Origin of the sequence: Peribacillus sp. Hz7 (genome assembly GCF_042136355.1) — a bacterium.
In the GTDB taxonomy this organism is placed as follows: Bacteria; Bacillota; Bacilli; order Bacillales; family DSM-1321; genus Peribacillus; species Peribacillus asahii_A.
Genome location: NZ_JBHHJV010000022.1, coordinates 1 through 51793 on the forward strand (window position 1 = coordinate 1; position 51793 = coordinate 51793).

The 51793-nt window shown below is 38.2% G+C and carries 52 protein-coding genes, 2 tRNA genes and 3 rRNA genes; 54 read left to right on the forward strand and 3 right to left on the reverse strand.

The genetic code is table 11. From position 1 onward, the window contains the following. The 11 genes from ACE199_RS19770 to rsmI form a co-directional block, all read left to right on the forward strand. A 23S ribosomal RNA gene (locus ACE199_RS19770) occupies nucleotides 1–115 on the forward strand; the annotation flags it as partial. Nucleotides 116–181: 66 nt separating this feature from the next. Beyond that, a 5S ribosomal RNA gene (rrf, locus tag ACE199_RS19775) occupies nucleotides 182–297 on the forward strand. A 229-nt stretch (nucleotides 298–526) separates the two neighbouring features. Continuing rightward, nucleotides 527–733: a sigma factor G inhibitor Gin gene (locus ACE199_RS19780; RefSeq protein WP_252282879.1), complete on the forward strand. Its 207-nt coding sequence runs from the start codon at nucleotides 527–529 to the stop codon at nucleotides 731–733. 141 nt (nucleotides 734–874) lie between these two features. Next, complete coding sequence (locus tag ACE199_RS19785; RefSeq protein ID WP_375351283.1) at nucleotides 875–2329, forward strand: aminotransferase class I/II-fold pyridoxal phosphate-dependent enzyme; 1455 nt, start codon at nucleotides 875–877, stop codon at nucleotides 2327–2329. A 42-nt stretch (nucleotides 2330–2371) separates the two neighbouring features. Then, nucleotides 2372–3010, forward strand: coding sequence for a dTMP kinase (gene tmk / locus ACE199_RS19790; RefSeq protein WP_375351284.1), 639 nt, complete (start codon nucleotides 2372–2374; stop codon nucleotides 3008–3010). 109 nt (nucleotides 3011–3119) lie between these two features. Then, nucleotides 3120–4118, forward strand: coding sequence for a DNA polymerase III subunit delta' (holB, locus tag ACE199_RS19795; protein ID WP_119117784.1), 999 nt, complete (start codon nucleotides 3120–3122; stop codon nucleotides 4116–4118). 1 nt (nucleotide 4119) lies between these two features. Then, entirely contained in the window at nucleotides 4120–4947 is an 828-nt protein-coding gene (locus tag ACE199_RS19800) for a PSP1 domain-containing protein (RefSeq protein WP_127758599.1), read from the forward strand. 16 nt (nucleotides 4948–4963) lie between these two features. Next, on the forward strand, nucleotides 4964–5335 hold the full coding sequence (gene yabA / locus ACE199_RS19805) for a DNA replication initiation control protein YabA (protein ID WP_252288156.1): 372 nt from the start codon (nucleotides 4964–4966) through the stop codon (nucleotides 5333–5335). Between the two features lie 118 nt (nucleotides 5336–5453). Further along, a complete protein-coding gene (locus tag ACE199_RS19810; RefSeq protein WP_119117781.1) occupies nucleotides 5454–6197 on the forward strand; it encodes a tRNA1(Val) (adenine(37)-N6)-methyltransferase in 744 nt (247 codons plus the stop codon). After that, nucleotides 6184–6441: a GIY-YIG nuclease family protein gene (locus ACE199_RS19815; protein WP_127758601.1), complete on the forward strand. Its 258-nt coding sequence runs from the start codon at nucleotides 6184–6186 to the stop codon at nucleotides 6439–6441. Before ACE199_RS19810 ends, ACE199_RS19815 begins: the two co-directional genes overlap by 14 nt. 1 nt (nucleotide 6442) lies before the next feature. Then, nucleotides 6443–7321, forward strand: a complete 879-nt coding sequence (gene rsmI / locus ACE199_RS19820) for a 16S rRNA (cytidine(1402)-2'-O)-methyltransferase (protein ID WP_375351285.1) — start codon at nucleotides 6443–6445, stop codon at nucleotides 7319–7321. 44 nt (nucleotides 7322–7365) lie between these two features. On the opposite strand, the gene ACE199_RS19825 is transcribed toward rsmI, so the two are convergent. Then, entirely contained in the window at nucleotides 7366–7650 is a 285-nt protein-coding gene (locus tag ACE199_RS19825; protein ID WP_119117778.1) for a transition state genes transcriptional regulator AbrB, read from the reverse strand. 595 nt (nucleotides 7651–8245) lie between these two features. Here ACE199_RS19825 and metG point away from each other — a divergent pair. The 26 genes from metG to ACE199_RS19955 all read left to right on the forward strand — a co-directional run bounded on the left by metG (nucleotide 8246) and on the right by ACE199_RS19955 (nucleotide 33711). Continuing rightward, complete coding sequence (metG, locus tag ACE199_RS19830) at nucleotides 8246–10216, forward strand: methionine--tRNA ligase (protein WP_375351286.1); 1971 nt, start codon at nucleotides 8246–8248, stop codon at nucleotides 10214–10216. 176 nt (nucleotides 10217–10392) lie between these two features. Next, nucleotides 10393–11160 (forward strand): TatD family hydrolase, encoded by a 768-nt coding sequence (locus ACE199_RS19835; protein ID WP_375351287.1) that lies wholly within the window; start codon nucleotides 10393–10395, stop codon nucleotides 11158–11160. A gap of 244 nt (nucleotides 11161–11404) precedes the next feature. Continuing rightward, entirely contained in the window at nucleotides 11405–12598 is a 1194-nt protein-coding gene (locus ACE199_RS19840; protein WP_375351288.1) for a resuscitation-promoting factor, read from the forward strand. 232 nt (nucleotides 12599–12830) lie between these two features. Next, nucleotides 12831–13394, forward strand: coding sequence for a ribonuclease M5 (gene rnmV / locus ACE199_RS19845; protein WP_375351289.1), 564 nt, complete (start codon nucleotides 12831–12833; stop codon nucleotides 13392–13394). Next, nucleotides 13387–14265 (forward strand): 16S rRNA (adenine(1518)-N(6)/adenine(1519)-N(6))-dimethyltransferase RsmA, encoded by an 879-nt coding sequence (gene rsmA / locus ACE199_RS19850; protein ID WP_375351290.1) that lies wholly within the window; start codon nucleotides 13387–13389, stop codon nucleotides 14263–14265. Before rnmV ends, rsmA begins: the two co-directional genes overlap by 8 nt. Before the next feature lie 271 nt (nucleotides 14266–14536). Beyond that, complete coding sequence (gene yabG, locus ACE199_RS19855) at nucleotides 14537–15418, forward strand: sporulation peptidase YabG (protein WP_127758608.1); 882 nt, start codon at nucleotides 14537–14539, stop codon at nucleotides 15416–15418. A 226-nt stretch (nucleotides 15419–15644) separates the two neighbouring features. After that, entirely contained in the window at nucleotides 15645–15896 is a 252-nt protein-coding gene (veg, locus tag ACE199_RS19860; protein ID WP_119117770.1) for a biofilm formation stimulator Veg, read from the forward strand. A gap of 117 nt (nucleotides 15897–16013) precedes the next feature. Beyond that, nucleotides 16014–16187: a small, acid-soluble spore protein, alpha/beta type gene (locus tag ACE199_RS19865; protein WP_119117769.1), complete on the forward strand. Its 174-nt coding sequence runs from the start codon at nucleotides 16014–16016 to the stop codon at nucleotides 16185–16187. Between the two features lie 270 nt (nucleotides 16188–16457). Beyond that, nucleotides 16458–17327 (forward strand): 4-(cytidine 5'-diphospho)-2-C-methyl-D-erythritol kinase, encoded by an 870-nt coding sequence (ispE, locus tag ACE199_RS19870; protein WP_252292478.1) that lies wholly within the window; start codon nucleotides 16458–16460, stop codon nucleotides 17325–17327. Nucleotides 17328–17388: 61 nt separating this feature from the next. Continuing rightward, nucleotides 17389–18210 (forward strand): pur operon repressor, encoded by an 822-nt coding sequence (gene purR, locus ACE199_RS19875; protein WP_252288185.1) that lies wholly within the window; start codon nucleotides 17389–17391, stop codon nucleotides 18208–18210. Between the two features lie 18 nt (nucleotides 18211–18228). Next, nucleotides 18229–18603 carry a 2-iminobutanoate/2-iminopropanoate deaminase gene (gene ridA, locus ACE199_RS19880; RefSeq protein WP_119117766.1) on the forward strand — a complete coding sequence of 125 codons (375 nt, stop codon included), beginning with the start codon at nucleotides 18229–18231 and terminating at the stop codon, nucleotides 18601–18603. Between the two features lie 144 nt (nucleotides 18604–18747). After that, nucleotides 18748–19050 carry a septation regulator SpoVG gene (gene spoVG / locus ACE199_RS19885; protein ID WP_119117765.1) on the forward strand — a complete coding sequence of 101 codons (303 nt, stop codon included), beginning with the start codon at nucleotides 18748–18750 and terminating at the stop codon, nucleotides 19048–19050. A 301-nt stretch (nucleotides 19051–19351) separates the two neighbouring features. Next, nucleotides 19352–20725 carry a bifunctional UDP-N-acetylglucosamine diphosphorylase/glucosamine-1-phosphate N-acetyltransferase GlmU gene (gene glmU / locus ACE199_RS19890; protein ID WP_375351291.1) on the forward strand — a complete coding sequence of 458 codons (1374 nt, stop codon included), beginning with the start codon at nucleotides 19352–19354 and terminating at the stop codon, nucleotides 20723–20725. A gap of 15 nt (nucleotides 20726–20740) precedes the next feature. Further along, nucleotides 20741–21694, forward strand: coding sequence for a ribose-phosphate diphosphokinase (locus ACE199_RS19895; protein WP_127758612.1), 954 nt, complete (start codon nucleotides 20741–20743; stop codon nucleotides 21692–21694). A 131-nt stretch (nucleotides 21695–21825) separates the two neighbouring features. Next, nucleotides 21826–22470: a 50S ribosomal protein L25/general stress protein Ctc gene (locus ACE199_RS19900; protein ID WP_375351292.1), complete on the forward strand. Its 645-nt coding sequence runs from the start codon at nucleotides 21826–21828 to the stop codon at nucleotides 22468–22470. A 340-nt stretch (nucleotides 22471–22810) separates the two neighbouring features. Next, complete coding sequence (pth, locus tag ACE199_RS19905; protein WP_375351293.1) at nucleotides 22811–23371, forward strand: aminoacyl-tRNA hydrolase; 561 nt, start codon at nucleotides 22811–22813, stop codon at nucleotides 23369–23371. A gap of 89 nt (nucleotides 23372–23460) precedes the next feature. Continuing rightward, complete coding sequence (fin, locus tag ACE199_RS19910) at nucleotides 23461–23691, forward strand: anti-sigma-F factor Fin (protein ID WP_127758615.1); 231 nt, start codon at nucleotides 23461–23463, stop codon at nucleotides 23689–23691. 275 nt (nucleotides 23692–23966) lie between these two features. Beyond that, nucleotides 23967–27506 (forward strand): transcription-repair coupling factor, encoded by a 3540-nt coding sequence (gene mfd, locus ACE199_RS19915; protein ID WP_375351308.1) that lies wholly within the window; start codon nucleotides 23967–23969, stop codon nucleotides 27504–27506. A 176-nt stretch (nucleotides 27507–27682) separates the two neighbouring features. Beyond that, nucleotides 27683–28219 carry a stage V sporulation protein T gene (gene spoVT / locus ACE199_RS19920; RefSeq protein ID WP_127758616.1) on the forward strand — a complete coding sequence of 179 codons (537 nt, stop codon included), beginning with the start codon at nucleotides 27683–27685 and terminating at the stop codon, nucleotides 28217–28219. Between the two features lie 188 nt (nucleotides 28220–28407). Continuing rightward, on the forward strand, nucleotides 28408–30006 hold the full coding sequence (locus ACE199_RS19925; RefSeq protein ID WP_375351294.1) for a putative polysaccharide biosynthesis protein: 1599 nt from the start codon (nucleotides 28408–28410) through the stop codon (nucleotides 30004–30006). A gap of 1 nt (nucleotide 30007) precedes the next feature. Further along, complete coding sequence (yabN, locus tag ACE199_RS19930; RefSeq protein ID WP_375351295.1) at nucleotides 30008–31483, forward strand: bifunctional methyltransferase/pyrophosphohydrolase YabN; 1476 nt, start codon at nucleotides 30008–30010, stop codon at nucleotides 31481–31483. A 24-nt stretch (nucleotides 31484–31507) separates the two neighbouring features. Beyond that, entirely contained in the window at nucleotides 31508–31774 is a 267-nt protein-coding gene (locus ACE199_RS19935; protein ID WP_252295352.1) for an RNA-binding S4 domain-containing protein, read from the forward strand. 73 nt (nucleotides 31775–31847) lie between these two features. Continuing rightward, nucleotides 31848–32156, forward strand: coding sequence for a sporulation protein YabP (yabP, locus tag ACE199_RS19940; protein ID WP_119117756.1), 309 nt, complete (start codon nucleotides 31848–31850; stop codon nucleotides 32154–32156). Next, the gene (gene yabQ, locus ACE199_RS19945; RefSeq protein WP_375351296.1) at nucleotides 32153–32785 is read left to right on the forward strand and encodes a spore cortex biosynthesis protein YabQ; all 633 of its coding nucleotides are present in this window, start codon (nucleotides 32153–32155) and stop codon (nucleotides 32783–32785) included. Before yabP ends, yabQ begins: the two co-directional genes overlap by 4 nt. An 11-nt stretch (nucleotides 32786–32796) precedes the next feature. Then, nucleotides 32797–33183, forward strand: coding sequence for an FtsB family cell division protein (locus ACE199_RS19950; RefSeq protein ID WP_252292495.1), 387 nt, complete (start codon nucleotides 32797–32799; stop codon nucleotides 33181–33183). Between the two features lie 81 nt (nucleotides 33184–33264). Further along, nucleotides 33265–33711, forward strand: coding sequence for a S1 domain-containing RNA-binding protein (locus tag ACE199_RS19955; RefSeq protein ID WP_375351297.1), 447 nt, complete (start codon nucleotides 33265–33267; stop codon nucleotides 33709–33711). A gap of 186 nt (nucleotides 33712–33897) precedes the next feature. Here ACE199_RS19955 and ACE199_RS19960 read toward each other — a convergent pair. Together ACE199_RS19960 and ACE199_RS19965 are read right to left on the reverse strand one after the other, a co-directional pair. Next, nucleotides 33898–33969, reverse strand: a tRNA-Glu gene (locus tag ACE199_RS19960). 18 nt (nucleotides 33970–33987) lie between these two features. Further along, a tRNA-Met gene (locus tag ACE199_RS19965) sits at nucleotides 33988–34061 on the reverse strand. A gap of 325 nt (nucleotides 34062–34386) precedes the next feature. Here ACE199_RS19965 and spoIIE point away from each other — a divergent pair. The 17 genes from spoIIE to ACE199_RS20050 all read left to right on the forward strand — a co-directional run. Next, nucleotides 34387–36861 (forward strand): stage II sporulation protein E, encoded by a 2475-nt coding sequence (gene spoIIE / locus ACE199_RS19970; RefSeq protein ID WP_375351298.1) that lies wholly within the window; start codon nucleotides 34387–34389, stop codon nucleotides 36859–36861. 66 nt (nucleotides 36862–36927) lie between these two features. Next, nucleotides 36928–37662, forward strand: a complete 735-nt coding sequence (locus ACE199_RS19975) for a vWA domain-containing protein (RefSeq protein WP_127758623.1) — start codon at nucleotides 36928–36930, stop codon at nucleotides 37660–37662. Continuing rightward, nucleotides 37631–38620 carry a serine/threonine protein kinase gene (locus ACE199_RS19980; RefSeq protein WP_375351299.1) on the forward strand — a complete coding sequence of 330 codons (990 nt, stop codon included), beginning with the start codon at nucleotides 37631–37633 and terminating at the stop codon, nucleotides 38618–38620. The genes ACE199_RS19975 and ACE199_RS19980 overlap by 32 nt, the downstream gene beginning before the upstream one ends. A gap of 97 nt (nucleotides 38621–38717) precedes the next feature. Continuing rightward, nucleotides 38718–40112 (forward strand): tRNA lysidine(34) synthetase TilS, encoded by a 1395-nt coding sequence (gene tilS / locus ACE199_RS19985; RefSeq protein ID WP_375351300.1) that lies wholly within the window; start codon nucleotides 38718–38720, stop codon nucleotides 40110–40112. Between the two features lie 32 nt (nucleotides 40113–40144). Further along, nucleotides 40145–40684 carry a hypoxanthine phosphoribosyltransferase gene (gene hpt / locus ACE199_RS19990; protein WP_252295353.1) on the forward strand — a complete coding sequence of 180 codons (540 nt, stop codon included), beginning with the start codon at nucleotides 40145–40147 and terminating at the stop codon, nucleotides 40682–40684. Nucleotides 40685–40789: 105 nt separating this feature from the next. Next, complete coding sequence (ftsH, locus tag ACE199_RS19995; protein WP_375351301.1) at nucleotides 40790–42772, forward strand: ATP-dependent zinc metalloprotease FtsH; 1983 nt, start codon at nucleotides 40790–40792, stop codon at nucleotides 42770–42772. 167 nt (nucleotides 42773–42939) lie between these two features. Beyond that, nucleotides 42940–43719 carry a type III pantothenate kinase gene (locus ACE199_RS20000; protein ID WP_127758627.1) on the forward strand — a complete coding sequence of 260 codons (780 nt, stop codon included), beginning with the start codon at nucleotides 42940–42942 and terminating at the stop codon, nucleotides 43717–43719. A 34-nt stretch (nucleotides 43720–43753) separates the two neighbouring features. Then, nucleotides 43754–44632, forward strand: coding sequence for an Hsp33 family molecular chaperone HslO (hslO, locus tag ACE199_RS20005; RefSeq protein ID WP_375351302.1), 879 nt, complete (start codon nucleotides 43754–43756; stop codon nucleotides 44630–44632). A gap of 21 nt (nucleotides 44633–44653) precedes the next feature. After that, nucleotides 44654–45541, forward strand: coding sequence for a peptidyl-prolyl cis-trans isomerase (locus ACE199_RS20010; RefSeq protein ID WP_375351303.1), 888 nt, complete (start codon nucleotides 44654–44656; stop codon nucleotides 45539–45541). A 117-nt stretch (nucleotides 45542–45658) separates the two neighbouring features. Continuing rightward, nucleotides 45659–46585 carry a cysteine synthase A gene (gene cysK, locus ACE199_RS20015; protein ID WP_375351304.1) on the forward strand — a complete coding sequence of 309 codons (927 nt, stop codon included), beginning with the start codon at nucleotides 45659–45661 and terminating at the stop codon, nucleotides 46583–46585. A gap of 134 nt (nucleotides 46586–46719) precedes the next feature. Beyond that, nucleotides 46720–47565 (forward strand): dihydropteroate synthase, encoded by an 846-nt coding sequence (gene folP, locus ACE199_RS20020; protein WP_375351305.1) that lies wholly within the window; start codon nucleotides 46720–46722, stop codon nucleotides 47563–47565. Further along, nucleotides 47558–47917, forward strand: a complete 360-nt coding sequence (folB, locus tag ACE199_RS20025; RefSeq protein WP_252292509.1) for a dihydroneopterin aldolase — start codon at nucleotides 47558–47560, stop codon at nucleotides 47915–47917. The genes folP and folB overlap by 8 nt, the downstream gene beginning before the upstream one ends. A gap of 2 nt (nucleotides 47918–47919) precedes the next feature. Further along, nucleotides 47920–48447 carry a 2-amino-4-hydroxy-6-hydroxymethyldihydropteridine diphosphokinase gene (gene folK / locus ACE199_RS20030; RefSeq protein ID WP_375351306.1) on the forward strand — a complete coding sequence of 176 codons (528 nt, stop codon included), beginning with the start codon at nucleotides 47920–47922 and terminating at the stop codon, nucleotides 48445–48447. Continuing rightward, nucleotides 48399–48635, forward strand: a complete 237-nt coding sequence (locus ACE199_RS20035) for a helix-turn-helix domain-containing protein (protein WP_127758634.1) — start codon at nucleotides 48399–48401, stop codon at nucleotides 48633–48635. Before folK ends, ACE199_RS20035 begins: the two co-directional genes overlap by 49 nt. Before the next feature lies 1 nt (nucleotide 48636). Then, nucleotides 48637–49635, forward strand: coding sequence for a tRNA dihydrouridine synthase DusB (gene dusB / locus ACE199_RS20040; protein ID WP_375351307.1), 999 nt, complete (start codon nucleotides 48637–48639; stop codon nucleotides 49633–49635). Nucleotides 49636–49845: 210 nt separating this feature from the next. Further along, entirely contained in the window at nucleotides 49846–51330 is a 1485-nt protein-coding gene (gene lysS, locus ACE199_RS20045; RefSeq protein ID WP_127758636.1) for a lysine--tRNA ligase, read from the forward strand. A 370-nt stretch (nucleotides 51331–51700) separates the two neighbouring features. Next, nucleotides 51701–51793, forward strand: a 16S ribosomal RNA gene (locus tag ACE199_RS20050); the annotation flags it as partial.

A 51793-nucleotide genomic window follows, 5' to 3' on the forward strand; every position in this document is an offset into this window, starting at 1 on the left:
TTCCCATAGCGCAAGCTAGTAAGACCCCTGAAAGATGATCAGGTTGATAGGTCAGAGGTGGAAGTGTGGCGACACATGGAGCTGACTGATACTAATCGGTCGAGGACTTAACCTATTGTTTTGGTAACACGCAATGCTTTCCTATTATCTAGTTTTGAAGGAACAAGCCTTCTACATAATGTCTGGTAATGATGGCGAAGAGGTCACACCCGTTCCCATTCCGAACACGGAAGTTAAGCTCTTCAGCGCCGATGGTAGTTGGGGGTTTCCCCCTGTGAGAGTAGGACGTTGCCAGGCAAGCATGAGGTCAGCTGAAAAGCTGATCTTTTTTATGTTTTAGCACGAAGAAATCAATGGGAATTTTTCTTTAATCAGCATATGCCTTATAAACTTTCAAAGAGACATACACGTATCGAATACCTTTATCATACATTGTTATGAGCAGTTATCCCAGTTCTCTTAAACTATTTATATAGTAGGTATAAGAAAAAAAGTTTTTGGAGAGAATGCAGGTATGGAGGTGGAGATGTTGGAAACAACAACAACCGAAAAAACGGCAGGGGAAACATGCGTGGTTTGTGAATGTAGAAAAACATCAGGTATTCATGTATATACATCATTTATTTGCGAGGAATGTGAGCGTGAGATCATTACAACGGATACGAAGGATGAGCGGTATAAATATTATCTCAAGCAATTAAAAAAAATTACACATCCTGAAATCTTTTCGTAAGAATATATTTAGAGAATCAGAGAGTCAAGGAAACGGTCCCCTTGGCTTTTTATTATGTATAAAAGTATATCTATGGGGAGAGAAAGAAATTTTTATTTGGTAAAATAAGAATATGAATCCATGGATTGAGGGAAGAGATACATGAATCAATTACAGACACCGTTATTTAGCGCTTTAGCAGCTTTTCATAAAGAAAATAAAGTTTCCTATCATGTACCAGGACATAAAAACGGACAAATATTTATGCAGCAAGGCAGAAAGATGTATGAGTCTTTACTTCAAATAGACGCAACTGAGCTATCAGGATTAGATGATTTGCATGCACCAGAAGGTCCAATTAAAGAAGCTGAGCAGCTATTAGCTAACCTCTATGATGTGCAGAACAGTTATTTTCTTGTAAATGGTTCGACTGTAGGAAATATAGCAATGATTATGGGAACATGTGAAGAGGGGGATACTGTACTTGTCCAACGTAATTGCCATAAATCTATTCTGCATGGCCTTATGTTAGCCAACGTTAAACCGGTATTTTTACAACCAACGATTTATAAAGAGTGGGAAGTTGCTGGAGGGCTTGATGTTCAGCTGATCACAGAGGCTTTGAACTTGTATCCAGAGACAAAGGCGATTATTTTGACTTCTCCTAATTATTATGGTCTCAGTCAGGAGTTATCCTCCATTATAACAGTAGCCCATAATAAAGGAATTCCAGTATTAGTCGATGAAGCACATGGAGCTCATTTCTCTGCCAATAATCAATTTCCACAAAGTGCAATTGAAGCAGGAGCAGATGTAGTGGTCCACTCAGCTCATAAAACGTTACCTGCAATGACAATGGGCTCTTATTTACATGTGAATACTACCTTAGTTAGTAGAGAACGAATTGAATGGTACTTACAAATGCTACAGTCAAGCAGCCCATCTTATCCAATAATGGGGTCGCTTGATTTGGCGCGAGCATATTTAGCTGCTTTTACAGAGGATGATTGTCAATTCCTTATCAAGAGAATAGCTGACTTTAAGGACCAGCTATCTGCCGTTAAAGAAGTTGAAGTGTTAGAACCGCCTAAAGGTGTTGTAGCTGACCCGCTAAAGGTGAGTATTCGATCAACACAGGGACTAAGTGGTTATGAAGTACAAGCTTTACTTGAAGAAGCAGGTATTTATTCTGAATTGGCGGATCCCCGCAATGTCTTACTCATATTGCCATTATTAAAAAAGGAACAGTTTTATCCTTTACGACAGACCATTGAACAAATACAAGGAGCGTTAAAAAGGAAGAAGGGACAAAATAGTACTTCTTCTATGATTCAGTGGAAGGAAGAAGCAATCATAACAACACTAGTAGTATCTTATTCAGATATGAAGCAAATGAAAACAAAACAAGTTTTATTAAATGAAGCAATTGGTCAAGTTTCAGCAGAAATGGTCATTCCATATCCTCCAGGGATTCCTTTGATTATGCCTGGGGAAATGATTACAGCTGAGAAAGTGGCGACTTTAAAACATTTATTAGCACATAAATCCCGTTTTCACGGTGGACAAGCATTGATGAGTGGTGAGCTTATCGTTTACGAATCTGGGTCTGTCCGTTAAAATGATATACTAGCAGTAAAATAATGAACGGTGGGATAATCGATGAATCGTGGAGCATTTATTACATTGGAAGGGCCTGAAGGTGCTGGAAAAACAACGATATTGCAACTTTTAGGAGCTGCCTTAGAAAAGGAAGGACATCGTGTTGTTATAACTAGGGAACCAGGCGGAATTCCAATTGCAGAACAAATTCGAGAAGTGATTTTAAATAAAGAGAATACAGCGATGGATTCAAGAACGGAAGCTTTATTGTATGCTGCAGCAAGGCGTCAGCATCTAGTTGAGAGAATTATTCCTGCATTAGAGCAGGGAATGATTGTACTATGTGATCGTTTTATTGATAGCTCGCTTGCTTATCAAGGGCATGCACGCGGCTTAGAAATTGAAGAAATTTATAGTATTAATACATTTGCGATTGCTGATGTTATGCCAGATATAACGCTGTATTTTGATATTGAACCAGATGAAGGATTAAAGCGAATTCAAGCGAATAATCATCGGGAAGTGAATCGTTTAGACTTGGAAACAATCGATTTCCATAAAAAAGTACGTGAAGGCTATCAGCTTGTAATGAATCGATGGAAGGAGAGATTCGTATTAATTGATGCGAGTCAATCGTTAGAGGTCGTGTTTGAACAGGCAAAGCAAAGTATTGTAGAATTTTTGCATAAAAAAGGATGATAGGACAACGATTTGTCATTATCCTCCTTTCTAACAATTGATATAATGAGAAAATAATACAGTTTGTATCTGATACATGAATTTATAATACTTAAGTGAGTTGATCATTTTGAATAAAACATGGCAGGAAGCAAAACAAGTACAGCCGCAGATTATGAGGATGTTGCAAAATAGCTTAGTAAAAAAACGAGTGGCACATGCTTATTTGTTTGAAGGAGAAAAAGGAATAGGTAAACATGAAGTGAGCCATGTTTTTGCTAAAAGCTTGTTGTGTGAAGCTCCTATTGCTGGTTATGAGCCATGTGAAGAGTGTAGAAATTGCAAGCGAATCATGAGTGGAAATCATCCAGATGTTCATTATATCGAGCGAGATGGCTTATCGATTAAAAAGGAGCAAATTAAACAGCTTCAAGAGGAATTTTCGAAAAAAAGCGTAGAAGCAAATCGGAAAATCTATATGATTGCTGATGCTGATAAAATGTCCGTAGGTGCGGCTAATAGCTTATTGAAATTTCTAGAAGAGCCATCGGATGACACGGTTGCCATCTTAATGACTGAGCAAGTTCAGAGGATATTACCAACGATTATTTCGCGATGTCAAGTATTAACCTTTCAGCCGCTTTCTCCTGAGAATGTGAAACAAAAATTGATAGAGCACAATCTTCAACCGCAAATTGCCTCCGTCATTTCCCAAATTACTCAAAATGTAGAAGAAGGTTTAGCGCTGAGCCACGATGAATGGTTTGTACAAGCTCAAAAAATAGTGGTAAAATTATATGAAGTGTTAAAACAAAACCGGATGAAGGCATTGTTATTTTTACAAACGGATTGGTTTTCTCACTTTAAGGAACGAGAGCAACTAGATAAAGGGCTTGATTTACTACTTTTGATTTATAAGGATTTACTATATATTCAATTGGACAAGCGGAACTTCGTCGTGTTTCAAAATCAGGAAGAAGAGCTTGCCTCTCATGCTCTTCAGCTCTCACAAAGGCGTCTTGCAGATTGTATGGGCACTATTTTGGATACGAAACGAAAGTTGTCGTCCAATACAAATCCACAGCTGTTAATGGAACAGCTTGTGCTGAATTTGCAGGAGGGATCATGATTTGTATGATGTTGTAGGCGTCCGTTTTAAAAAAGCGGGCAAAATATACTATTTTGATCCGGGTGAAATCGATATTCCTAAGGATGACTTTGTCATAGTGGAAACCGTTCGTGGTGTGGAATTCGGCAAGGTTGTAACAGCCCGGAAGCAAGTAGGAGAAAATGATGTTGTCCTGCCTTTGAAAAAAGTGTTAAGGATTGCGGATAAAAAAGATCGGTTAATTGTAGAGGAGAATAAAGCGGCTGCTAAAGAGGCCTACGATATTTGCTGTCAAAAGGTAGAAGAACATAAGCTAGATATGAAGCTTGTTGATGTTGAGTATACATTTGATCGAAATAAAGTCGTTTTCTTTTTTACAGCAGATGGACGTGTTGATTTTCGTGATTTAGTGAAAGACTTGGCTGCTATTTTTCGAACTAGAATTGAACTTCGTCAAATTGGTGTACGCGATGAAGCTAAAATGCTAGGCGGAATTGGACCATGTGGCCGGATGCTTTGCTGTTCAACGTTTCTTGGTGACTTTGAGCCTGTCTCCATTAAAATGGCGAAAGACCAAAACCTATCGTTAAATCCAACAAAAATATCAGGCTTATGCGGACGTCTGATGTGTTGCTTAAAATATGAAAATGATGAATACGAAAGTGCAAAAGAACTGCTTCCTGATTTAGGGGAAATTATTAAAACTCCAAACGGTAAAGGCAAGGTAGTTGGGCTTAACATTCTAGAACGTGTACTTCAAGTTGAATTAATCGAACAAGACAGAGTATTAGAATATACTTTAGATGAGATTCTAAACGAGGGAGCCGTTTCTATTCAAGCCACAGATTAGTAAGGTGGTGGGTAGCGTGGATAAGAAAGAGATTTTTGAATCGGTTACGAGTATGGAAACCCAAATCGGTCAACTGTACAAACAGCTTGGAGAATTGAAAGAACATCTTGCCGAAGTATTGGAAGATAATCAATCATTAAAGCTGGAGAATGACCACTTGCGACGTAGATTAGATTTAATTGAAGTGCCAAAGGCTGCTAAAAAAGGAGCCAGCAAGGTGAAAGTGAAGTCGATAAATAGTGAGGAAAAGGCTATAGATATCGGTGAAGGGTATGATAACTTAGCTCGCATTTATCAAGAAGGTTTTCATATTTGTAATCTTCATTTTGGTAGTTTACGTAAAGAAGGAGATTGTCTCTTCTGTCTATCCTTTTTAAATAAAAAATAGCCTAGGGAGCGTTTATTTGTCTCTTTTACATGATAATATATAGTAATTCAGGGTCTGACATGTAAGCATGAGTCAGACCTTTTTTGTACGATGGAAAATGGCTAGGAGGAAACAATCTATGGTGCAACTTAGAGAAGATGAGCGACTTGATTATTTATTAGCAGAGGATTTAAGAATTATTCAAAGTCCTTCTGTGTTTGCCTTTTCATTAGATGCCGTGCTATTGTCGAAATTTGTGAATGTACCAATTCAAAAAGGGAAACTAGTTGATCTATGTTCAGGAAATGGGATTATCCCGTTGTTATTGAGTACTCGGACAAAAGGCTCAATTATAGGTGTTGAAATTCAAGAGCGGCTTTGTGATATGGCGCGTCGAAGTGTAAACTATAATGAGCTATCTCAGCAAATTGAGATGATTCATGGTGATTTGAAAGAGATAGTGAAGGAGATTGGGTATAGCAAATACGATGTAGTGACGTGTAATCCACCGTATTTTCCAACGCCTTCTCAAGAGGAAATCAATAAAAATGAACATTATGCAATTGCTCGTCATGAGATTATGTGTAACCTTGAAGACGTCATTCGAGTAAGCAGTCAACTGTTACGTCAAGGCGGAAAGGCTGCTTTTGTTCATCGTCCAGGGCGATTAATGGATATATTAAGTCTAATGAGGCAATATCGCATTGAGCCGAAGCGACTTCAGTTTGTTTATCCAAAACAAAATAAAGAAGCGAATACGATTTTAATTGAGGGCATTAAAGATGGGAACCCAGACTTAAAGGTGTTACCACCGCTTGTTGTCTATAATGAACAAAATGAATATAATCCAGACATTAGAAGGATTTTATATGGAGAGCAGTAAGCATTATTTTTATGTATTAGAATGCGCAGATACAAGCTATTATGCAGGTTATACAAATCACCTAGAACGCCGTGTAAATCTTCATAATCAAGGAAAAGGGGCCAAATATACGCGTGGGAGAACACCTGTTTCACTTATTTATTATGAAACCTTTGATACGAAAAAGGAGGCTATGCAAGCTGAATATCGTTTTAAGCAGCTATCACGGCAGAGTAAACAGAAATGGATGAAAAAGGAGGAGTAGTATGTGGCAGCAGAAAAGTTTTGAAAGAGAGGGTCTCGAGCCGGCCTTGTATTTAGTACCAACCCCTATTGGCAATTTAGAAGATATGAGCTTTCGAGCTTTACGTATTTTAAAGGAAGCAGATGTTATTGCAGCAGAGGATACAAGAAATACGAAAAAGCTATGCAATTATTTTGAGATTACAACACCGATTGTAAGCTATCATGAGCATAATAAAGAGAATAGCGGCAGGCATATGCTAGATCGACTTCGTAACGGACAGGTAATTGCTTTAGTCAGTGATGCAGGAATGCCAACGATTTCAGATCCAGGTTATGAACTAGTAAAAGATGCAATTGCCGAGCAATTAAAGGTTATTCCGCTCCCGGGGGCAAATGCAGCTTTAACGGCTTTAATTGCTTCAGGTTTAGTACCACAACCCTTTTATTTTTATGGATTTTTGCAAAGAGGGGCTAAACAGAAGAAGGAGGAGCTTCAGAGATTAAAGAAGATAGAAGCTACATGGGTTATGTATGAATCCCCTCATCGTTTAAAAGAAACATTAAAGCAGATGCTTGATATATTAGGAGACCGAAATATTGTTTTATGCCGTGAGTTGACGAAGAAGTTTGAAGAATTTATTCGTGGAACGATTAGTGAGGCATTAGCATGGGCAAATGAATCTGAAGTACGTGGTGAATTTTGTTTAATTATAGAAGGGGCCATGCCTGCCACAGAAGAGGAAGAAATCGTTTGGTGGAGTTCAATGGATTTAGTTAAACATGTAGACTACTATGTGGAAGCGAAAGGGCTTCAGTCGAAGGAAGCTATTAAGCAGGTTGCAAAAGATCGTGGGTTGCAAAAGAGGGAAGTGTATCAAGCCTATCATATTGAAGAATAAATACAAAAAAGCTACTAGATGAATCTAGTAGCTTTTTTTATATCTTATTTAGAAGCTTCGAAACTATTTTGAATTTCTTTAATAAGAATTTCAGCACCTTCACGGCTAAGAACTAATTTACCGCCTGCAAGTGTTAAGTTATCGTCAGATACTTCACCAGTTACTTGGCAAGTCATGTTTGGTTTGTATTTTTTTAAGATGATGCGCTCATCATCTACGTAAATTTCTAAAGCGTCCTTTTCTGCAATACCTAATGTACGGCGAAGCTCAATCGGAATTACCACACGACCTAATTCATCAACTTTACGAACGATTCCTGTAGATTTCATAACTAATAAAATCTCCTCTCAAATTTATAATCTATTATCTATTTTTTTATTCGTCAATATTCGACAAACTTCTTATAAACCTATAATACCAGCCATTCCCAAATACGTCAATGATTTTATTTTTTATTATTACTGTATTTTTTGAGTGGTCAAATGCCCATATATCAAGGGTTTATTGCGCTTTTTATCCTTTTTATTCCATTATTTACCGAAAAATTTTTAAAAGAAAATTGAACGTTTGATAATGGTTAGCAGAATTCGACACGGGTGTACGGCAATCGACATCTGCCAATGTTCATTATACTCATAAATTCAATATAATTCCAATGGAATGTTCAGTTTAGGTTACTTTTTTGTATATTTTTGTAAAAATATAGATTCTATCTGTATATGTATTGTTTGACGCAGGTATATTTTATTTATAAATGAGGCAATGATGATAAAATGAATGACATTGTGTCCTTTTTAAAGAGGAGTTTATGTTTTCTAGTCGCATAGATGGACAGATAGCGTTAAAATAGGGGTAGCGGTTTCATGCAGTTTAGTGATATTTATAGAACTAGATTTGCAAAAGTTGAGGAGGAAGGAAAAGAATATGAAGGATAACCAAAAGACATTTTATATTACGACGCCTATTTATTATCCAAGTGGAAATTTACATATAGGTCATGCTTATACAACTGTGGCAGGCGATGCAATGGCTCGCTATAAAAGACTGCGTGGATTCGATGTCATGTACTTGACAGGGACCGATGAACATGGTCAAAAGATTCAACGAAAGGCAGAAGAACAAGGGATAACACCACAGCAATATGTCGATAATATCGTTTCAGGTATTAAAGATCTATGGAAAAAACTTGATATTTCTTACAATGACTTTATTAGAACAACGGAAGAGCGTCATAAAGAAGTTGTTGCCAAGATTTTTAAGCAGCTGCTTGATCAGGGAGATATTTATTTAGATGAATATGAGGGGTTATACTGTACACCTTGTGAATCATTCTTTACAGAGCGTCAAGTTGAAGAAAATGATGGAAAGTGCCCGGACTGCAACAGACCAGTTGAAAAGGTAAAAGAGGAATCATATTTCTTTAGAATGAGTAAGTATGCAGACCGTTTGCTGCAATTTTATGAAGAAAATCCACAATTTATTCAACCGGAATCTCGTAAGAATGAAATGATTAATAACTTCATTAAGCCAGGTTTAGAGGATTTGGCTGTTTCGCGTACGACTTTTGATTGGGGAATTAAAGTACCAGGTAATCCGAAGCATGTTGTGTATGTATGGATTGATGCCTTAACGAATTATATTACCGCTTTAGGTTATGGGTCTAAAGATGAATCAAAGTATACCAAATATTGGCCGGCTAATGTTCATCTTGTTGGAAAAGAAATCGTACGCTTCCATACTATTTATTGGCCAATTATGTTGATGGCACTGGACTTACCATTACCGAACAAAGTGTTTGCACATGGTTGGTTATTAATGAAGGATGGCAAGATGTCAAAGTCAAAAGGAAATGTGGTCGATCCTGTCACATTAATTGATCGTTACGGGTTAGATGCGTTACGCTATTATTTACTGCGTGAAGTACCATTTGGTTCAGATGGAGTATTTACTCCAGAAGGCTTTATTGAACGTATTAACTTTGATTTAGCGAATGATCTTGGAAATCTACTTAATCGTACGGTTGCCATGATTAATAAATATTTTGATGGAGAAATTCCAGCTTATGTAGATTCAAAAGGTGAATTCCAACAGTCTTTATTAGAGATGAATAGGGAAACTGTGAAGAAATATGAAGAGGCTATGGAGAATATGGAATTCTCAGTTGCTTTGACGTCTATTTGGCAGCTTGTGAGCAGAACGAATAAATTTATTGATGAAACACAGCCATGGGTACTTGCAAAAGAGGAAGAAAAGCGCGATGAACTAGGAAGTGTAATGGTTCATTTAGCTGAAACATTACGTCGAGTGGCTATTTTACTAAAGCCATTTTTAACACAGACACCAGAAAAAATCTTTGCCCAATTAAATATTACGGATGAGATATTAAAAACATGGGATAGCTTGAGTGCCTTTGGACAAATTCCAGCTCAAACAAAGGTAGTTAAAGCAGAACCAATTTTTCCTCGATTAGAGATGGAAGAGGAAGTTCAATATATTAAAGAGCAAATGCAGGGCGGAGCTCCAAAAGAGGAATCAAAGGAAGAACCGAAAGAAATTGAAATTCCAGAAGTCGATGAAATTACAATTGATGATTTCATGAAGGTAGAGCTTAGAGTAGCACAAGTGCTAGAAGTAGAACCAGTGAAAAAGGCTGATAAACTTTTAAAATTACAACTAGATTTGGGCTATGAAAGACGCCAAGTTGTATCAGGTATTGCTCAATATTATAAACCGGAAGAATTAGTGGGCAAAAAAGTCATTTGTGTTACAAATTTGAAACCGGTAAAATTGCGCGGTGAATTATCACAGGGAATGATTCTAGCAGGAAGTAATGAAGGTGTATTATCCGTTGCAACCGTTGATGCAGCGCTTCCTAATGGCTCTAAAGTAAAATAGACAACAGGCATTTAAAGATAGAGAAAAAAGCATAAAAATGTTTCATGTGAAACGTTTTTATGCTTTTTTATGTATATTTTTACCAAATTCGATTTTTTTGTTACATATTTGTAATCGAATTGTGAAACATAAGCACTGTATTTCGTAATAAACTAATGGTAGAGAGGAAGATAGAAATGCTATTTGATACGCATGTACATCTGAACGCAGAACAATTTGAAGAAGATTTGACAGAAGTAATTAAGAGAGCACAAGAAGCGGGAGTCGCTAACATGATTGTCGTAGGATTTGATCGTCCAACGATTACAAAGGCAATGGAGTTAGTAGAAACATATGATTTCTTATATGCGGCCGTAGGCTGGCATCCTGTTGATGCAATTGATATGACTGATGCTGATTTAGAGTGGATCGAATCACTAGCAGCACATCCAAAGGTCGTAGCAATTGGAGAAATGGGACTAGACTATTATTGGGATAAGTCACCAAAAGAAATCCAAATGGAGGTGTTCCGAAAGCAAATTCGTTTGGCTAGAAGAGTGAAACTACCAATTATTATTCATAATCGAGAAGCAACAGCAGATATTGTAACCATTTTAAGAGAAGAGGAAGCATCTCTTGTAGGTGGTATTATGCATTGCTTTAGTGGCAGTGTAGAAACGGCAAAGGAATGTTTAGAGATGAACTTTTATATTTCTCTAGGTGGGCCGGTTACGTTTAAAAATGCCAAAAAACCGAAGGAAGTTGCAGCGGAAGTTCCATTAGATCGCCTGCTTATTGAAACGGATTGTCCTTACTTAGCTCCGCATCCTTTTAGAGGAAAGAGAAATGAACCGGCTTATGTGAAACTAGTAGCTGAACAAATTGCAGATATTAAACAAGTTTCAGTAGAAGAAGTTGCACGCATTACAACAGAAAATGCCAAAAAAATATTCGGCATAAATTGACAATTTTCTTCGTCAATATTTACTGGATACTTGTCCATTTCTTGTGAATTCCCAAAAATTCTACAAATCTCATGTCTATCAATGATTAATGTTGTCGAGAATTCACCCTTTTCAATTTCATAGACACTAGTCATAATAGGAACTAATTTCCTAACAATGAAAAAAACAGGTGGGTTGACATCTTGCTGAGTATGTCTTTATAATCACCGAGAGGAAGGAGGAGTTTTTCATTTTTGTAGAAACTATGAAGAACTTAGTTCCCAAGTCTTTTGGGATAAAGCGAACAACCAATGCTATTTGTAGTGTACTTGTGCTTACGATAGTGGTTGGAATCCTGTTTTATCAAGGTACAAAGCAGACGATTACTGTCATCATTGATGGGCAAGAACAAGTAGTGCGCACACATGCTGCTACTGTAGATGAGATATTAAAAGAGTTAGAGATTCAGGTCAAAGCTGAAGACTACATATTGCCTTCGAAAAACAGTCAGTTGAAAGAGGATGTACAAGTAGTCTGGAAACCTGCTCAACAAGTAGCATTACTTCAGGACGGCAAGGAAACAAAAGTATGGACAACAACTGATACAGTAGGTGAGTTGTTAAAGGAACAAGACATTGAAGTGACACAACATGATAAATTGAGTCCTGCTAAAAAGACTCCTATTAAAGAAAAAATGGAAATTTCCGTTGAAAAAGCTTTTCCACTCACTTTAGTAGTGGGAGGTAAGAAAAAGCAAGTGTGGTCAACTTCGACTACGGTCGTTGACTTTTTGACGCAACAAGGTGTGAAGCTCAATGAATTAGATAGAGTTGAGCCGAAATTATCAGAAAAAGTTCAAGCAAAGAATACAATAAACGTCACTCGAGTTGAAAAAGTCACCGATGTAGTGGAATCACCAATCGAATATGACATTGTGAAAAAAGAAGATGATTCCCTTTCAGAAGGAAAAGAAAAAATCCTGACAGAAGGGAAAAAAGGTCAAATTTCAACACAATATGAAGTCATAAAAGAAAACGGTAAAGAAGTAAAACGAAAAGTTATTGCTGAAAAGGTTATAAAAGAAAAGCAGGATCAGGTAGTCGCAGTAGGAACGAAAGCACCCACTCCCACTGCTACTTATGCAAATAATGTTAGTAGTTCATCAGGTGGAAAAGAAATATATGTTTCATCAACCGCTTACACAGCAAGCTGTAATGGTTGTTCCGGCGTGACAGCGACGGGAATGAATTTAAAGAGTAATCCACATGCAAAGGTGATTGCTGTTGATCCTAATGTCATCCCGCTTGGTTCTAAAGTACATGTTGAAGGATACGGCTATGCTGTTGCTGCCGACAAAGGTGGAGCGATTAAAGGAAATAAAATTGATGTGTTTATCCCTTCTAAATCTGAAGCCTATCGTTGGGGTGTCAAGAGGGTAAAGGTTCGTATAATCGATTAGAAGACTTTTAGCAGGAGATGATGTATCTCCTGTTTTTTATTTGTCTTTCTAGACGTATGATGCATGGGTTTTTAGATTCACAATATGTTTAACATCGCTTTTGCTTTATAATAAGACAAGTGCAAGAGCCTTGATTAGCAAGGTGATACGTATCAAGTAAGAATATATTTTGGTATCCTATACTGCATAGACGAGTGAAAACATAAAAAGGTCTCGCGATATGGAGGAAGAAATGAAAAAAATTAAGGAAATTATTGTAGTGGAAGGAAAAGACGATACCGTGGCTATTAAGCGGTCAGTTAATGCCGATACGATTGAGACAAATGGTTCAGCCGTGAATGAATCTGTTGTTGAACAAGTTCGGCTTGCTCAGCAAACACGAGGCGTGATTATTTTTACTGATCCAGACTTTCCAGGTCAAAAAATTAGAAATACGATTTCGGAGCAAGTGAAGGGCTGTAAGCATGCTTTCATTACGAAACAGGAGGGATTGCCGAAATCGGGACGCGGTATTGGTGTGGAGCATGCATCTCCCGAGGCGATTCGAAATGCGTTGAAGGATGCGCAATTAATGGAGGAAGAAGCTCCTGAAGAAATTTCGCAGCAGGACCTTGTTGATGCAGGTTTAATCGGTGGGGCAGGTGCGAAGGATAGAAGAGAAAGACTTGGCGTACTGTTACGCATTGGCCACACAAATGGTAAGCAGTTATATAAACGTTTGAACATGTTTCAAATTTCGAAGAAAGCGTTTATTGAGGCAATGGTTCGGATAAATCAGGAGGAAAAGAATGAATAAAGACATTGCAACACCTATTAGAACAAAAGAAATCTTAAAGAAGTATGGTTTTTCCTTTAAGAAGAGTTTAGGGCAGAACTTTTTAATTGATACGAATATTTTACATCGAATTGTAGACTTTGCAGAGCTGACAGAAGAAAGCGGTGCTATTGAGATTGGACCAGGAATTGGAGCTTTAACGGAACAGCTTGCTAAAAGAAGTAAAAAAGTGACAGCGTTTGAGATTGATCAGCGCCTACTACCTATTTTAGCGGATACATTGTCACCCTATCAGAATGTGAAGATTATTCATCAGGATATTTTAAAAGCCGATGTTCAGCAAGTGATTTCGGAAGAGTTTGCAGGTATACGTGATTTAATGGTTGTAGCGAACCTCCCTTATTATGTGACGACACCGATTATTTTAAAGTTATTAGCTGATCGTTTGCCGATTCGGGGCATTGTCTGTATGCTGCAAAAAGAAGTGGCAGACCGGATTGCGGCGAAACCGGGTACGAAAGAGTATGGTTCTTTATCTATCGCTATCCAATACTATACGGAAGCTGAAACGGTGATGATTGTTCCCAAAACAGTCTTTATGCCACAGCCGAACGTAGATTCTGCAGTCATTCGATTGACGAAAAGAGAAAAGCCGCTCGTGGAAGTGAAGGATGAAGAGTTTTTATTTCAGGTGACACGTGCAAGCTTTGCTCAAAGAAGAAAAACCATTTTAAATAATTTATCCAGTCAGCTTCCAAGTGGTAAGGAGAAGAAGGAGCAAATTATTGAGGCCCTTGAAGAAACAGGTATTGATCCAACAAGACGGGGTGAAACGTTAACAATTGAAGAATTCGGGCGTTTGAGTGATGCTTTATTAGGGATATTTAAATAAAGATGGAAAATCAGCTAGGGGATGACCTCTAGCTCTTTTTTATTGTCTAGCGATAAATGACTTCTTCCGCGCCTTGCTGCTGTTTCATACCTTTTGTTAGTCGAAGGGGTTTATAGACTTGTTTCATGTGAAACTACGATCTCGTGTGCCTGCCAGCTTGTGTAGCATGTTGGAAGGCTTCTGTTTTTATATTCACCATGGACTATGCTTTTGCATACTGTAGAAAGATAAAGCACCTAACTTAAAGGAATTTTTCTCATGGGGTGAGACCATGACTGTGCAGATTAATGATATTGTTGGACGAATTTCATATGAGAGCGATATATTATTTCGCGTCATCGATATTCGGGAGGTAAATGGAAAGAAGCAAGCCATTTTATATGGGGAAGAGTTTCGGCTAATTGCAGATGCTCCTTTTGAGGATTTAGTAAAGATTCAGGAAGAAGAGCGAAATGAACGCCAACGTGCGACAAAAGAGCTACAAGAGCAATCCAATCGTCTACTTACGCAGGATTTAGAATTACAGCAGCAAAAGAGCGGTTACGAATCGAGTAACGGATATCGATATGATGGGGATTATTTTCAAATACCGGGCAAGGTGCTTCATGTTGATGGAGATGCATCTTATTTACGTAAGTGTTTGGATTTATATGCAAGGTTTCATATTCCTGTAAACGGTGTATTTTGTAATGAGAAAGAAATGCCATATAAAATCGGCGGCTTATTGGATCATTATCGACCTGATATTCTCGTCATTACAGGGCATGATTCTTATTCGAAATCGAAAGGCGATATAACGGATTTAAAGGCCTATCGCCATTCGAAGGAATTTGTCGAGACAGTTCGTGAAGCACGCAAAAAGGTAGCAAGCTTAGATCATCTTATTATTTTTGCAGGAGCTTGTCAGTCCCACTTTGAATCTATCATTCAAGCTGGGGCCAATTTTGCAAGCTCTCCTTCGCGAGTTAATATCCATGCTTTAGATCCTGTCTATATAGTAGGGAAGATTAGTTTTACACCATTTCGTGAGTATATACATGTATGGGATGTGCTGCGTAATACATTAACGGGGGAAAAAGGGTTAGGCGGCATTGAAACAAGAGGAGTCCTGCGAACAGGTTTGCCGTTTAAACCTATTCAAGAAGAAAAATAAGCTGCATTCTTATACAGATGTAGCTTATTTTCATGTAGAGCAAAACAGTTGTAACAGCTTTACATAATATTTCAATAATAGTGCCATACTATGGTTAGCCAATATTTTTAATGGATTTTATAACAAAAATTATTGACAAACATTTTTAAGTGCTGATATAATTTAATATTTTATTTGCGTTTCAACCCAGAATGTGATATACTATACTTAGTGAGGTGGACCGAAAATGCCAAAAACTTTAGCTGATATTAAAACGGCACTTGATTCAAACCTAGGAAAAAGGTTGCTTTTAAAGGCGAATGGTGGAAGAAGAAAGACTGTAGAACGTTTTGGAACGTTGGCGGAAACTTACCCGGCTGTTTTTGTAATTGAGCTTGACCAAGAGGAAAATGCGTTTGAAAGAGTATCTTACAGCTATGCGGATGTATTAACGGAAACCGTACAATTAACGTTTTTAAACAAACAACAAGAAATGTAATTAGAGTAAGCAGTAAACGTTATGTTTGCTGCTTTTTAGTTTTTATAAAAAGCTCATGATAATAAAGTTTCATGTGCACACTATAGATGTAGTAGCATGCAAAAGGAGCTGTTTCAATTGAGTAGAAGAAAAGGGATTATGTCAGAAGGTTTAAAGGAAGAACTGGCAAAGGAACTTGGTTTTTACGATGTTGTTCAGAAAGAAGGCTGGGGCGGCATTCGAGCTCGTGATGCAGGAAACATGGTGAAACTCGCCATTGAAAAAGCGCAGCGTCAAATGATGGGGCAATAACAATCTTAGTCTGACTATACGACTTCATGCTATCTACACATCTAATCAGAACCAAACTCTTATTCCATGTATAAGCATAATCATTTATGTTTACATTGTGAATAATAGAGTTTGGTTCTTTCTTTAGGCGAGTCCGCTTTTCCTTTAGGTTCTTTGAAGAAATACTTAAATTTCATTTCATTGAAATTACACGGAAAAAACCTTTAGAATAGATTCAGATATGATAGAATAGGACAAGAACTTTTAAGAACGTTAAAGTAGGTGGAAATAGTGAAGCTCATGGAGAAGGCACCAGCTAAAATAAATTTGGCGCTTGATGTGCTTTTTAAGCGACCTGATGGCTATCATGAAGTAGAAATGATTATGACAACGGTAGATCTTGCCGACAGGATTGAATTGAAAGAGATTCCTGGGAAAAATATCAAAATTCTATCTCATAATCGTTTTGTGCCAGACGATCATCGCAATTTAGCTTATCAGGCTGCACATATATTAAAAGAACGGTACGATGTGAATAAAGGCGTTTCGATTACCATTGAAAAGAATATTCCGGTTGCAGCTGGACTTGCTGGAGGAAGTAGTGATGCGGCTGCGACATTAAGAGGATTGAATAGATTATGGGGGCTTGGTCTCTCATTAGATGAATTAGCGGAAATTGGCGCAGAAATTGGTTCTGATGTCTCTTTTTGTGTATATGGAGGCACGGCGCTTGCAAAAGGTCGAGGTGAGAAAATTACTCATTTACCACCGCCTCCGAATTGTTGGGTTATTTTAGCTAAACCAACGCTTGGTGTTTCGACAGCAGATGTTTATAAACGCTTACAGCTCTCTGATATGGAGCATCCAGATGTGTACGGAATGATTGCAGCGATTGAAAATAATGATTATCAAAAAGTATGCAGTGGTTTAGGGAATGTATTAGAACAAGTGACGTTACCGCTTTATCCAGAAGTAGCAAACATTAAAAATCAGATGAAAACGTTTGGAGCAGATGCCGTACTAATGAGTGGAAGTGGTCCGACAGTTTTTGGGCTAGTGGAGCATGATTCTCGTATGCAAAGAATTTATAATGGTTTGCGCGGCTTTTGTGATCAGGTATACGCTGTTCGTTTGCTTGGAACTCAGAACCATCTTGAATAAATACGTACATTAATGTTATAGTTACTATAAAATATTCGGAAATAAGACAGGGGGTGTTTTTGTGAAATTTCGTCGCAGTGAAAGACTTGTCGATATGACTAATTATTTATTGGAGCATCCAGGAGAACTCGTTTCACTAACTTTTTTCTCTGAAAGATATCAGTCAGCGAAGTCTTCTATAAGCGAAGATTTAACGATTATTAAAGAAACGTTTGAACAGCGAGGCATTGGCTCGTTAACGACCATTCCAGGTGCTGCGGGCGGTGTGAAATACATGGTATCTATCAAAGAAGAGGATGCAGCTGCCTTTATTGATGGGCTGTGTGAGACGATTGCAAGTCCGGAGCGATTACTTCCAGGCGGCTACCTATATATGACAGATATTCTAGGTGACCCGCAAACGGTAAATAAAGTGGGGCGCATTATTGCGGCTAGATATGCGAAAGCGAATGTTTCTGTTATTATGACGATGGCTACAAAAGGGATTTCGCTTGCTTATGCGGTTGCGAATTATTTGAATGTTCCCGTTGTGATTGTTAGAAGAAACAATAAAGTAACGGAAGGTTCGACGGTGAGCATTAACTACGTTTCTGGTTCCTCCAAGCGAATTCAAACGATGGTTCTTTCAAAACGAAGCTTAGTGGAAGGTTCTAATGTGTTAATTGTAGATGATTTCATGAAAGCTGGCGGAACCATGAAAGGCATGGTAAGTTTGCTGGAAGAATTTAAAGCAACGGTAGCAGGTATTGCTGTACTTGTTGAGTCTGAACATAATGAGGAACGTCTGATTGAAGATTATATATCATTAATTAGATTGTCAGAGGTTGATGAAAGAGATAAAAAAATTAATGTAAGCCGCGGCAATTATTTTCTAAATGATTGAATAAAGGGGGAAATGAATATGAAAGCAGTACATACAAATGAAGCACCAGCAGCTATTGGTCCATATTCGCAAGGAATTATTGTTAATAATGTGTTTTACAGCTCAGGTCAAATTCCACTTACTCCAGCTGGAGAGATGGTAACAGGCGATGTAAAGGAACAGACTCATCAAGTGTTCAGCAACTTACAAGCCGTTTTAAAAGAAGCAGGAGCGTCATTTGAAACAGTTATTAAAGCTACGGTTTTTATTAAAGACATGAATGATTTTGGGGCAATTAATGAAGTGTACGGAGAGTATTTTTCAACACATAAGCCAGCCCGTTCTTGTGTAGAAGTAGCTCGCCTTCCAAAAGATGCATTAGTTGAAATTGAAGTAGTTGCGCTCGTCAAATAAGACGAGCTTTTTTTATAAGTATTAAAAAAATATAAATAAATCCTAAATTTTCTAAAAAACTTACAATTGTTAGAAGGAGTTCTCCTTTTTTTGTTGAATTACTTATTTAAAGTTTCATAACAACAAATAGGGATGGTGAACTTAATGGAAGTAACTGACGTAAGATTACGCCGTGTAAACACGGATGGACGCATGAGAGCAATCGCATCAATTACATTGGATAATGAATTTGTTGTTCATGATATTCGTGTGATTGACGGAAACAATGGTTTATTTGTTGCAATGCCAAGTAAACGTACTCCAGATGGAGAGTTCCGTGATATTGCTCATCCAATTAATTCCTCTACACGCGGTAAAATTCAAGAAGCTGTCTTAACAGAATATCATCGTTTAGGAGAACTTGAAACGGAATTAGAGGAAGCAGGAGCTGGCGCTTCGTTAGCTTAAAAAATCAATAAAATTTGCATCTAGGAGCCTACTACTTAGTAAGGCTCTTTTTATTATGGGCTATGTTAATGGAATATTGTTGATTTATACGAATGCTGGCTCATTCGTGTGAAACCGCAGTGTCACCCGTCTTCATTCATTTCCCCCTCTACTCTCCAAAACTCCTGCTTATTTGAAAAATAGGAAGAATTTATCTCCCCCAAAATTGATAATAAAAGGTACTTTTAATTGTTACCTTGAAATGAGCCGCTATTTAAGATAATATTTTTAATGGATAAAAAGGTTAAAATGGAGGCCTGTTATGAGGAATCGGTATGCAATAATATTGGCCGCGGGACAAGGTACAAGAATGAAATCAAAACTATACAAGGTTTTGCACCCAGTCTGCGGAAAACCAATGGTACAGCATGTTGTTGAACAAGTCAATCAACTTCAAATAGAAGAGATCGTAACCATTATTGGACACGGTGCCGAGCAAGTTCAAAAACAACTTGGTGATGTGTGTCAATATGCTTTGCAGGCTGAGCAGCTTGGAACAGCGCATGCAGTGATGCAGGCTGAAAGCGTTTTAGCTAAGCAAGAAGGAACAACTCTTGTCATTTGCGGAGACACGCCTTTAATCAAGGCGGAAACGATGGAGGCACTTGTTACTTTGCATGAAGAAACAGGAGCAAAGGCGACGGTTTTAACAGCCTATGCAGAGAACCCTGATGGCTATGGTCGAATTATTCGCAATGCCAATGGACTTGTCGAAAAAATTGTCGAACATAAGGATGCGTCGGACGAGGAACGTGCTGTAAAAGAAATTAATACAGGTACGTATTGCTTTGACAACCAGGCGTTATTCCAAGCGTTACAACAAGTTTCGAATGACAACGTGCAGAGTGAATACTACTTGCCTGATGTTATTGAAATTTTGAAATCTGCACAAGAGACTGTAACTGCATTTCAAACAAAGGAATTCGAAGAGACCTTAGGTGTGAATGATCGTCTTGCTTTGTCACAGGCAGAGCAGATTATGCGTAAGCGAATTAATGAAACCCATATGCGTAATGGAGTGACGATTATCGATCCTGCAACAACGTATATTGAATCCGGTGTTAGTATTGGTCAAGATACAACGATTTACCCAGGTGTAACGATTGCGGGTCAAACAGCGATTGGAGAAGATTGTGTGATTGGACCGCATTCGGAAATTAAAGATTGCGAAATTGGCAAGGGAACGCATATTCATCAATCTGTTGCTCATTCCAGCAGCATTGGAAGCAATGTGAACATTGGTCCGTTTGCTCATATTCGACCACAATCTGAAATCCATGATTCCGTCAAAATCGGTAATTTTGTTGAAATTAAAAAGACAATTTTCGGTGAAGGCAGCAAAGCATCTCATTTAAGCTATATTGGCGATGCAGAGGTAGGAAAAGGCGTCAATATCGGATGTGGTTCGATTACGGTCAATTATGATGGTAAGAAGAAGCATTTGACGAAAATTGAAGATGATGTATTTATTGGTTGCAATTCAAACCTTGTAGCGCCTGTAACGGTTGGGAAGGGTGCCTATGTGGCAGCTGGCTCAACGATTACAGAAGACGTACCAGGTGAAGCATTGTCTATTGCCCGCGCTCGTCAGATTAACAAAGAAGATTACGTGAAAAACTTAAATTCTAATAATTAACCTATGGAGGTCATCATGTCAAACCAGTATTTAGATCCTAATTTAAAAGTGTTTTCATTGAACTCGAATGTTGGGTTAGCTCAAGAAATTGCTGATGCTATTGGAGTAGAGCTTGGTAAGTGTACGGTAACAAGTTTTAGTGATGGTGAAATTCAAATTAACATCGAAGAAAGTATCCGTGGTTGTGACGTTTTCGTCATTCAATCTACTAGCCAACCAGTTAATGAGAACTTAATGGAACTTTTAATTATGATCGATGCTTTAAAACGTGCGTCAGCAAAGACTATTAATATTGTTATGCCTTACTATGGATATGCGCGTCAAGATCGTAAAGCTCGTTCTCGTGAGCCAATTACAGCGAAATTAGTTGCGAACCTTTTAGAAACAGCTGGAGCACACCGTGTTGTGACGTTAGATCTTCATGCACCACAAATTCAAGGTTTCTTCGATATTCCAATTGACCACTTAGTAGCTGTGCCACTTTTAGCTGATTACTTTGGTGGAAAAGAATTAGAAGATATCGTAATTGTTTCACCAGACCATGGTGGTGTAACACGTGCTCGTAAAATGGCAGATCGCCTAAAAGCACCAATTGCTATTATCGATAAACGTCGTCCAAGACCGAACGTAGCAGAAGTTATGAACATCATTGGTAATATTGAAGGGAAAACAGCAATCTTAATCGATGATATTATCGATACAGCGGGTACAATTACACTTGCTGCAAATGCATTAGTAGAGAGCGGTGCGAAAGAAGTATATGCATGCTGTTCACATCCAGTTCTTTCAGGTCCTGCCATTGAACGTATCCAAAATTCAACGATTAAAGAGCTAGTTATAACAAACTCTATTGCTCTTCCGGAAGAAAAGAAAATCGAAAAAATTACTGAGTTATCTGTAGCACCTTTAATTGCTGAAGCAATTATCCGTGTTCATGAAGAGCAATCAGTAAGTACATTGTTTGATTGATGATATAGATAGGTGTAAAAAACAGTGAGCGGCTTCGCTTGCTGTTTTTTTATGCATAAATTGGATACATAAGGGGAAAGATGATGTAGACTAGCTTGAATTTTTATAAAACTGGGAAGGTGAAGATGAAGATGAGCCATGTACTAGTAGCAAAAGAGCGGACAGACTTCAAACAATCTACATTAAGAGAATTGCGTGAAAATGGAGAAATACCAGCAGTAGTTTACGGAAGTGAGAATGGGAGTCAAGCAATTTCCGTGAATTATGCAGATTTGAAAAAAACATTGAAGGAAATCGGTCGAAATGGCATTATTTCATTAAAGTGCCAAGGTGAAGAACATCAGGTTATGCTTTCAGAATATCAATCTGATCCGTTAAAGCACGAGATGTATCATGCTGATTTTCTAATCGTTGATATGTCGGAGGAAGTACAAGTAAATGTACGAGTTAATCTCGTCGGTCAATCAATTGGTGTAAAAGATGGCGGAGTACTTCAGCAGTCTCTCCATGAAGTAACCGTTACTACGACGCCAGGTAACATTCCAGAGTCGATTGATGTTGACGTGACAGAGCTTGAAGTGAATGAAACACTGTATATTTCCGATTTAAATATGAAACAAGGTGTAACGCTTAATCATAGTGGTGACGAAGTAGTGGCCTCTGTCCTAGCCCCTCGCCAAGAACGAGAAATTAGTACGGGTGAACAACAAGAAAGCGGCATACCGACAAATGAAGAAGGGCGTGAAACAGCCGCTTCTCCAGAATCTCAAGCGTAGAGATTACGTCGGCTTCCTTTCTTTGTTTTAGATAAAAAAATAAACATGGTATAATAGGCGTAACACATTATGGGTTGCGCTTTTTTATATGAAGGCTTTGTTATACTGTGATGCAACGTTTGATTCACAGTATTGCTTTACATAGCCTATATGAAAGACAAGGTAAATAATCAATAGCTTCATATAATCCTGTTATATAAAAGGGTAGAGATATATCCTTTTAGGTCTTGTGAAGCTTGCATTCCTCTAGAGATATGAGATACTATTTTTACTAATGTTTCCAAAAATGTATATAATAAAAGGTGACTCCATGAAACTTAGTTGTAACGGAGTGTGAAAAATGAAATTAATCGTAGGGCTGGGTAACCCTGGAAAACAATATGAAAAAACACGACATAATGTCGGGTTTGAAGTAATAGATGCATTATCTGATAAATGGTCTATTCCTTTAAATCAAGCAAAACATAAAGGAATATATGGGATGGGTGTAATCGATAACGAGAAAGTAATTCTGCTTAAACCGTTGACATATATGAATTTATCTGGTGAATCTATTTCAGCTGTTATGAGTTTCTTTAAAGTAGAAGTGGATGATGTTGTCGTGCTATATGATGATTTGGATTTACCTCCTGGGAAAGTTCGTCTGCGTCAAAAGGGAAGTGCTGGTGGGCATAATGGGATTAAATCAACCATTGCTCATCTTGGTACACAAAACTTTAACCGAATTCGGATTGGTATTGGTCGGCCGTCTGGACCGATGGCTATTTCAGATTATGTATTGGGGAAATTTACATCTGAGGAATGGCCAGATATTATGAACACCGTTGAAAAAAGCGCTAATGCATGTGAAGCTTGGTTAAAGACGCCTTTTTTACAAGTAATGAATGTATATAATCAATAATGTATGAGGAAAATATCTTTCTTGCTTAATGAATAAAAATCCCTTATTTCTGTTCATACTAATGGCAATACAGTATAGGGGGTTACTATATGGCTCTCCATTATCATTGCCGTCATTGTGGAATCAAGCTGGGTACTATTGAAGAACAGCAGATACAAGCGGCACAGTTAGGGTTTAACCAGCTGAGTGATGAAGAAAGGCAAGAGATGATCGTTTATGACTCCTCTGGAAACATTCAGGTTAAGTCGATTTGCGAAGATTGTTACGAATCATTGCAAAGAAATCCAGAGTTATATCAAAACGATTATATTATTCATTAAGCGGGAGGAGCTTTGGATAAATTCCAAAGCATTTTTCCGTTTGTTTTCATTTACTAATATTGCAAAAAAATCAATAGCATCATATAAAGGATTCTTTCAGTTAGTATATTGACTGTGCGAAGCCGTGTTGATGATTTTATAATTTTTGGCACATTTTAGCTCTGCTCCATGAAATAAGCTAAAACCGAAAAGCCTTCTATAACAAAGTAAACAGGGTAAATGATTGGATAGAAAAAAGCATAATTTCGATTTTATAGGGAGGAGGGGCAAAGATGGTGAATGGATTACAAAATTTGTTCTCCAAGCACGATAATGTCCATTCGTTAATAGCGGGTATTGATGAAGGATTAAAGGAACAATTGGTTTCTGGTTTAACTGGTTCATCAAGGTCGATGCTTGTGGCATCTATCTATGAGAAAACGAATAAGTCCATTTTGTTAGTGACACATAATCTTCTACAAGCGCAAAAATTTCAAGAGGATTTATTGAATTTTATTCCGGAAGAAGAGCTTTATGTGTTTCCTGCAAATGAGTTAATTGCAGCAGATTTAAGTGTTGCCAGCCCCGAATTAAGGGCGCAGCGAGTAGAGGCATTAAATTTTTGGTCGCAAGGGAAGAAAGGCGTTGTTATTGTCCCGATTCCTGGTATTCGTAAGTTCCTTTCACCAAAAGAGGTATGGAAGAAGTATCAGCTGTCCTTTCAAGTGGGGGCTGATATTGAGCTGGAGGAAACATTACATAAATTAATTACTATGGGATATAGTCGTACGGAGATGGTTTCTTCACCAGGTGAATGTAGTATTCGCGGTGGGATTATTGATTTGTATCCGATTACCGAAATGAATCCAATTCGAATTGAATTATTTGATACAGAGATTACGTCGATTCGAACCTTTTCTTCTGATGACCAACGTTCTATTGAAAAGCTTTCTCGAGTGACAGTTGGACCAGTAAGTGAAGCTTTACTAGAAGATGAACATCTTAATAATATAATGACAAAGCTTGAAAGCAACTTAAGTAAGAGTTTGAAAAAGCTTAAAGATGATAAAGTGAAGGAACAGCTTGCTGAGACAGTGGGGCATGAATTAGAGCAATTAAAACAAGGACAGAAGCCGGATCAAATTTTTAAGTATTTCAGTTTAGCGTACGATAAACCGGCTAGTTTAATAGATTACCTTCCTGGCGATGGAATTGTTCTTTTGGATGAAATCAGCCGGATTCAAGAAATTAATGAATCATTAGAGAAAGAAGAAGCCCAGTGGTACACCGATTTATTAGGTGAGGGGAAAATTGTTCATGATGTGAAGCTAGCTCATGACCTGCCGAGTTTAATTACGCATTCTTCTTATCCATTCATTTATTTATCATTGTTTTTACGCCATGTACCGCATACAAACCCACAGAATATTGTGAACGTGGCTTGTAAGCAAATGCAGAACTTTTATGGACAAATGAATGTATTTAAAGCAGAGGTTGAGCATTGGAAAAAAGGACAGTACACCGTTGTGATTCTTGGTCAGGATGAGGAACGCATGAAGAAGATTCAGGGGGTGCTGGCAGATTACGATATCGAAGCTGCTGAATTAAAGGATTCGAGTCATTTACAGCCAGGTCAAGTTCAAATCTTGCGTGGTAGTTTAAATAGTGGTTTTGAAATGACGATGGAAAAAATCGTGATTATTACAGAAACGGAGCTATTTAATAAAAGGGCAAAAAAATCGAGTCGCAGGCAGAAATTATCGAATGCAGAACGAATTAAAAGTTATTCTGAGTTAAAAGTAGGCGACTATGTTGTTCATGTGAATCATGGAATTGGGAAGTATTTAGGGATTGAAACATTAGTCATTAATGGCGTTCATAAAGACTACCTCCATATCCGTTATCAAGCAGACGATAAGTTGTATGTACCTGTTGATCAAATTGACCTTGTTCAGAAGTATGTTGGTTCGGAAGGAAAAGAACCGAAGCTTTACAAACTGGGTGGAACAGAGTGGAAACGAGTGAAAAGTAAGGTTCACTCCTCTGTGCAAAATATCGCAGACGACTTGATTAAATTGTATGCCGAGCGGGAAGCAGCAAAAGGGTTTGCATTCTCACCTGATGGAGATATGCAAAGAGAATTTGAATTATCCTTTTTATACAATGAAACGGAAGATCAGTTGCGGTCAATCGCTGAAATTAAGAAAGATATGGAGCGGGAAAGACCTATGGACCGCTTGCTTTGTGGGGATGTAGGGTACGGGAAGACAGAAGTGGCTATTCGTGCTGCTTTTAAAGCGATTGCAGATGGAAAACAGGTAGCCTTTCTTGTTCCAACAACGATTTTAGCTCAACAGCATTATGAAACATTAAGAGAACGTTTTCAGGATTTCCCGATTTCCATAGGTTTGATGAGTCGTTTTCGAACGAGAAAGCAACAAACAGAAACGGTAAAAGGCCTGAAGACAGGCACTGTTGATATCGTTGTTGGTACACACCGAATTTTATCGAAGGATATTCAATATCATGATTTAGGCCTTTTAATTATCGATGAAGAGCAACGATTTGGAGTGACGCATAAAGAAAAAATCAAGCAATTGAAGACGAATGTGGATGTGCTGACGTTAACAGCAACGCCGATTCCACGTACCCTTCATATGTCGATGCTCGGAGTTCGAGATTTATCGGTTATTGAAACACCGCCAGAAAATCGTTTCCCTATTCAAACCTATGTGATGGAGTATAATGGAGGATTGGTGAAAGAGGCTATTGAGCGAGAGCTGGCTCGAGATGGCCAAGTCTATTTCCTCTATAATCGTGTGGAAGATATTGCGCGTAAAGCAGAGGAAATTGCTATGCTCGTTCCTGATGCTCGTGTGACATTTGCGCATGGCCAAATGACAGAGCAGGAATTGGAAGCCGTGATGTTTGGTTTCTTAGAAGGAGAATACGACGTATTAGTAAGTACGACGATTATTGAAACCGGTGTTGATATTCCGAATGTAAATACGTTAATTGTGTATGATGCAGATCGAATGGGTCTTTCCCAACTGTATCAGCTTCGTGGTCGAGTTGGACGTTCAAATCGAGTGGCGTATGCTTTCTTTACGTACCGAAAAGATAAAGTGCTAACAGAGGTAGCTGAAAAACGTCTGCAATCGATTAAAGAGTTTACTGAACTTGGTTCCGGATTCAAGATTGCGATGCGCGACTTATCCATTCGTGGAGCGGGGAACTTACTTGGAGCCCAACAGCATGGATTTATTGATTCGGTCGGTTTTGATTTGTATTCACAAATGTTAAAAGAAGCAGTAGAAGCAAAGCGTAATGAGCAACCAGCAGAAGAAAAAGTATCACTGGATATGGATATTGAAGTAGACGCCTATATACCAGATGCGTATATTGCTGATGGTCATCAAAAAATCGAGATGTATAAACGATTTAGAGGCATTACTTTAATTGAAGAAGTGAAAGAGCTGCAAGAGGAAATGAGAGACCGTTTTGGTGAATATTCAGAAGAAGTTCATTATTTATTTTTAATGGCTGAAATGAAAGTTTATGCGATGAAAGCTGGTATTGAAAGCATTAAACAATTAAAACAGGTTATTACCATCTTATTTTCAGAAAATGATACACAAAAGGTTAATTTAAAACAGGTGAGCGAGCTCACTGCGAAACATAGTAGAATGATTAGCTTAGGTATGGAAGGGAAATGCTTAAAGCTGGCTGTTCATACGAAAGGTATCGAGCAATCTAAATGGTTTAAGGTGTTATTTGAGCTTGTGGAGGGACTTCAGCAGGCCAAACAAGAGGTACAAATAGCGGAAAAAAATTAATCGGAACAACCGACTCTGTCTTAGTTACTCATTTAGAATAATCTATATAGGAAAGAAATATTTCTTCAATATGTATAGAACTTTCCATTAGTAAAATACTAGTGCTATAGCGCTCCGCACAATGGTTACTAAGATATACATCCAAATCAATTTAGATGAAAGTGAGGCAACATAAGATGAAAGCAACTGGTATTGTTCGCCGAATTGATGATTTAGGAAGAGTCGTAATTCCGAAAGAAATCCGAAGAACTTTGCGTATTCGTGAAGGAGATCCTTTGGAAATCTTCGTCGATCGCGACGGAGAAGTAATTTTGAAAAAATATTCGCCGATTAGTGAATTAAGTGACTTTGCTAAAGAATATGCGGAAGCGCTATATGATAGTTTAGGGAATCCTGTATTAATATGCGACCGTGATACATACATCGCTGTAGCAGGTGGTTCCAAGAAAGAGTATTTAAATAAAAGTGTAAGTGAACTAGTTGAGAAGATTATGGAAGATCGCAATTCTACAATTGCTTCTCCAAAAGGTCAAATTTCATTCGTCGATGGCATTCATGAAGAAGTGCAATCATATGCAGTAGCTCCAATTATTGCGAACGGTGATCCAATCGGTGCTGTTTTGATTCTTGCTAAAGAAGCAGCAGTAGGCGATGTAGAGCAAAAATCCGTTGAGACAGCGGCTAGCTTCCTTGCACGTCAAATGGAGCAATAAGATAAGAGTAGACAGGCTATTGATTAAATAAGGAGAAGGGACAGCGATATAGAGCTGTCCTTTTTCTGTGGATTAAGAAAGCATACAAATGTCTAAGTTAAGCGAGTTGCCTGCTTGACTGGAGCTGCTTTTTGATTGCTAAAATATGCTATAATAACAACCACATAGAAAAGAAGTGGGGTATTAACATGGTTAATCAGCCGTATTCAGCATCGAAGGAGCTCTTTCGCGGTGCATTTATTTTAAGTATTGCGGCTATTATGGTAAAGGTATTAAGCGCAGCTTATCGAATACCTTATCAAAATATTGTAGGGGACATCGGCTTTTACATATACCAGCAAGTATATCCGTTTTACGGAATTATGCTTACATTGTCGACACTCGGTTTTCCTATCGTTATTTCAAAGCTTATTGCTGAAGGAAAATTTGCTCAAAGGGATATATTGGCTGCCTCTTTTCTTATGTTAGGTGTAATCGCGCTCGTGAGTTCCACGAGTCTTTTTTTAGGAGCGGATTGGTTAGCAAATAAAATGGCAGATCCTCGTTTAGCTGAACTGCTGAAGATTTTGTCTCTGTCCTACTTATTGATGCCTTTAGCCGCCGTCTTTCGTGGATATTTTCAAGGAAATCATGAGATGCTCCCAACAGCAAGTTCACAAGTTGCTGAGCAGTTCGTTCGTGTGCTTACTATTCTTATTTTTACACCCATCTTGATTCATCAAGGGTATTCTTTGTATGATGCAGGAGCAGGAGCTGTTTTCGGTTCAATCACAGGGGGACTAATGGGGCTTATTCTTTTACTGATTTTTTTTGTGCGATATAAAAAAAGGAAAAGAGTTCAGCTTAATGCACTTCAGCTTCGACAGTTTCCGCTGATTATGAAAGTATTAATATTTCAAGGCTTGGCCTTTTGTATATCTAGTTTAATCCTCATTTTCCTTCAGTTGGTGGATTCACTGCATTTATATGCTTTACTAAGGCAAGCTGGAATTGCTGAGATGGCAGCAAAAGAGTGGAAGGGGATATATGATCGTGGCCAACCGCTGCTTCAATTAGGGACGGTTGTAGCGAACTCACTCTCGTTAGCACTTGTTCCATTGATTGCAAGGTATGGTAAGAATCAAGATGAACAGGAGCTGCTTTCAAAAATTAGATTATCATTACGCGTGAGCCTTATGATTGGCTCAGCTGCAACAGTAGGACTTATTTGTCTAATCAAACCTGTGAATAAGATGTTATATACCGATAATCTTGGCTCAGTGACACTCGCCATTTTTTCCGTATCGATTGTACTTTCATCCCTTATTATGACCATGGCTGCTGTCATTCAAAGCTTAGGACACTATATAGCCCCTATATTCATTGTGGCAGCAGGAGTTGTCGGAAAGTGGTTCTTAGATGTGTGGCTGATTCCGCATTATCATATAAATGGAGCCGCTGTGGCAACTGTCCTTTCCTTGTTAGGAATGACAATTGGTTTTTCTTGCGTCTTAAAAAATGATGTGAAACAATCATTATGGATAGGAAAAGATATAGGAATTGTTATGCTTAGTGTTGGATGTATGGCATGTACATTATGGGGATTTAATATGGCAGCAGACTGGCTTGTTCCGATTGAAACAAGGATGATGGCTACAATTCAAGCGCTGTTTGGTGTTGTTCTTGGTGCACTTATTTTTGGTGTTATTATCTTACGTACAGGCTTGTTTAAACAAGACGAATTGATGCTTTTGCCATTTGGTAATCAATTAGAGCGATTGAATAAATGGAATAGGAGTAATGAATAACATGACAAATATGATTACAATCATTGGTCTAGGCGCGGGGGATTTGAATCAGCTCCCACTCGGGATTTATAAGAAGCTTAAGCAGGAAAAGACGTGCTTGGTTCGAACAATGGATCATCCCGTTATTGAAGAGTTAAAAGCTGAAGGGGTGGAGTTTATTAGCTTTGATGCCGTTTATGAAAAGCATGATGGATTTGAAGCTGTTTATGAGGAAATATCCGAAACGCTTTTACAAAAGGCTTCCACTCAACCTATTTTATATGCGGTACCGGGACATCCAATGGTTGCAGAAAAAACCGTACAATTACTATTAGAAAAAGGTCCGGAGCGCGGCATCACCATTCAGGTAGAAGGGGGACAAAGCTTTTTAGATGCGTTGTTTCAGGCGGTAAAAATGGATCCTATTGAGGGATTTCAATTACTGGATGGAACGGCTCTTCATCGGGATGAATTGCAGATTACTCAACATATGATTATTGGACAAGTATACGATATGTTTACTGCTTCCGAAGTGAAGCTGACGCTGATGGAGAAGCTTCCGGATGATTATAATGTATATATCGTGACAGCTGCAGGGAGCACACAGGAAAAAGTGACGAAGGTTCCATTATATGAGCTTGACCGTCAAATGGAGTTAAGTAATTTAACGAGTGTATATGTGCCACCGGTTAAAGAAGACGAATTGCAATATCGTGAGTTTTCTAAGCTGCGCCAAATTATTGCTAAGCTTAGAGGGCCGAATGGCTGTCCGTGGGACCAGAAGCAAACACATGAGAGTTTAAAGAAATATTTAATCGAAGAGGCCTATGAACTAATTGATGCCATTGATGAGCAAGATGATGAGGCAATGATTGGAGAATTGGGAGATGTTCTTCTGCAAGTAATGCTTCATGCACAAATTGGAGAAGATGAAGGCATGTTTACGGTCGATGATGTTGTCGAAAGTATTTCTGCAAAAATGATTCGTCGTCATCCACATGTATTTGGCGATATTCAAGTAAGTGGAGAAGAAGAGGTTGTTGTCAATTGGCAAAAAATTAAGGAAGAAGAAAAGGGAGAACAAGCAGAAGAGTTTGTTTCTTTACTGGCAGATGTAGAGAAATCCTTGCCAAATTTAATGCGTGCAGAAGCGTATCAAAAGCGAGCGGCAAAAGTTGGGTTTGATTGGGATGAAGCAATAGAAGCATGGCAGAAAGTTCGTGAAGAAATAGAAGAAGTCGAGGCAGAAATAAAACGCCAAACGCCAAATATTACCCACATTCAAGATGAACTGGGCGATGTATTTTTTGCACTCGTTAACGTGGCGCGCTTTTATAAAATCGAGCCCGAGGAAGCTGTATACCGAGCAAATCAAAAGTTCTACCGCCGTTTTACTTATATTGAGGATCGTGTTCGCCAAGATAAGAAAAAGTTTTCGGATTATACATTGGCTGAGCTTGATCATTTTTGGAATGAGGCAAAGAAAAAAGGATTGTAAGAGAAGGAGGAATCTGCTATGTCAATGAGATTAGATAAGTTTCTAAAAGTATCACGTTTAATTAAGCGCCGTACGTTAGCTAAGGAGGTGGCCGATCAAGGCCGTATTTCCATTAATGGAGTACAAGCGAAGGCGAGCTCGAATGTAAAAGAAGGAGATGAGCTGACGGTTCGCTTTGGACAAAAACTTGTTACGGTTCGCATTGATAAAATTCAAGAGACAACAAAGAAGGAAGCGGCTGCCGACATGTATACAGTCGTAAAAGAAGAAAAGCTAGGAAGTGAACAGTAAAAGGAGGCTTGTTCTATTTCTCTTCATCCCTACATACATTTTTAGAAAACTAGTGTTATTGTGAGGGATGAGAATGAGCCAATATGTAGACCCAAACTCAAGCTATTCTAAAGGAACTGTACCAGAACATGATGTGACGATGAGAGGTCGACGCTTACTAGATATTACAGGTGTGAAGCAAGTAGAAAGTTTTGATAATGAAGAATTCTTGCTTGAAACATCGATGGGATTTCTCTCGATCCGCGGGCAAAATTTACAGATGAAGAATTTAGACGTCGATAAAGGTATTGTCTCAATTAAAGGGAAAATCTTTGACCTTGTTTATTTGGATGAACATTCAGGGGAGAAAGCTAAAGGCTTCTTTGGCAAGTTATTCAAATGACGTTAACGACGCAATTTTATACGTTACTAGTAATGGTAGGGATGGGCAATTTTTTTGGAGCTGCCCTCGATACGTATAGCCGATTTTTAAAGCGTGCTGAACGAAAGCGCTGGATTGTATTTATTCACGATGTGTTATTTTGGGTGATCCAAGGGTTACTCATTTTTTATGTTCTATTTTTAGTGAATGAAGGGGAATTTCGCTTTTATTTATTTCTTGCTTTATTATGTGGCTTCTCTGCTTACCAAGCTTTATTTAAAAATATTTATCAACGCGCATTAGAAATGCTTATTGCTATTGTAATTAAATTATACGAATTTACATTAAAGGCATTTCACTATTTACTATTCCTTCCGATAAAATGGATAGCAGTCACAATTTTCACTCTGTGTATAGGCATTTTCAAAATGGTATTTGTTTGTATAAAGTGGCTAGGTAAGTTTATTTTGCTTATTTTACGGATCCTTTTTAAACCGTTCCAGTGGATTTTGATAAAAATGTGGGAAATGCTGCCGGATACTGTTACAAAAAAGGTCGTAAAGTTTTATAAAAAATTGACAGGAATTTTAATGAAATGCAAGAATGTAATAAAGACATTCTTTAATAAGTGGAGAAAAGAAAAAGATTGAGGTGGAAGGGAATGAAGAGCCTCCGCAAAATAAACGTAACAAAAATGGAAAATGAGTATGTTGCCCAACAAGAAAAAAAAGCTCAGTCCATGAAGAAAAAGAAGCGTGGGTTAAGGCGGCGATTAACGCTATATGGAATCTGCTTGTTCGTTTTTTTCATTTTTGCTGTAGTGACTATCGTATCTCAAAATGCTGCATTGGATGAAAAAGCGCAACAGAAGGAAAAAATCGATAACGAATTAGCGACGCTTAAGAAGGAAGAAAAGGTACTTAAGGAAGAAATTGTAAAGCTGAATGATGATGAGTATATAGCGAAAATCGTAAGACGGGATTACTTCTTATCAGAAGAGGGAGAAATTATTTTTAATTTACCAAAAAATAATGAAGACAGTGACTAATATTGACACTGTTTTTTTCCTTTCGTATTATAATAGATAGTGAAGCGATTTTGAACATTTCTAAGGAGGAACATTTTTTTTATGTCAATCGAAGTAGGCAGCAAGTTACAAGGTAAAGTAACAGGCATTACAAATTTTGGTGCGTTCGTAGAATTACCTGAAGGTGCAACGGGACTTGTCCATATCAGTGAAGTAGCTGATAACTATGTAAAAGATATTAATGATCATCTTAAAGTAGGCGATGCTGTAGAGGTAAAGGTCATTAATGTTGAGAAAGATGGTAAAATCGGCTTATCTATTAAGAAAGCAAAAGATCGTCCAGAAGGACAATCATCTTATTCACAACGTCCACGCCAAAATAGAGGAAATGACCGTTCTAAGGATTTTCGTTCTAAAGATAATTTCCGTCCAAAGGAAAATTTTGAGACCAAAATGGCAAAGTTCTTAAAAGATAGTGAAGACCGCTTATCTTCCCTCAAACGCAATACCGAAACAAAACGGGGAGGTAGAGGAGGAAGACGCGGGTAGACTGCTGCTGAAAATCATATTCTAGCAATGATCCTGTGAAACCATTTCATATTTTATATAAAGGCAAGCCTTAAAGGGCTTGTTTTTTTATGGTCAAACTTTCTATAAATCTGTTTTATAAAGCTATAAAAAATGCCTTAGGTCTTCTTCTATTAATAGAGAATGAGCCTAAGGCATTTTTGATGATGACCCCTACGGGATTCGAACCCGTGTTACCGCCGTGAAAGGGCGGTGTCTTAACCGCTTGACCAAGGGGCCTATTTAAAAAATGAAAGATAGCGGCGGAGGGGATCGAACCCCCGACCTCACGGGTATGAACCGTACGCTCTAGCCAGCTGAGCTACACCGCCATGATACTCTTTTTGAGCACAAGATATATCTTACAATCGCCTTATAAAATTGTCAATAAAAAATTAACCTTTTGTCGTTTTCTAGCATTAGGAAAAATATACTAATGATTTTTTGCGAAAATCAGCTAAAAAAAGGGGGATTTTGAATAGGAAATGGATGTGAATGTTTGGAAAAGGTCCATACGCCTTTAAAAACCTGTATACATGTGGATGTTCAAGGAGAATTCCGTCGAACATTTTTTATAGACACTTTTAAAATTATGACAAAAAATTGAACAAGCACTCTTTATAATAAAACACACTAAGAAGGATAGGAGTGTGTGTAATGGAAAAAGTGAATCGAAGCTTAATAGAGCCTTTAGGTGAAGTTCAACTGAAGAATGTGAAGGCAGGGGCCATTAATTGGTTTCAAAAGCTGCAGGTTAAAATGGAAGATTTATTTTCAAATAAAGGAATTCCAGTAGCTATTATTGGCTTTCTTTTAGGAAGAGCCTTAATTCTCTCACAACTAGCTCCATTTGCACTACCGTTTTTCGCAGCTGTTTTCTTAGTACGAAGAGATCATGCACCATTAGCTCTCATTGGTTTACTTGCAGGAGCTCTTACTCTTCATTATTCTAACAGTCTTGTCATCTTTGGATCAGTCTTTTTATTCCTTATCCTTCATAAAATAAGGAAGCCGGATATCGAGGGGCAATTTAAGACAATCGCACTGTATGTATTTACTTCCTTATTCTTGGTCAATTTAGCCGAGCACTATCTTATCTTTCAATCCATTCAACTCTACGATCTTATGATGATTGGCGTTGAAGCGGGATTAGCGATGATTTTAACGTTAATCTTTATTCAATCTATTCCACTTCTATCGATTAGAAAAAGATCACCAACGTTAAAAACAGAAGAAATTATTAGCATTATTATTTTGCTGGCTTCTGTGATGACAGGAACGATAGGTTGGGTCTTTTATGATATATCATTAGACCATGTTCTTTCACGATACCTTGTACTTTTATTTGGACTGGCAGGTGGTGCGGCTATCGGTTCAACCGTAGGAGTCGTCACAGGTTTAATATTTAGTTTAGCAAGTATAGCTAGTCTCTATCAGATGAGTTTACTTGCTTTTGCAGGTTTACTTGGGGGCCTATTAAAGGAAGGGAAAAAAGCCGGGGTTGCAATTGGTTTATTAATTGCGACGCTGTTAATTGGTTTATACGGTGAAGGGACAAGCAATATTATGATCACTCTCTATGAATCATTAATTGCAGTCGCATTATTTCTCTTAACTCCTACTTCATTAATTCATAAAATTTCCAAACATATCCCTGGGACGACAGAGCATATGGATGAGCAACAGCAATATGCTCGTAAAGTTCGTGATGTAACAGCTCAACGAGTCGAGCAATTTTCTCACGTGTTTGAAGCTCTGTCTAACAGTTTCTCACAAATAGATGAATATGGAATAAAGGAGGAAGAAGAAAAAGAATTTGATTACTTTTTAGGGAATGTGACTGAAAAGACGTGTCAAATGTGCTTTAGAAAAGAACAATGTTGGGTGAAGAACTTTAATACAACTTATGAAGGCATGCACGAAATTATGTATCAACTTAGTGAAAATGATGGGCAGCTTCCACAAAAAACGGCGAATGAGTGGGGGAAATATTGCCGCTCAGGTCCTAGAGTCATTGCGGCCATTGCACATGAGCTTACTTTTTATGAGGCTAATCAAAAATTAAAAAGAAAGGTAAGGGAGAGCAGAAGATTAGTTGCAGATCAATTGCGGGGAGTATCCGCAGTTATGGAGGACTTCGCTAAAGAAATTCAAAGAGAAAGGCAAAGCCATCATCAACATGAAGAATTAATTATGGAGGCGATTCAAGATTTTGGCCTTCATATTGGCCATATTGAAATCTATAACTTAGATCAAGGGAATGTCGATATTGAAATGAGAGTACCTTACTGCCAAGGGAGAGGAGAGTGTGAAAAGTTAATAGCACCAATGCTATCAGATATATTAGGAGAAACTGTAGTTGTTCATTCAGAGCAATGTGCAACGAATCCAGCTGGGGAATGCGAAGTCGTTTTTCGTTCAGCTAAAAAGTTTGTAGTTGAAACGGGTGTTGCTCATGCGGCCAAAGGGGGCGGTCTTGTTTCGGGAGATAGCTATACAACACTTGAGATTGGGAGTGGTAAATATGCAGTAGCTATTAGTGATGGAATGGGTAACGGAGAAAGAGCACATTTCGAAAGCATGGAAACATTAAAGCTGTTACAAAAGTTTTTACAGTCAGGGATTGAAGAGAAGATTGCTATTAAATCAGTAAACTCCGTATTATCTCTCCGCACGACCGATGAAATTTTTTCAACGCTGGATTTAGCCATGATTGATTTACAAGATGCTAAAGCAAAATTTTTAAAAGTCTGTTCGATTCCAAGTTTCATAAAAAGAGGAGATAAAATTATTAAAATTGAATCTAGTAACTTACCAATGGGGATTATTGAAGACTTTGATGTAGATGTAGTATCAGAACAGCTGAAAGCAGGCGATGTGCTGATCATGATGAGCGATGGTATTTTTGAAGGACCAGATCATATCGAAAATATTGAATTTTGGATGAAGCGGAAAATTAAAGAGCTGAAAACAGATGATCCACAAGAGATTTCCGATTTAATTTTAGAAGAAGTCATTCGAACGAAAGGAGTAATTGACGATGACATGACGATTGTGACAGCGAAAATTATGCACAATACACCGAAGTGGGCATCTATTCCGGTCGCATCTAAACGTAAAAAAGCGCAGTGATAATTTGTATAAATAACCCTATTTTAGTCAATTATGTTAAAAGACTGAAAGAAGGGAGACTGACACATGGAAGCAGGAACATTGCGTCAAATATTGCTCATTACGGATGGTTGCTCAAATCAAGGGGAAGATCCTGCAGCGATGGCAGCATTGGCTCGCGAGCGGGGGATTACAGTAAATGTGATTGGTGTTGTAGAAAATGATGTCATTGATGAAAAAGGGATAAAAGAAATTGAAAATATTGCGTTATCAGGTGGTGGTGTAAGTCAAATTGTGTATGCACAGCAATTATCACAAACTGTTCAAATGGTAACACAAAAAGCGATGACTCAAACGATACAAGGGGTGATTAATCGAGAGCTTAAGCACATATTAGGAGAGTCTAAGAAGCTTGAGGATTTACCGCCGGATACACGAGGAGAAGTGATGGAGGTGGTCGATGAGCTTGGAGAAACGAGTAAGCTTGAAGTATTAGTGCTTGTGGATACAAGTGCCAGCATGAAGCATAAATTGCCAACAGTAAAGGATTCGCTGCTCGACTTATCACTCAGTATGAATGCAAGAATAGGTGAAAATCGCTTTTCTGTTTTTGTATTTCCCGGGAAAAAGAAAGATGTTGAAAAATTACTAGAATGGACGCCAGAGCTTAATGCATTATCAAAAATCTTTCCAAAGTTAACAACAGGAGGGATTACGCCAACAGGTCCAGCCATTCGTGAAGCATTATCATATTTTAATAAAAAGCGTTCATTAAGGGGCTTATTATCACATGATGAACAATACTATGAGGACTCAATGTAAACTTAAAAAAGGTGATCGCATTACCGGAAAATGGAATGCAAATGAGTACACAGTTATCAAGGAGTTAGGATACGGTGCAAATGGAGTTGTCTACTTAGTTGAAAGTAAAAATCAGCCATTTGCCTTAAAACTAAGTGACAATGGTACGTCCATTATTTCTGAGATGAATACTCTTAAATCCTTTTCTAAGGTCCATGGGTCTGCCATTGGACCTTATTTTTTGGAAGCGGATGATTTTCAGCGACAAGGTTCTACTTTGCCGTTTTATGTAATGGAGTATATTAAAGGCGAAGGGCTTTTAGAGTTTATAGAGAAGAAGGGAGCAGCTTGGATTGGTGTGCTTATGCTGCAGCTTCTAACGAGTTTAGTGGAATTACATAAACATGGCTGGGTGTTTGGGGACTTAAAACCAGAGAATTTAATTGTCTCCATGCCTGCTTACCAAGTACGTTGTGTCGATGTAGGAGGAACAACAGCGATAGGACGTGCTATTAAAGAGTTTACCGAATTTTTTGATAGGGGATACTGGGGATTAGGTTCTCGTAAAGCAGATCCATCATATGACTTGTTTGCTGTAGCGATGATTATGCTTAATGCTGCTTATCCAACTCGCTTTTCTAAAAAAGGGGAAGGGTACATGCAATTAAAAGAGCGAATTATTCAGAAGCAAGTATTGAAGCCCTATCGAAAGATGTTGGAAAAAGCATTGCTTGGGAAATATACATTAGCAGAAGAAATGCGCCAAGATTTAATTACTATTTTAAGTCAACCAAGTGATCAACCCATTCCCAAAACGCAAAAAGTGCAAAAAACTAAACCAGCTCAATCAACAAAACAAGCAAGTCGTCTGCAGCAAAAGGCAAGACAAAAAAAGAAAGGTCACTTTGTGGAAACGTTTGTCCTTGTAGCAGTTATTTCTTTGTTGTACGCTCTTTACATGTATGATCAATTGTTATGATATAGTAAATTATATACAAAAAAATTGAAACAATTCGCCTGTTGAATCGTATACATAGAGGGAGATGGGCAGACTGTCAACAAAGAAGGAAGAGAGTATGTTACAGCATAAAGTGCTTCATGTCATTCATAAGCATAAGTTAATAGAAAAGAATGCAAAGTTATTAGTAGGGGTTTCAGGAGGCCCTGATTCACTTGTATTGTTACATGTTCTGAAACAATTGCAGAAGGTAATGGAGTGGGACCTTTTTGTGGCTCATGTCGATCACATGTTTCGTGGAGAAGAGTCTTATGAAGATTATTTGTTTGTAGAGAAGATTTGTAAAGAATGGGACATTGTATTTGAAGGGTGTCGAATCGATGTACCGGCACATATGAAACAGACAGGTGAGAGCACGCAGCTTGCTGCAAGGAAATTACGCTTTGAATTTTTTGCAGAATTGATGAAGAAATACGGGTGTTCGACGCTTGTTCTTGGTCATCACGGTGATGATCAAGTAGAAACGATGCTGATGCGTATGACAAGGGGAGCAACCGGAACAGCGAGAGCTGGTATTCCATTGAAACGTCCGTTCAAGAATGGGGAAATTGTTCGACCATTTCTTGCTGTAACAAAGGCAGATATTTATGAATATGCTAGGACTCATTACTTGCAGCCGAGGGTAGATCCTAGTAATGCCAAAAACGATTATGTAAGAAATCGCTTTCGACATGAGGTATTGCCTTTTTTAAAGCAAGAAAATCCGCTTGTTCATGAACAATTTCAACGTTTCAGTGAAGAAATTTACGAAGATGAAGCTTTTTTGCACGACTTGGTTTTGAAAAAAATGGATGGGATTTGGGTGAAAAAAGAGAAAGGTTATGCATCTATTCAGATTGATTCCATACTTGCGATGCCTAAGCCTTTACAAAGGAGAGCGATTCAACTAATATTAAATTATCTTTACTTAGATAGACCATCATCGCTTTCAGCACTACATATTGATCAGCTTTTAGCTTTATTTTTGAATCCTCAACCATCTGCTGAATTGCATCTTCCGGAGGGCCTCATTGTAGAAAAATCGTATCATATATGTACCTTTCGTTTTTTTAAACGGGAAACCGTGAATTATTCCCTTTTATTACAAATTCCTGGTGATACGTTTCTTCCGAATGGATATAAGATTAAAGCACAGTATATAGAAGGAGACATTCCTGCTATAAGTGGAAATGATTCTTGTATTATTCCTTACTCGATGGTTACTTTTCCTTTAACGGTCCGTACAAGACATATGGGGGATCGCATGAAAGTCAAAGGTTTAGGCGGGACAAAGAAAATAAAGGATATTTTTATTGATGAGAAGGTCCCTATTTTCAAACGAAATGATTGGCCTATTGTTGTCGATGGAATGGGACACATCATTTGGCTTCCGGGTCTAAAAAAATCCTACATAGAATCAGAAAGTGTAATCGATGAATCGTCTTTAATTTATTTACAATATAAGAAAGCTTAATTCTTCATAGGGGGCAATTAATAACAATGACCATGAAAAATGACATTGAAAAAGTGTTAATAACTGAGGAAGAACTTCAAAGTAAAATTAAGGAATTAGCAGTACAGCTTGAAAATGACTACCAAGATAAATTTCCATTAGCTGTTGGAGTGTTAAAAGGAGCTCTGCCGTTTATGAGTGACTTATTAAAAAGAATGGATACCCATTTAGAAATGGACTTCATGGATGTTTCAAGCTATGGTAACTCGACTGTATCTTCTGGTGAAGTGAAAATCGTTAAAGATTTGAACGCATCTGTAGAAGGCAGAGATGTCTTGATTATTGAAGATATTATTGATAGCGGTTTAACATTAAGCTACTTGGCGGAATTATTCCGATACCGCAAAGCTAAATCGGTCAGAATCGTGACATTGTTAGATAAGCCTACAGGAAGAAAAGTAGATATAAAACCAGATTATGCAGGTTTTATCGTGCCAGATGCCTTTGTTGTTGGCTATGGCTTGGATTATGCAGAAAGATACCGTAATCTACCTTATATCGGCGTATTAAAGCCTGAGATTTACAACAGCTGATTCAGCTGAACACCAATAAAAACAGCGGTGTTAAAATATTGTAAACGAATAATTTTCTATGATACTATTTACTATAGTTTGTTGACTCATGGGAGGAGGTAGGGTATGAATCGGATCTTCCGTAATACGATATTTTATTTATTGATCTTTTTGGTCATTATTGGGATTGTTAGTATTTTTAACAATAACAATGAACCGACTGAGACTATTACCCAAGACCAGCTTTATAAAAACTTGGAAGATGGGAAAGTAAAATCATTAACCATGCAGCCTGAAAGTGGCGTTTATGAAATTATAGGGCAGCTTGAAGGGTATAAAGAAGGTCAATATTTTGTAACATATATCCCACCAAATGAATATTATCAAGCAAAAATTGGTGAGATTGTTGACAAGCAAGGAATTGAAAAATTTGATGTAAAACCTGCGGAAAAAACAAGTGGTTGGGTAACGTTCTTTACAGGAATTATTCCATTTGTTATCATCTTCATTCTCTTTTTCTTCTTACTTAACCAAGCTCAAGGTGGCGGCGGCGGCCGTGTAATGAACTTTGGGAAAAGTAAAGCGAAGCTATACAATGATGATAAGAAGAAAGTTCGCTTCAATGATGTAGCAGGAGCAGATGAAGAGAAGCAGGAGCTTGTCGAAGTGGTTGAATTTTTAAAAGACCCTCGAAAGTTCGCTGAGCTAGGTGCTCGTATACCAAAAGGGGTGCTTTTAGTGGGGCCTCCTGGTACGGGTAAAACATTACTTGCGAAAGCAGTAGCTGGTGAAGCGGGTGTTCCATTCTTCTCTATCAGTGGTTCAGATTTCGTTGAGATGTTTGTCGGGGTAGGAGCTTCGCGCGTGCGTGATTTGTTTGAAAATGCTAAGAAAAATGCGCCGTGTATTATCTTTATTGACGAAATTGATGCTGTTGGACGCCAACGTGGTGCAGGACTTGGAGGCGGGCATGATGAGCGTGAACAAACGCTTAACCAATTGCTTGTTGAAATGGATGGTTTTGGTGGAAATGAAGGGATTATCATGATTGCTGCAACAAACCGTGCAGACATTCTTGACCCTGCGTTATTAAGACCGGGCCGTTTTGACCGTCAAATTACAGTTGGTCGCCCAGATGTAAAAGGTCGTGAAGAAGTATTAAAAGTACATGCTCGTAATAAACCATTAGCAGATAGTGTTGATCTAAAGGCTATTGCACAACGTACACCAGGATTCTCTGGAGCGGACCTTGAAAACTTATTAAATGAAGCGGCTCTTGTGGCAGCTCGTCAGAATAAGAAAACAATTGATATGTCTGACTTAGATGAAGCATCTGACCGTGTTATTGCAGGACCTGCTAAGAAAACGCGTGTTATTTCTAAGAAAGAGCGTAATATTGTAGCTTGGCATGAAGCAGGGCATACAATTATCGGTTTAGTATTGGATGATGCAGAAGTGGTGCATAAGGTAACGATTGTTCCACGTGGTCAAGCAGGCGGGTATGCGGTAATGTTGCCGAAGGAAGATCGTTTCTTTATGACAGAGCCAGAGCTGAAGGATAAAATTGTTGGTTTGCTTGGTGGACGTGTAGCGGAAGAAATTACGTTTGGTGAGGCAAGTACAGGTGCTCATAACGATTTCCAACGTGCTACTGGTATTGCTCGCAGTATGGTTATGGAGTACGGGATGAGTAAGTTAGGTCCGCTTCAATTCGGAAGCTCTCAAGGTCAAGTATTTTTAGGTCGTGATTTTAATAACGAACAAAATTACTCCGATAAGATTGCTTATGAAATTGATTTAGAAGTACAACGAATCATTAATGAGTCTTATGAAAGATGTAAGCAAATTCTTACAAAAAATCGTGAGAAGTTAGATTTAGTAGCAAGAACGTTACTTGATGTGGAAACACTAGACCAAGAACAAATCCAAAGTCTGTACCGTGAGGGGAAACTACCGGATCGTGATTATGTAGCCCTTAATGGAAATCTTGCTTCAGACGATGATGTAAAGGTAAAGATTAATGCCAAAAAAGAAGATTCGACACCTTTTGAAGGGAATCAAGCACCTTCTTTAGAAAAGGGTCCAAAAGATACAGATAATAAGTTATGATTGTATAACGAGAAAAAGGTATTCCTAGATGGAATACCTTTTTCTCGCTTAGTAATTACTTATCTTATTCTCAGAATATGACAAGATACTTTCGTTTTACTTCTATTATCGTGTAAAATAATGATTAAGTGTGACGTAGGAGAATAATTTATTAGGGGGATAGAACGATGATTTTTGTATTAGATGTTGGAAATACAAATACAGTCTTAGGGGTATATGAGGATGATATTTTGAAATATCATTGGCGAATTGAGACAAATCGTCATAAGACAGAAGATGAGTATGGAATGATCATTAAATCTTTATTACAGCATGAGGGGCTATCTTTTGACCAATTTGATGGCATGATTATATCTTCTGTTGTGCCTCCTATTATGTTTGCGCTAGAGAGAATGTGTAAGAAATATTTTGGTATTAAGCCGTTAGTTGTTGGACCAGGTATTAAGACAGGGTTAGACATTAAATATGAAAACCCACGTGAAGTAGGTGCGGACCGAATTGTGAATGCTGTTGCTGGTATTCACGAATTTGGAAGCCCTCTCATTATTGTGGATTTTGGAACAGCAACAACTTATTGTTACATTAATGAAGACAAACAATATATGGGTGGAGCAATTGCCCCTGGGATTAATATTTCAACGGAGGCTCTTTATTCAAAAGCAGCGAAGCTACCGAGAATTGAAATTAGCCGTCCGGAGGGTGTAATTGGTAAAAATACTGTTTCAGCCATGCAGTCTGGTATTTTATATGGTTATGTAGGACAAGTAGAAGGCATTGTTGCTCGAATTAAGGAGCAAAGTAAAATCGAGCCGCTTGTTATCGCGACAGGAGGACTTGCACCGTTAATTGCTAATGAATCCACAGCGATTGATATTGTAGAACCGTTTTTAACGTTAAAGGGACTTCAGTTAATTTATAAGCGGAATCGTGAACAAGTAAAGAATTAAAGAATTAAAGGCAGCTAGGAAAGGGGCAAAAGTAGTGAAAGATTATTTAGTAAAAGCGTTGGGATATAATGGACAGGTGCGTGCGTATGCCGTTTCTACGACAGAAACAGTGGGAGAAGCTCAGCGCCGTCATTATACATGGCCAACTGCTTCTGCTGCATTAGGTCGTGCTATGACAGCGGGTTTGATGATGGGAGCCATGTTAAAAGGTGAGGAAAAGCTCACGATTAAAATCGAAGGTGGCGGGCCAATCGGTGCCATTCTAGTGGATAGCAATGCAAAAGGTGAAGTGCGTGGCTATGTAACGAATCCACACGTTCATTTCGATTTAAATGAGCATGGTAAATTGGATGTAAGACGAGCAGTCGGTACCGATGGGATGTTAACGATTGTAAAGGATATTGGATTACGTGATCACTTTACTGGCCAAGTTCCGATTATATCAGGAGAGCTTGGTGAAGATTTCACTTACTATTTTGCTACTTCAGAGCAAGTTCCGTCATCAGTAGGTGTAGGCGTGCTTGTGAATCCGGATAACTCTATTCAAACAGCTGGTGGTTTTATTATTCAATTAATGCCCGGAACAGACGATTCAACTATTACAGAAATTGAAAATCGATTACAGAGCATTCCGCCTGTTTCAAAAATGATTCAAGCGGGATTAACGCCTGAAGAAATTTTGGACCAACTTTTAGGAGAAGGAAATGTAAAGGTGTTAGAGAAAATGCCAGTATCGTTTCAATGCCAATGTTCAAGAGAGAGAATTTCAAATGCCTTAATCAGCTTAGGGAAAGCAGAAATTCAGGACATTATTGAAGAAGAAGGTAAGGCGGAAGCACAGTGTCACTTTTGTAATGAAAAATATCAATTTTCTAAAGAAGAGCTTGAGGAATTAGCGGCAGAAGCAAAATAAAGGCCAACGGGGGAAGGATAGTTGTCGAAGAAGCGGTTAAGATCTATGGTTGCTGGTCTTGCTTTGTTAAATTTGATTACGATTGTCGTATTTGCGATTTGGCCGATGTTTAATTCTCGAACGGTTGGCGGAGGAGAAACGGTAGCTCAAATTGGTGATGTAGGTATCTCAAGAGAGAGTTGGATAAACGAGCTAGAACAACGGTACGGGAAAGATGTGCTCAAAGAGATGGTTGATGAGGAAGTCGTAAAACAAATGGCTGAGAAATATGATATAAGCGTCACAGACCAGGAAATTGAGCGAGAATATAAGATAATGAAAACTTTATATGGAACCTACGAACAATCACAAAGTCAGTCTGAAGATCAGAGAAAGGCTCAAATCAAAGCGGACTTATTATTAGAAGAGATTTTGACGAAAGATGTCAGCATATCGGAAACAGAAATAAAAAACTATTATAACGACAATCAGGATTTATTTCGAATCCCGACTACTTATCGAATTTCTCACTTAACAACAGCGACAAAAAGTGAGGCGGATAAAGTGGTGAAAGAGCTGACAAAGGGCGTTTCTTTTCAGGTGTTAGCTATGGAGAAATCTCTTGATGAGTTTACAGCTAATCAAGGCGGAGCGATGGGTTTCATTTCTGAAGATAATGAACGAGTGCCAAAGGTCTATATTGAGACGGCGGCATCAATGAAAATAAATGATTGGAGCAAACCGATTCAAATTGAAGAAGGCTGGGCGGTTCTATATCTTCATGAAAAAATTAAAGGAGAGCAATTCTCTTATGATGAAGTGAAACAACAGATTCGTCGTCAATTAGCTATGGAACATATTCAAACATCTGTATCTAGCGAAATATTTTGGGATGAACTAGAAGTTGAATGGTTTTATGGTGCGAAATAAGTAAAAATTACTAGAAGAAAGTAGAAAATAGTTGACAATAGTCTATACAATCTGATAATTTTAAATTAATAAAACCAATACACTTACTAGGTATTTAAAATTGAAGGAGTGAACGAAATGGCACGTATTGCTAATTCCGTACTTGAATTAATTGGTCAAACACCAATTGTAAAATTAAACAGAATTCCAGAAGAAAACATCGCAGATATTTACTTGAAACTAGAGTATTTTAACCCAGGGAGCAGTGTAAAAGATCGTATTGCACTTGCAATGGTTGAGGCGGCTGAAAAAAGCGGTCAATTAAAAGAGGGCGATACAATTATTGAGCCTACAAGTGGAAATACAGGAATTGGTCTAGCGTTAGTTGCATCTGCTAAAGGATATAAATCCATTCTTGTTATGCCAGAAACAATGAGCTTAGAGCGTCGTAACTTACTTCGTGCATATGGTGCGGAATTAGTTCTTACTCCAGGGCCAGAAGGTATGAAAGGTGCTATTGCTAAAGCGGAAGAATTAGCAAAAGAAAAAGGCTATTTCTTACCTCAACAATTTAACAATACAGCAAACCCTGAAGTTCACCGTCAAACAACAGGTCCTGAGATTGTTGAAGCTTTTGGTGATGAAGGATTAGATGCTTTCATTGCTGGTATCGGTACAGGTGGAACAATTACAGGTGCTGGTGAAGTATTACGTGAGAAATATCCAAACATTAAGATTTACGCAGTGGAGCCGAAAGATTCTCCAGTTTTATCAGGTGGAAAACCAGGCCCTCATAAAATTCAAGGAATTGGTGCAGGTTTTGTACCAAGCATCTTGAATACTGAGTTATATGATGGAATTATTCAAATTACAACGGAAGAAGCATTTGAATATGCTCGCCGTGCTGCGAAAGAAGAAGGAATCTTAGGTGGTATTTCTTCAGGAGCTGCGATTAGTGCTGCAATTAAGGTAGCTAAAGAGTTAGGTAAAGGTAAAAAAGTACTAGCTATTATTCCAAGTAACGGAGAGCGTTATTTAAGTACACCTCTTTATCACTTTGAATAATCTTGATAGGAATAATAAAAAAGCAAAGTTCCTTTAGGGGCTTTGCTTTTTTTAGTTGTGTAACTTGCGTTTTGCCTTTGAAAGTGAGTACACTCAGTATGTGAATTTTTTGATGAGACGAAGGAGAGTAAGAAATGTCGGGAATAAGTACTTTGCAAACAAAATGCGGCCCTTATACGCTTGATTATCAAAAGAAAACGTATATTATGGGCATTTTAAATGTTACACCAGATTCTTTTTCAGATGGCGGTCGCTACGATCATATTGATGCAGCTTTGCGACATGCAGAGCAAATGGTAGAGGATGGAGCAGATTTAATCGATATCGGGGGAGAGTCAACACGCCCGAACTATGAGCGAATTTCAGATGAAGAAGAAATAGAGCGTGTCGCACCTGTTATTGAAGCGATCTCTAAACGGATTGATGTCCCGCTTTCAATTGATACGTATAAATCAAAGGTCGCAAAAGCTGCGATTGAAGCAGGTGCTCATATTATTAATGATATATGGGGAGCGAAGGCTGACCCTGAAATGGCAAATGTCGCAGCTCAATATCAAGTGCCGATTATCCTCATGCACAATCGGGAGGGGCAAACCTATCAACATTTTATGCGTGATGCACTGCAAGACTTGTATGAAAGCATCGCTCTTGTAAAAGCGGCCGGTGTAAGAGAGGAACAAATTATCTTGGATCCAGGGATTGGATTTGCCAAAGATGTCACATTGAATTTAGAAATGATGCGAAATCTTGATACGCTTGTGGCATTAGGTTATCCGGTCTTGCTGGCTACATCTCGTAAATCTATGATCGGACATGTACTAGATTTGCCGCCGGTAGAGCGTGTAGAAGGAACAGCTGCTACGATTTGTTTCGGTATTGGACAAGGGTGCCAGCTTGTTCGAGTACATGATGTGAAAGAAATGGCGCGTACAGCAAAGATGATGGATGCGCTTGTTAAGAAAGGAGAATACAGTGGATAAAATTTATTTAAATGAAATGGAGTTTTATGGATATCATGGTGTGTTTCCAGAAGAAACAAAACTTGGACAACGATTTGTTGTTGATATAGTAGTGGAGACGGATTTAGCAAAAGCAGGTCAAACGGATTGCTTAGATGATTCTATTAACTATGGTGAATTATTTGAAGTAGTTCAAGGGATTGTGGAAGGAGAGCCGATGAAGCTGCTTGAAGCAGTTGCTGAAACCATTTCAACAAAGCTATTGGAGAAATTCCCTAGCGTTCAAAATTGTACGGTAAAAGTAATCAAGCCTAATCCGCCGATACGAGGGCATTATAAATCGGTTGCAATTGAAATTACGAGAGGGAGATAACGATGGAGAATATCGCATACCTTTCGATTGGGTCCAACATCGGCAATCGACTTGCTACTTTTCATGAAGCGCTTCGATTATTAGATAGTAACAAATTGGTAAAAGTTGTTAGCTCTTCATCTTTGTATGAAACAGATCCTGTAGGATATACAGATCAAGACTGCTTTTTAAATGCGGTAATTAAAGTTTTTACTTCTTTAAGCCCCGAAGAATTGCTGCAAACTTGTTTGAGTATCGAAACAAAATTAGGGAGAAAAAGGGAAATTAGATGGGGACCTCGGACCTTAGACCTTGACATTTTGTTATATAATCAAGAAAATATTGAGACAGAGAGTCTTTCTGTTCCACATCCTCGGATGCAAGAAAGAGCATTTGTGATAGTTCCACTATTGGAATTAGACCCAGACATCAAACTTCCGAACGTAAACGCATCTTTGAACGATATTCTAAATCAGATACCGGATAAAGAAGGAGTACGATTATGGAAGCGGAAAAATGGGGACGACGTATTCGGGCTTTTCGAAAGTTAAAAGGATTTACACAAGAACAATTTGCGAAAGAAATAGGTGTATCTGTTTCTTTTTTAGGTGAAGTAGAAAGAGGAAACAAGGTACCGCCAGATTATTTTTTACAAGATGTGTCGGATATGCTCAGTGTGTCATTAGAAGAGCTGCAACCGCTAGATGATAAGAAAGAGAAAAGTAAGGGAGGCCCATAGTTTGTTGAAGATTGGAAATGTTGAAATAAGTAATCCTGTTGTGCTGGCTCCTATGGCTGGTGTTTGCAATTCGGCTTTCCGTTTAACAGTAAAGGAGTTTGGCGCAGGACTTGTGTGTGCTGAAATGATCAGTGACAAAGGAATTAATCTTAAGAACAAAAAAACAATGGGTATGCTATATATAGATGAACGTGAAAATCCATTGAGCTTACAAATTTTCGGCGGCGAAAAAGAATCACTTGTGCAAGCGGCTAAGTTTGTGGATAAAAACACAAATGCTGATATTATTGATATTAATATGGGGTGCCCCGTTTCTAAAATTATTAAATGTGAAGCAGGAGCAAGATGGCTGCTTGATCCAAATAAAATTTATGATATGGTGTCAGCGGTTGTTGATGCAGTTGATAAACCAGTTACGGTGAAAATGCGTATCGGTTGGGATGACGATCATATTTTTGCTGTCGAGAATGCAAGAGCGGTAGAACGTGCTGGCGGCAGTGCGGTAGCTGTACACGGCAGAACGCGTGTTCAAATGTATGAAGGAAAAGCAAACTGGGATATTATTCGAGATGTGAAAAATGCAGTGAACATTCCGGTTATCGGGAATGGGGATGTTGTAACGCCTCAAGACGCTAAAAGAATGCTAGACGAGGTCGGTGTTGATGGTGTTATGATTGGTCGTGCTGCACTTGGAAATCCATGGATGATTTACCAAACTATTAAATACTTAGAATCAGGTGTACTAATGCCGGAGCCAAGTGTACGTGAAAAAATGGATGTATGCGTACTCCACATGGACCGCCTTATTGCCTTGAAAAATGAAAACATTGCAGTACGTGAGATGCGTAAGCACGCTGCTTGGTATTTAAAAGGTGTTCAAGGGAATGGAAAAGCACGTAAAGAGATTAACGAATGTAATACACGAGAAGATGTTGTGAAGCTTCTATACGGTCTTGTAGAAGAAATTGAAGCGAAAGAACAAAATATGCAAATGGTGTAAACGTTTGACATTGTGTCGGCGTTTCCCTATAATACGCTTAACTTCAACTGCCGGATTTTCTGGCAGTTTTTATATGGCCTGAAAACGTAAATATTTCAGTTAAAAGGCTTGTTCGATTTCTTTGTTTTATGTAAGAATAAATAAGGATGTTAAACAATCAATCGCATACGGTTATATAATGCTGAAAAATACAGACGGAGATGATATTCGATGAGTCATGAAGAATTAAATGACCAATTGCAAGTAAGACGAGATAAAATGCAAGCGATGCAAGAAGGTGGGAAGGATCCATTTGGCAGCCGCTTTGATCGTACACATACAGCAGCAGAAATTAAAGAAGCGTATGGTGACATTTCTAAGGAAGAGCTGGAAGAAAAAGAAATCCAGGTAACGATTGCAGGACGTGTGATGACGAAACGTGGAAAAGGAAAAGCTGGGTTTGCGCATATTCAAGATATTAGTGGGCAAATTCAAATCTACGTAAGAAAAGATGCAGTCGGTGAAGAACCGTATCAAGATTTCGGACAAACGGATTTAGGAGACCTTGTTGGTGTAACAGGTGTTGTGTTTAAAACAAATGTAGGAGAGCTTTCAATCAAGGCAAAAGAGTATGTATTTTTAACAAAAGCTCTTCGTCCGCTTCCTGATAAATTCCATGGTTTAAAGGATGTTGAGGAGCGCTATCGTAAACGCTATGTCGACTTAATTACGAATGAGGAAAGCAAGCATACTTTTATTTTGCGCAGTAAAATCATTCAAGAAATCCGTCGTTATTTAGATGGACAAGGATTCTTGGAAGTAGAAACACCAATGTTGCATTCGGTTGCTGGTGGAGCGGCTGCTCGTCCATTCAATACACACCACAATGCATTAGATATGCCTTTGCACCTTCGTATTGCGATTGAGCTTCATTTGAAGCGTTTGATCGTCGGCGGAATGGAAAAGGTATATGAAATTGGCCGTGTATTCCGTAACGAAGGGGTATCAACAAGACACAACCCTGAATTTACAATGATTGAATTATATGAAGCGTATGCAGATTATAAGGACATTATGAGTTTAACAGAGAACTTAGTGGCACATGTAGCACAAGAGGTACTAGGTACAACAACGATTCAATACGGTGAATATGAGATTGATTTAAAACCTGAGTGGAAACGACTTCACATGGTTGATGCGGTTAAAGAATATACAGGTGTAGACTTCTGGAAGCACATGACGAAAGAAGAAGCTCAACAATTAGCGAAAGAGCATAATATTGAAATAAAAGATACGATGGAATTTGGCCATATTGTAAATGAATTTTTTGAACAAGTGGTAGAGGAAAAATTAATTCAACCAACTTTTATTTATGGTCATCCAGTTGAAATTTCACCATTAGCGAAGAAAAATCCAGAAGATCCACGTTTCACAGATCGCTTTGAGTTGTTCATTGTAGCTCGTGAACACGCAAATGCTTTCACAGAGTTAAATGATCCGATTGATCAGCGTCAACGTTTCGAAGCACAATTAGTAGAACGTGAACAAGGGAACGATGAAGCGCATGAAATGGATGAAGACTTCATTGAAGCATTAGAATACGGTATGCCACCTACTGGTGGTTTAGGAATTGGTATCGATCGTTTAGTTATGCTATTAACGAATTCTCCATCAATTCGCGATGTTCTATTATTCCCATTAATGCGTCACCGTTAATAGGAGAGAAGGTAAACTAAATCGAGTACGAACAGTCTTTTAAAAAGACTGCTTCGTATTCGATTTTTTATTTAATATTTTTAGTTACAAAAACTAGTTGTATAATTTTTTAAAAAAAGTATTGCAACGAAGATACAATGGTGGTATATTTATATCTGTTGTTACGAGCGAGTCACATACAGATTAAGAAAGTAAAACAAATCTTAAAAAAATGTTGACAAAGATTCGTAAAAATGATATTATATAAAAGTTGCTTCGTTAAGAAGTAACGGACATTGCTCTTTGAAAACTGAACAAAACAAAGCGCCAACGTTAATTTTTAAGTGAGCACACACTATTAAAAAAAAGTGCAACATGAGCAAGTCAAATTCTATCGGAGAGTTTGATCCTGGCTCAGGACGAACGCTGGCGGCGTGCCTAATACATGCAAGTCGAGCGAATCAATGGGAGCTTGCTCCCTGAG

What these genes read in the sequence shown, in the direction of transcription:
- ACE199_RS19780 (WP_252282879.1), top strand. Translation starts at nt 527, where the DNA reads ATGTTGGAAACAACAACAACCGAAAAAACGGCAGGGGAAACATGCGTG.
- ACE199_RS19785 (WP_375351283.1), top strand. Translation starts at nt 875, where the DNA reads ATGAATCAATTACAGACACCGTTATTTAGCGCTTTAGCAGCTTTTCAT.
- tmk (WP_375351284.1), top strand. Translation starts at nt 2,372, where the DNA reads ATGAATCGTGGAGCATTTATTACATTGGAAGGGCCTGAAGGTGCTGGA.
- ACE199_RS19810 (WP_119117781.1), top strand. Translation starts at nt 5,454, where the DNA reads ATGGTGCAACTTAGAGAAGATGAGCGACTTGATTATTTATTAGCAGAG.
- ACE199_RS19815 (WP_127758601.1), top strand. Translation starts at nt 6,184, where the DNA reads ATGGAGAGCAGTAAGCATTATTTTTATGTATTAGAATGCGCAGATACA.
- rsmI (WP_375351285.1), top strand. Translation starts at nt 6,443, where the DNA reads ATGTGGCAGCAGAAAAGTTTTGAAAGAGAGGGTCTCGAGCCGGCCTTG.
- ACE199_RS19825 (WP_119117778.1), bottom strand. Translation starts at nt 7,650, where the DNA reads ATGAAATCTACAGGAATCGTTCGTAAAGTTGATGAATTAGGTCGTGTG.
- metG (WP_375351286.1), top strand. Translation starts at nt 8,246, where the DNA reads ATGAAGGATAACCAAAAGACATTTTATATTACGACGCCTATTTATTAT.
- ACE199_RS19835 (WP_375351287.1), top strand. Translation starts at nt 10,393, where the DNA reads ATGCTATTTGATACGCATGTACATCTGAACGCAGAACAATTTGAAGAA.
- ACE199_RS19840 (WP_375351288.1), top strand. Translation starts at nt 11,405, where the DNA reads ATGAAGAACTTAGTTCCCAAGTCTTTTGGGATAAAGCGAACAACCAAT.
- rnmV (WP_375351289.1), top strand. Translation starts at nt 12,831, where the DNA reads ATGAAAAAAATTAAGGAAATTATTGTAGTGGAAGGAAAAGACGATACC.
- rsmA (WP_375351290.1), top strand. Translation starts at nt 13,387, where the DNA reads ATGAATAAAGACATTGCAACACCTATTAGAACAAAAGAAATCTTAAAG.
- yabG (WP_127758608.1), top strand. Translation starts at nt 14,537, where the DNA reads ATGACTGTGCAGATTAATGATATTGTTGGACGAATTTCATATGAGAGC.
- veg (WP_119117770.1), top strand. Translation starts at nt 15,645, where the DNA reads ATGCCAAAAACTTTAGCTGATATTAAAACGGCACTTGATTCAAACCTA.
- ridA (WP_119117766.1), top strand. Translation starts at nt 18,229, where the DNA reads ATGAAAGCAGTACATACAAATGAAGCACCAGCAGCTATTGGTCCATAT.
- spoVG (WP_119117765.1), top strand. Translation starts at nt 18,748, where the DNA reads ATGGAAGTAACTGACGTAAGATTACGCCGTGTAAACACGGATGGACGC.
- glmU (WP_375351291.1), top strand. Translation starts at nt 19,352, where the DNA reads ATGAGGAATCGGTATGCAATAATATTGGCCGCGGGACAAGGTACAAGA.
- ACE199_RS19895 (WP_127758612.1), top strand. Translation starts at nt 20,741, where the DNA reads ATGTCAAACCAGTATTTAGATCCTAATTTAAAAGTGTTTTCATTGAAC.
- ACE199_RS19900 (WP_375351292.1), top strand. Translation starts at nt 21,826, where the DNA reads ATGAGCCATGTACTAGTAGCAAAAGAGCGGACAGACTTCAAACAATCT.
- pth (WP_375351293.1), top strand. Translation starts at nt 22,811, where the DNA reads ATGAAATTAATCGTAGGGCTGGGTAACCCTGGAAAACAATATGAAAAA.
- fin (WP_127758615.1), top strand. Translation starts at nt 23,461, where the DNA reads ATGGCTCTCCATTATCATTGCCGTCATTGTGGAATCAAGCTGGGTACT.
- spoVT (WP_127758616.1), top strand. Translation starts at nt 27,683, where the DNA reads ATGAAAGCAACTGGTATTGTTCGCCGAATTGATGATTTAGGAAGAGTC.
- ACE199_RS19925 (WP_375351294.1), top strand. Translation starts at nt 28,408, where the DNA reads ATGGTTAATCAGCCGTATTCAGCATCGAAGGAGCTCTTTCGCGGTGCA.
- yabN (WP_375351295.1), top strand. Translation starts at nt 30,008, where the DNA reads ATGACAAATATGATTACAATCATTGGTCTAGGCGCGGGGGATTTGAAT.
- ACE199_RS19935 (WP_252295352.1), top strand. Translation starts at nt 31,508, where the DNA reads ATGAGATTAGATAAGTTTCTAAAAGTATCACGTTTAATTAAGCGCCGT.
- yabP (WP_119117756.1), top strand. Translation starts at nt 31,848, where the DNA reads ATGAGCCAATATGTAGACCCAAACTCAAGCTATTCTAAAGGAACTGTA.
- yabQ (WP_375351296.1), top strand. Translation starts at nt 32,153, where the DNA reads ATGACGTTAACGACGCAATTTTATACGTTACTAGTAATGGTAGGGATG.
- ACE199_RS19950 (WP_252292495.1), top strand. Translation starts at nt 32,797, where the DNA reads ATGAAGAGCCTCCGCAAAATAAACGTAACAAAAATGGAAAATGAGTAT.
- ACE199_RS19955 (WP_375351297.1), top strand. Translation starts at nt 33,265, where the DNA reads ATGTCAATCGAAGTAGGCAGCAAGTTACAAGGTAAAGTAACAGGCATT.
- spoIIE (WP_375351298.1), top strand. Translation starts at nt 34,387, where the DNA reads ATGGAAAAAGTGAATCGAAGCTTAATAGAGCCTTTAGGTGAAGTTCAA.
- ACE199_RS19975 (WP_127758623.1), top strand. Translation starts at nt 36,928, where the DNA reads ATGGAAGCAGGAACATTGCGTCAAATATTGCTCATTACGGATGGTTGC.
- ACE199_RS19980 (WP_375351299.1), top strand. Translation starts at nt 37,631, where the DNA reads ATGATGAACAATACTATGAGGACTCAATGTAAACTTAAAAAAGGTGAT.
- tilS (WP_375351300.1), top strand. Translation starts at nt 38,718, where the DNA reads ATGTTACAGCATAAAGTGCTTCATGTCATTCATAAGCATAAGTTAATA.
- hpt (WP_252295353.1), top strand. Translation starts at nt 40,145, where the DNA reads ATGAAAAATGACATTGAAAAAGTGTTAATAACTGAGGAAGAACTTCAA.
- ftsH (WP_375351301.1), top strand. Translation starts at nt 40,790, where the DNA reads ATGAATCGGATCTTCCGTAATACGATATTTTATTTATTGATCTTTTTG.
- ACE199_RS20000 (WP_127758627.1), top strand. Translation starts at nt 42,940, where the DNA reads ATGATTTTTGTATTAGATGTTGGAAATACAAATACAGTCTTAGGGGTA.
- cysK (WP_375351304.1), top strand. Translation starts at nt 45,659, where the DNA reads ATGGCACGTATTGCTAATTCCGTACTTGAATTAATTGGTCAAACACCA.
- folP (WP_375351305.1), top strand. Translation starts at nt 46,720, where the DNA reads ATGTCGGGAATAAGTACTTTGCAAACAAAATGCGGCCCTTATACGCTT.
- folK (WP_375351306.1), top strand. Translation starts at nt 47,920, where the DNA reads ATGGAGAATATCGCATACCTTTCGATTGGGTCCAACATCGGCAATCGA.
- ACE199_RS20035 (WP_127758634.1), top strand. Translation starts at nt 48,399, where the DNA reads ATGGAAGCGGAAAAATGGGGACGACGTATTCGGGCTTTTCGAAAGTTA.
- lysS (WP_127758636.1), top strand. Translation starts at nt 49,846, where the DNA reads ATGAGTCATGAAGAATTAAATGACCAATTGCAAGTAAGACGAGATAAA.